The following is a 51938-nucleotide window of genomic DNA, read 5'->3' on the forward strand; positions in this document are numbered from 1 at the left end:
CTAGTGGTTCCCACTACCAAGCCCACAACGGACTTTCACCGTCAAGTTGTTGCCCATGCTGGGCACACACAAAAAAAGATGACCCTTTTATAAGAATCATCTTTTAATAATATATAATTATTTTGTTTTGTAACTATTAACTAACATCATAAAGAATTTAAATAATACAAAACCTATTATAGCTGTTGTTATATACATTTGAATTCCTGCAATTTGATTAACTGCATTTCCAAAGCTTTCATATCCTTGCTTTATTAAGTATGCAGACATCTTAGATGATGCTACAATACCTATAGCCATAGGGAATGTAAGTCCAGCAAATCCTGGATGGAAATCAAATGAGAAGAACTTTGGTAATTTAACTAATATAAATAATAATGCGCAAATTACTGCAAAGTATAAATAATACACCATAAATTTATTAGGTGTTTCAATAAAATTAAAGTAACTTACTAAGCAAAGACTTGATGGAGCAAGTACTATAGCTTGAGTATGGAATAATGGAGTATTTAATTCATGCTTACATAATCTATAAATCATAAATGGTATTATTATAGTGAATACTGCAATACCATAGTAAACAACTATTTTACCAATTAAAGGCTCATTCATAACTCCACCAACAACTGTTGAAACCATTATACCATTGTATGTAACAAACCAACTTGGAACGAAAGTTTGAATATTTACACCTTTAACAACATTTCTATATGTAAATACTAAAATATGAATTGCATGTAATATTAAACCTACAAACCATAATGTTTTCCCAAAAACAGGACTAGCATTGTAGAAATAACTACCTAAAATCATAGTTATCATAGTAAATCCAGCATAAAGTGAAGCTGGTACTGTGTTTGAGTATTCCTTAGCACAAGTCTTTGGATATACAACTATCTTTGTAAGATAAGCAAGTAAAACTACAACTGCTACCCATGAAGTTATATGTCTTACCCATGTATACCCCATATTAGAGTAAACAGTTGATAATGTTAATGCCCCAACCATAGTTGGTAAAACTGGAACAGGCATGTTTTCGATCTTTTGTATTAATGATCTGTTATTCATAATTCCTCCTAAAATATTAAAAATAAAATAATTTCTTTATTATATTTTGCTCATTTATTAACATTTAATCATTTGTTAATTTTTTCACTTTAAACTTCACAAAATTCATAAAACATCCGAGCACAATTTAGATTATAATTTTTTTTGTAGACAAAGTATGTGATTTATATCACAATATTGTTAATTTTTTAATTATTTTATTTGATTTTTCAAATTACTTTATTTAAGATATTTGCCTCATCTTCTTTAGCTTGCTTATTTTTTAAATAAATATTATAAAAAAATAATTTACAACAAAAAAAAAATCATATGCGAAATAATACTAATACACATATGATTTTTAAAATTTCAAAATTACTTTCTATGATTTTTCATAATAAAAATATAGTATCAGAAAATTATAAGCTTAATATCTTCTTTCCAGTATCAACTAAAGTTACTTCATCGTTAAGCTTAACCTTTCCACCTTTTAATACTCTAGTGAAAATTCCATTCTTAGGCATTATACATTCACCAACTTGATAGTATATTGCACATTTATCATGACATTCTTTACCTATTTGAGTTACTTCTAATAAAACATTTTCTCCAATAGTTAATCTTTGCCCAACAGGAAGCTTATTTAACTCAAAACCTTCTATTACTAGATTTTCTCCAAAAGCTCCAAAATCAACATTTCCACCTTTATTTCTGAAATCCTCAATCTTTTCTAATGCTAAAAGACTTACTTGTCTATGCCATTTTCCAGCATGAGCATCTCCTTCTATTCCAAACTCTTCTATAAGATTTGCTTCCGGAACCTCATTCTTTAATGTTCCTTTATGTTTACTCGTACATATAGCTATAACTTTTCCCATTTTTCCTATCCTCCAATTTGATTCATAAATTTTAATTCTTTATGCTCACTATCTTCTAAAAATAAATGTTTTTCTGGTTTATCATATATATTGTTATAAATTACTTCTTTAAGTTTCTCATCATTTACGCCTTCTCTAAGTATAGACTTTAAATCTACTCCATAATCAAAATGTAGACATTGCTTTAAAAACCCTTCTGGAGTTAATCTTATTCTGTTACAATCTTCACAAAAGCAATTACTCATTGCACTTATAAATCCAACTTTACCCTTAGCTCCATTAAGTCTTATATAAGTTGCCGGACCTCCAGATTGATTTCTTACTACTTCTTCAAAATCAGAAGCTTTTCTTCTTATAATATTTAACACCTCTTCATTAGCTACGCCTTTATAATTTATTGCAATTCCTATAGGCATAAGTTCTATAAATCTTACATCTATCTCTTTTTCTTTTGTAAGATTTACAAAATCCATAATTTCATCTTTATTTATATCATTAACTATAACTGTGTTTAATTTTACCTTTATTCCTAAAGAAATAGCTTTATCTATAGCAGCTAACACATTATCTACATGCCCTAATCTAGTTAATTTATTAAATCGATCTTCTTTTAATGAATCCAAACTAATATTAACACCTTTAAGACCATTTTTAACTAATTCATCCAATCTATCTGCAAGTAAAATCCCATTAGTAGTTAAATAAATTTCTTCAATGCCCTCAATACTATTTATTTTTCCTATAAGGTCAACTACTCCAGGTCTCACAAGAGGTTCTCCTCCTGTTATTCTTACCTTTTTTATACCTAGTTTTGCACTTTCCTTTACAACTCTATATATTTCATCATCAGTTAACTTCTCATCTTTCTTCAAGAATTTATTGTCCTTTTCATCCATACAATAAACACATCTTAAATTGCAATTATCCGTTACTGATACTCTTAAATAATCTATCTCTCTTCCGAATCTATCTTTCATATTTTAATTATCGAGTAAAGTTTTAATATAGATACTTTATTGCGTATTTAGATATTTATTAAAATATATTATAACTAATTATTTAAAATTTCATTATTTCTTGGTGAATATCTAATACCAACATTTAGCCTTTATTAAAAGTTAAACTCTCCACTCTTTCCTCCTGTTTTTTTAAGCAAATGAGTTCCTTCTATAATCATTCTCTTATCTACAGCTTTACACATATCATAAATAGTTAATGCAGCAACTGTTGCAGCTGTTAATGCTTCCATTTCTACACCTGTCTTATCAACTATTTTTACTGTAGCAGTTATTCCTATATAACTTTCATCTTTATTTATATCAAAATCAACATTACAGCTTGTTATCATTAACGGATGACACATTGGAATTAAGTTTGAAGTTTGTTTACTAGCCATTATCCCTGCTACTCTAGCAACACCTAAAACATCTCCTTTTCCAATCTTTCCAGCTTCAATAAGCTCTAATGTCTCTGCACTTACTTTTATTTTAGATACTGCAACTGCAACTCTAGCAGTTTCCTTTTTCTCAGAAACATCTACCATTCTAGCATTTCCGCTATTATCAAAGTGTGTTAATTTATTATCCATATTGTTACCCCCTATTTTCCAAATGAACAATGTGGGAATGTACAAACTTTACAATCTAAACACAATCCCCCATGACCGTATTCCACTATATCATCTATTGTTAGTCTTTCATCACTTAATACTCTTGGAAGTACTAAATCTAAAACTGTTCTCTTTGAATACATAGCACAACTTGGTACTCCTAGTATTGGAGTATTGCCATGATATGCAAGTAAAAACATAGCTCCTGGTAATACTGGTGATCCATAGGTTACAAGTTCTCCTCCACATTCTTTAATTGCAGTTGGAGTTACATCATCAGGATCTACAGACATTCCTCCTGTACATATAACCATATCCACACCTTCGGCTAAACCTTTTTGAATTTCTTCAATTATTCTTTCTTTTTCATCTGGTAAGATTACTTGCCTTATAACTTCACTTCCATAATAACCTAACTTTTGCTTAATTACAGGTAAAAAAGCATCTTTAATTCTTCCTTTATATACTTCATTTCCCGTAGTTATTAAAAGACATTTTTTAGGTTTAATTTCTGCTACAGTTATTATTTTTTCTTTAATTAAATTTTCAGCTGTTATAATTCTTTCTTCATCTATTATTAACGGAATAACTCTTGTTGCTCCTATTTTTTCACCTTTTTTTATTGGAGTATTATTATGTAGTGTAGACACTATAATTTCTCCAACTGAATTTAATTTAAATAAATTATCCTTATCTATTTTTAAAACTCCATCTCTTGCAGCAAAAAAGTCAACTTTACCCTCTTTTATTTCATCAGATAAACTCACACCTTCACCAACTACTAAATCTGCTATTCTTGTAGCTGCATCATTTTCATGTAACTGACCTTCTACTGGCTCCCAAACATAAACATGTTCTTTTCCTATAGATAATAATTTTTCTATATCTTCTTCTTTTATAATATGACCCTTTTTAAATAATCTTCCTTTAAATTCTCCTGGTATTATTTGTGTTACATCATGAGAAAGTATACTTCCTACAGCATCTTCAACCTTTATCATTTTCATTTTCAAGCCCCTCCTTTATTTTCTAGCACATTCCTTTGCAGTACCTAATAATATATCTATTCCATGCTTTATATCATTCAAGGCAAAATCTAAAGCTTCCTTACACGCCTTAGGACTTCCTGGTAAATTAACTATTAATGTATCTTTTCTTATTCCACTTACTGCTCTTGAGAGCATAGCTCTTTTAGTAATTTGAAGGCTATACCATCTTATAGCTTCACATATGCCTGGAGCTTCTCTCTCAATTACTTGCTTAGTAGCTTCTGGTGTTATATCTCTTTTTGAAAAACCAGTTCCACCTGTACTTAATACTAAATTAACCTTTAGTTCATCACACATATATTTAAATTCGTTAGCTAACATTTCTTTTTCATCAGGTAATATGACTTGTTTAACCACTTTAAATCCAGCAGCCTCTACTATTTCTCTAACTACCTCGCCACTTTTATCTTCTCTTTCACCAGCATATCCTTTATCACTACTTGTAATTATTCCAACTGTATACATTAACGCTCCTCCAATTCACTATATTCTTTTTCTGTATTTATATTCAAAAAATCATCTTCTATAAACTTTGCTTCTTCATTACCTTCAATAATCTTATAATTTAAAGATTTAATTAATAATTGAAGCTTATTGTTATTTTCTTTTATAGCTTCTTCTAAATTTCTAATTATTTTTTTAGAATATATTGAGCATAAAGGTTGTAACCTTTCACTTACTCTAGGTATTAGCACCTCATAGTCGCCACTATAATCTCCTAAAATATTTAAAGTTTTTTCAGTAATAAGTGGCATATCACAAGCTATACACAAAACTTCATCTGTAGTTGAATTTACTAGTGCTGAATGTATTCCACTTAAAGGTCCATTTCCCTTATATATATCTTCAACTACTCTTAGGTTAAATCCTTTATATTCTTCTTTATTATTTGAAATTATAATTATTTCTTTATAATTTTTTCCTGCCTCAATTATATGTTCTATAAATTTCTTTTCTTTATAATTTAATAATGCCTTATTGTTATAATTCATTCTACTGCTTTTTCCACCAGCTAAAATAGCTAAAGTTTTATTTATCATAATATTCTCCTAAAACTTAATTATATCTACTAGTTCTCCCTTTTTAAGCCCTTCATTTCCAGCTTCAACTTCAATCATACAATTAGAGTTTAAGTTAGAACTTAGTATACCATTTCCACTTTTAACTTGAGTTAAATATACATTTTGCACTCCATCTTCAATTACAGCTTTCCCTCTAATAAATCTTCTTTGAGGACTCTTTTTTCTAACTTCATCACATAAAACAGCTTTTTCTCTTTTTATTTCTAAAGTTTCTCTTCCTAATAATTTTTCTAATGTAGTTTTTACAAAAAGTTCAAATCCTGTTAATGCAGCAGTTGGATTTCCTGATAAACTAATTACTACCGCATTATTAACTATGCTACACAACACTGCAGATCCAGGTTTCATCTTAACTTTCCAGAAAAGTCTCTTACCATCAATATTATTAATTGCTTCATTTAATAAATCTTTTTCACCAACCGAAACTCCACCAGTTGTAATAATTAAATCCATATCTGTTGATATTTTTTTTATTTCCGCTCCGATATCTCCTTGAGAATCTTTTATATGATTTATATACTTAACGTCATGTCCAAGTTCCATTACTCTTGAAATAATAGTATATTTATTACTATTAAATATCTTACCTTCTATAAGCTTATTTTCTATATCTATAACTTCATCACCAGTACTTATTAGTGCAATTCTTGGCATTTTATAAACCTTAACTTTATCAATACCTGTACTTGCTATAATACCTATATCAGCAAAATCTAATCTTTTATTCTTTTTTACTAATAAAGTTCCTTTTTGTATATCTTCACCTTTAAAACATATATTTTCATTTTCTTTTAAGGTTTTAGTTAAAGTTATATATCCATCATTGTCTAAAATAACATCCTCTTGCTTAACTACGGCATTTGCACCTTTAGGTATAGGAGCGCCTGTCATTATTCTTATAGCTGTTTTTTCCACTACTTCACTAGTACAAATATCACCTGCAAATACTTTATCTATGACATTTATCTTTTCATTACTATTACTATCATTAGCAATAACCGCATATCCATCCATAGCAGATTTATCAAATGGTGGATTATCTATTTTTGAATAAATATCCTCTGCTAAAACTCTTTTAACAGCCTCAATTAAAGTAACTTCTTCAGCTTCCAGGCCTTTTATATTTTCATTTAATATACTAATAGCCTCTTCTAATGATATGAAAGACTTCATCTACTCACCCCTTCAATATAGTTTGTAATTTATAAATTAATCTCTACCTTAACACTACTAACTTCTAATTATAAAAATAGGCTTATTACTTCATATTTTAGGTATGAGTAATAAGCCTATTTTAAATATAAAGCCGTAAATTTATACGTTATAATTTATTTAGTAAATTATTAAATATATTTAAATCAACTTATTTTCCTTCCCAAAACGTGGAGATAATACCTTTTCAAGTATTACCCTTGAACTTATAAAAGTTCCGGTTAAGCTCCTTAAAATTTCTTTCTTAGGATACTTAACTCTAGAAAATATTTTTTATTGATATTTTTTTAAAATTTAAAATTTTTTTCTTTTTCAATTAAATCTGCCATTGCTTTATAATCTTCTTTAAAAACTATTTTTACATCATCAACATTTAGCTTTTTATCACTTGCAATTGCGATAAGTTTTTCCTTTGGAGTTATTATATTTTTACTTACTCCGTCCCTATAAACTTCAATTTTTCTTAAATCACTTTTTTTATATCCTTCTACTAAAACAATATCTTTATCTAATACCATTTCTATAATATTATTCAGATTTGTTTCTTCTTCTAATTCTTTTATCATTGCTAATCTATTTTTAGATGATATTATAACAGTTTCTGATCCAGCTTCTCTATGCTTATATGTATCTTTTCCTTTTTTATCAATATCAAATCCATGAACATCATGCTTTATAGTCGCTACACTATGCCCTCTTTTTTTTAATTCTTTTATTAATCCTTCAAGTAAAAATGTCTTTCCAACATTAGAACCTGAGCCTACTATATTCACTACCTTTGACATATAATTCATCCCTTATTACAATTTATATAAAAATAATTACTAATATACTTTATTTATCTTAAATAATTATTTTAATTGAAAATTCAAAATTACTTACCATTTGATTATATAATATCTAAGATGTTAATTTTCAATTTTCAATTAAATATTAATTATATAAAAATAATCTTGAAGATTAAACATTAACTTTGCCTAACCTTCATAGATTATTTTTATATTTTCACTTTAATTTTGATTAATTCTATTTATAACTAAATTCAAAGTTCTTCTCTATATTAAAGAAATCTGCATAATCTATATCAAATAGACTCTTAGTTACTTTAGAAACATCAATATTTTCTTTGATAAGTTGAGTTAAAACTCCTGCATAAGATAAATCACCTTGAATTATAGCTCCATAAATTTTCCCATCTTTATGAATTATCTTCTTATAGTTATCAGCATCTACCTTAGTTTCAACAATATATGTTTCATCTGCTGGTTCTACCATACCAAGAGACATAGTAGCTATTCCTACAAAGTTCATTGTATTCTTACTTCCAAAGAAATCTGTCATTATCATTTCTTTTCCTAACATATTGTGTGCAGCAATTATACCTTCCTTTACAGCAGTTGGCCATATTGGATTTCTACCAGTTACATCACCAGCACCATATATGTTTTCTACATTAGTTTTACCTTTTGCATCAATAATTAATCCAAATCTATCACATTCAACATTGCTATTTTCCATAAATGCTACATTTGATCTAACACCAGTTGCAACTACTACTAATTCACATGGAATTTCTTCTCCAGTATTTAATACTAGTGCCTTTGGATTGTTGTTTTCATCTAAAAGTAATCTTTCAGCCTTAACATCTAGCTTTAAAGAAACACCTTCTTCAATAAATTTATTTTCATACACATCTGATGCATGCTTATCTAATTGTAATGGAAGTATTTTATTACTCATTTCAACAAGAGATATATTTAATCCTTGTCCAAGTAATCCACTAACTGCATCTATACCAACAAGACCAGCTCCTAAAACTACTACATTTTTAACTTTAGTTGCTTGCTCTTTTATTAATATAGCATCATCTAAATTTCTAAGTCCAACTACATTATTAGCTTCTCTTAAACCTTCTACTGGAGGAATGAATGCTGATGCTCCACTACATACTAATAATTTATCATAGCTTAAGCTTTCTCCATTAGATAATTCTAAAGTTTGTACATCATCATTAAGAGATTTAACTTCTACACCTTTAATCCAAGTTATGTTGTTATCTTCAAAGAAATTCTTTCCTGTAAAGTTTAACGCTTCAACATCTCTATGATTTGAAATGTAATGATGAAGTATACATCTTGAATATACATTTTCATCCTTAGATACTAAAATAATTTCAGCATCCTTGTCTAATTCTCTTAAAGTTTTTGCTCCACTTATACCTGCCGCAGAGGCTCCTATAACTACATATCTCATTATTCAGTTACCTCCTCTAATGTAATTGCTGCCATTGGACATCTTTCTACACATTGTGCAGTTCCATGTGCTTTACATGCATCACACTTCATTATTTCCTTATGTTTTCTGCTATCAGCCTTTAACACCCCATAAGGACATGCCATTATACACATGTAGCAACTAGCACAATGATCTTTGTTGTATTCAACTAATCCAGTTTCTTTATTCTTACTCATAGCTCCTGTCATACAAGTATAAACACATTCTGGTCTATCACAATGTCTACAAAAAATTGGAGCATATTTTCCAGTACTATCTATAGTAATTCTGCTTCTTGTATCTTCTGAATCGTGAGCTACGATACATGCTGTTGTACAAGTTAAACATCCTACACATTTATCTCTATCTATCTTTATTCTTTTCATCTTTAGACACCCCTTAAGTGAAAATCCAAATTTCATATTTGGTTATTTGAACTTACTCCACATAAAGTGGAGTTTCCTTATTAAAATCCAAATTTCATATTTGGTTATTTGAAGTAACTTTTCATATTCAGTCAAAGTTATAAATTCAATTTAATAAATCAATATTTAGAATCTAATTCAACTTCGCTCCACAACTGTGGAGCTTTATTTTTATTTCTTTATTACATTTACTGCAACAGTTTTGAATGATGGTTCCTTTGAGTATGGATCATAAACTGAAGGTGTAAGTGCATTAGTTTCAATATAGTGAATTGGAGCATATAAATGATCCTTCTTAACGTGATCAGATATTTTTATAGTAAAATCTTTAGTTACTCCATTTTGAGAAGCTATTGAAACTCTTTCATTTTCAACTATATTTAATTCTTTAGCAAGCTCTGGATGCATAAACGCATATGATTCCTTTGAGTAAATTCTTTCTGATTCTTCAATTTCTCTTGATCTAACTTGAGTATGCCATTGACCAACTGTTCCTCTTCCTGAGTTAAAGATATATGGGAACTCTTCACTTGCTTGTGTTGGGTTTTCAGCTATATCTTCAAAGTGGAACTTAGCCTTCTTTGATGGAGTATAGTAGTTACCATCTTCATATAATCTTCTTTCATCATCTACTAAAGTTTCTCCTGCTCTAAATGGCCATTGAACACCTCTTGAACCTTCCATATTTGGTCCTTCAAGCATTTCATAAGTTACACCTGTGATATCACAAGGCATTCCTTTAGAACATTTCTTTAATAATTCAAATACACTTCTTGGAGTTTCCCATCCTTTAAGATTATCTCCCATTCCAAGTTCTTGTCCTATTTTGTAGAATATTTCAAAGTCAGATAATTCTCCTTCTTCTTTAGATATAACTGGATTAACCTTTGATAATCTTCTTTCAGTGTTTATTAAAACACCTTCCTTTTTAATTGCTGGTACTGAAGGTAAGTATAAATCAGCTAATTTAGCACTATCAGTATCTTCATATATATCTTGAACTACGAAGAAATCTAAGTTCTTAACACATTTTTCAAACTCTTCATTGTTTGCCCATGAATGTCTTGGGTTTGTACAAATAACCCATAATCCCTTAATTTCACCTGCAATTGCTTTTTCTATTATTGCATTGTAAGGAATTGTTGGTTTAGTTGCAAGGTAACTTTCATCTACTCCTATTGCTTCTGCAACAGCTTTTCTACGTACTGGATTATCGAAATCTCCACCACCAAATAACCCTGCTGTGTTACTAAATGCTCTTGATCCCATTGCATTACATTGACCTGTAAGTGAGTTCGCACCTGTTCCTGGTCTTCCCATGTTACCTGTAATTAATGCTAAGTTAATTATAGATTGTGCTGTTCTAACTGCTTGGTAACCTTGGTTAATTCCCATTGTCCACCAGAATGAAACTCTTTCTCCAGCATGGATTATTTCAGCAAGTTCTATAACTCTTTCAGCTGAAATTCCTGTTTCAGCTTCAACATTTTCTAATGTAAATTTAGCCACATGATTTTTGAAATCTTCATACCCTTCTGTATGATTTTCAATATAGTTTACATCTATGTATCCTTTTTCTATTAAAACATTAGCTAAAGTATACATTAATACTAAGTCAGCTTTTGGCTTAATATCTATCCATATATCTGAATTCATTGCTGTTTCTGATTTTCTTGGATCTATAGTTATTATTTTAGCTTCTTTATTAGCTTTAATACGTCCCCAGAATACTGGATGAGCTATAACTGGATTACCTCCAATTAATATTATCGTATCTGAAAGCTCAGCATCATTTAAAGTATATGGAGGAGCATCAAATCCAAAACTTTGTTTATGAGCAACTACTGATGTAGCCATACATAATCTTGTATTACCATCACCATTAATTCCCATGTGATTTCTTCCCACATGTCCAAGTAATGCCATATCTTCTGTTGGCATTTGTCCTGTACTAATGAAAGCAACACTTTCTTTTCCATACTTTTCTTGGATAGCTGTCATTTTTTCAGCAAAAGTTTTTATACCTTCTTCCCAAGAAATTTCTTTCATTTCTCCATTTTCATCTCTTAAAAGTGGGCTCTTTCTTGCTTTAATTTTTGTTTGTTGTTTATCTAAGTTTAAACCTTTTATACAACAAAAGCCTTTATTTACAGGATAGTCTACAGTTGGTGAAACTTTAACTATCTTGTCGTTCTCTACATGAAAATCTACATTACATGCTAATGCACATAAATTACAAGTTGATTGAATCTTTTTCATGACCTTCCATCTCCATTTCATTCATAAATAAATTTATACTTAACACTATTTATTAATAGTAATAAGAAATATCTTAAACTACGATTAATATGCGATATTAATTATCAGCACCAATAATTGTCATATATTTAACAATCACACTTAAAAAAATTGCTATTTTTTATTTATATATCTAATATAATTATTGATGGAAAATGGGTAATTAAACTGTAATTATCCATTTCCATCTTAAACTTTTTTTTATTAAGTAAACTTTATTGCTTTAAACTATAAATCATAATTAAATCTAAACTATACGTTTCGGTATTTTATTCCACTCCAATAAACATTATTCATCATTATAGCCTTATCTGAAAGTTCAACACCTTCTAAAGCCCATTTCTTAAACTCTTCAAATCCAGTTCTATCTACAATATATCCGATATGTTCTTTACCACCTGGTGCATTTCTATCTATATATTGTTCAACATACTTATAAGTATTTACTATTATCTTGATTATACTTTCTTCGTCAGCCCAGATTAAGAAATCTTCAGCAAGTCTTGGGTTTTTCTTACCTGTTCTACCCATTATAGCTAATCTATAGTACTTTTCTTTACTTCTAGTCCATGCACCTGTTGGACAGTTGATTACACATTCACCACATCCGATACACTTGCTATGATCTCTTACCGGAGTATAGTTTTCAGCGTGTAATGCTGCTGTAGATTTTTTAGTACATGCTCTAACACATGCCCCACAAGATATACATTTACTTTCATCTAATTGTGGTTCTGTCATACCAATGATACCAAAATCATGCATTCTAACCTTCATACAATCATTAGGACATCCAGTTAAAGCAACTTTGAAGTGTAAATCATTTGGGAATATATCATTTTCTATTTTCTTTGCAAAATTAGTAGTATTGTAATTTGCAAATGGACAGACATTATTTCCTATACAAGCACTTACGTTTCTTGTACCAGCTGATGTATATCCCTTACCTGGAACTACTTGATTAATTTCTAAACCTTCAATAATTGGTTGAAGTAATTCATTAACCTTGTCCATGTTTCTCATATCTATTCCTGGAACTTCAAAACCTTGTCTTGTAGTTAAATGAACTGTTCCATTACCATACTTTTCAGCTATTTCTTGAATAAGACCTAAATATTTAGCATTTAAGTGTCCACCTGGAACTCTTATTCTTGAAGCTGTAATTCCTCTATGCTTAGTAACTCTGAAAGCATTCTTTTTAAGCTTTTTAGTATTGATATCCATTAATTACTTCCTCCTAATCGATTAAAGATTTTCCTACTGTATAATTAAATACTGGACCATCTAAACAAATGTAAGTGTCATCTATTTTACAGTGTCCACATTTACCTATTCCACAGCACATTTTTCTTTCTTGAGAAATCCAAATATTTTCTTCCTTGATTCCAAGCTTTAAGAATTCTAATACTGTAAATTTCATCATCATTGGAGGCCCAACTACTACTACTTGTACATTTTCCATATCTTTAATTTCAAGTTCAGGAATATATTTAGTAACTAAACCAACTTTACCTTCATAACCTTCTTTTGCAGTATCAACTGTTAAGATAAGATTCATAGTCTTTTCCCAAGTTTTCATGTCTTCTTTAAATAAAACATCTTCTGTTGACTTAAATCCTGATATTAAAGTCATTCCTTTACAATCTTCACTATTTCTTGAGAAATATTCTACTATCCCTCTTACTGGTGAAAGTCCTGTTCCTCCAGCAACAACTATAACTTCTTTATCCTTATAGTTTTCTATATCAAAGCCGTTTCCATAAGGTCCTCTTAAGAATAACTTATCGCCTACATAATTTTTAAATATTTCATTAGTAACCTTACCAACTCTTCTTATTGTTAAGTCAACATATCCTTCACCAATTCCACTTACTGATATTGGGGCTTCCCCATACTTTGGAAGTGATACCTCGAAAAATTGTCCTGGTTTAACATCTCCTGTATAAGCCATTCTGAAAGTATATTCAATTGGAGTATGTTCAATTACTTCTAAAATTTCTGATCTAAATGGTATGTATTCATTTTTAGTCATTATTCTTCACCTCATTCATAGCATCTTCTAACTTGTTTATTATAGTTGAGAAACTAATGTATTCTGGACATATATCATCACATCTACCACATCCTACACACATGTTGTATCCCCATTTTTTCTTATAGTCATAAACTTTATGAAGAGTTTTAAATCTCATCTTTTGTCCTTTTTCTTTTCTAAAGCTATGTCCACCAGCCATATCAGTATATCCATCTACGTGACATGAAGCCCATACTCTTCTTCTTTCACCAGCATTTTTATTATCTTTATATGTTATATCTTGCATTGTGAAGCATGTACATGTTGGACAGACAAAATTACATCTACCACATGTTATACATCTTTCGTTGTATTCATTCCACATTGTAGATTTCATTACTTCTAATCCTAAATTTTCTGGTATATTAACTTTAACCGCATTTTCTGTAACGAATTCTGGAGTTACCTCCTTAGCTTCTTTTTCTATAGAAGCTATAGCACTTTCTATTTCTTCGTCTTTTATATCTAGGTATACTTCATTTCCATCAACTTTTATATATGCATTATATTCATCTGTTTTGTTTGACCCCATACTTACGCAGAAGCAATTATCAAAACTTTTTTCGCATCCCATTACAACAAATTTAGCTTTTTCTCTTAGCTTTTTGTAGTATATATCTTCAAATCCATTTCTTAAGTATATATCATCAATTCTTCTTACAGAATGCATATCACAGCTTCTTAAGAAAATTAAAGCTGGTCTTTCTTCTACTTCTGCTTCTTTGCACTCATCTTCTGTAAAGAAGAATAAAGTTTGTCTTGTAGGTAAAATTGTTTCTTTATATGAAAAACTTGATTTTGCATCAAATTCTATTTCTTCAATTCTTTGAATTTCTCCGTATCTAACTCTATCAGTATCTGAAAAAGTTCCTCCACCAACAAAAACTTTTGGAGCATAGATTTTATATGTTTTGCTTAACTCTTTTAAAGCTAAGTTCATATTATCTAAGTTAAGTTTATATCCCATGTTAAACACCTCTTAGTATATTTTTTATCCTTGCTATTTGTTAATATATTAACACTTTTCATGATATAATTATATTTTTAAATAAAAAAAAATGATGTGACATTCATCACATCATCTTAAAATTTATTATTTCATTTGTTAAAATAAATTTTGCCGCTACATTTTCTATTAAATTTTTTTAATTAATATTTTCTATAAAATAATATGTTCACGTCTATAAAAAATTATCAATAATAACTATTTATGAGTTTTATACGGCAAAAAAATACAAAAGCTATAAATAATGCTATAGCTTCTGTATTTTTTAAATATCTTTAAAAAATCTAATTAATTTTTCTCTATCTGGAATTATTATTTTTTTATTTTTATTTATTATTAACCCCTTATTATTTAATATTTTTAATGCTCTAGAAATAGTTTCACGTGGTGCCCCAAACATATCTGCAAGGTATGTAATTGTAATACTTAAATCTATTAAAGTTCCCTCTTCAACTTCTCTTCCATAATCTCTAGATAATTTCCATAGTTTTGCAGCTACTCTTTTTTCCACTTTAATTGGAATCGAGTTTTTACTTTGTCTATATAATCTTCTTACTTTAATTGCTAATGAATTTATTATTATCTTAGATAACTCAAAGTCATCTTTCATTATGTCAATAAACTTTATCCTATCAAAACAGATTATTTCAGCATTTTCAAAAGCTTCACAGTTAATTGATGAAGGTAAATCATCTATTATTATTTCATTTATAATAGATTCTTTTCCTAATATAAAAATAACTTTTTTTTGTGCAGATTCACTTTGCTTATATAATGCAACCTTACCACTTTTAACTATGTATATACTATTTATTATTTCTTTATCTCTAAATAAGTGTTCGTTCTTTTTTAATTCTCTTATATAGCAAATATCATTTAATCTACTAAGTGTTTCATTATTAACCTTATCGAATAACCCTAATTCTTTAAATATATTAATAGTATCTTTACTCAAAATCATATCTCCTATGTTTTTATTTTATCTTACTTTAGTATATCATATATTTATTATAAATTTACTACCTTTATATGTAAGTTTATTCTTAGGTTAATATAAAAAAGATCTCGGTATTTCTACCAAGACCTTTTTTTAATCAAGTTAATACTAATTATCTATGCTAAATGTATATTACTTGTTTTTCTTTTCTTTTTTAGTTGTAGCTGCTTCAGCTTTAGCTTCTGCTTTAGCATCTCTTCCATAGTAGCTAGTGATATACATTTCTTTTAATTCTTTCATTAATGGATATCTTGGGTTAGCTCCTGTACATTGGTCATCAAATGCTTGCTCAACCATTTCATCTATTGTTTCGAAGAACTTAACTTCACTTACACCAGCATCTTTTATTGTTTTTGGCATATTAACTTTAGCTTGTAATTCTTCTATAGCTTTAATTAATAATTCAACTTTTTCAGCATTAGTGTTTCCACCTAATCCTAGGTAATCAGCTATCTTAGCATATCTGTAAGATGCATTTGGATATTTGTATTGTGCAAATGCTGCTTGTTTAGTTGGTGCTTCTTCAGCATTGAATCTTATAACTTCATTCATAACTAATGAGTTAGCCATACCGTGTGGTAAGTGGTGGAATGCACCTAGCTTATGAGCCATTGAGTGGTTAATTCCTAAGAATGCATTACTGAATGCCATACCTGCCATACAAGATGCATGAGCCATTTTTTCTCTTGCTTTAATATTAGTTGTACCTTCATTATAAGCATCTGGTAAGTATTTGAATACTAATCTAATTGCTTCTAAAGCTAATCCGTTAGTATATTCTGAAGCCATTATTGAAACGTAAGCTTCAATTGAGTGAACTAATACGTCGATACCAGCACAAGCTGTTAATCCCTTAGGAGAAGTCATCATTAATTCTGCATCAACGATAGCCATATCTGGAGTTAGTTCATAGTCAGCTAATGGATATTTAACTCCTGTTTGTTCATCAGTAATAACTGCGAATGGAGTAACTTCTGATCCAGTACCAGCTGAAGTTGCTATTGATACCATCATAGCTTTTTGACCCATAGTTGGGAATCTGTATATTCTCTTTCTAATATCCATGAATGTCATAGCTAAATCGTGGAAGTTAACTTCTGGATGTTCGTACATAACCCACATAATTTTAGCAGCATCCATAGCTGATCCTCCACCAAGTGAAATTATAACGTCTGGTTGGAATGATGTCATTTCTGCAGCACCAGCTTTAGCACATCTTAATGTTGGGTCTGGTTCAACATCTGAGAATATTTTGTATTGGATTCCGTTCTTTTCTAAAACTTCAGTAACTTTATTAGTGTATCCCATTTCGAATAACACTTTATCTGTTACGATGAATGCTTTCTTTTTACCCATTTCAGCTAATTCTTCTAAAGCTACTGGTAAACATCCGTATTTGAAGTAAGTTTTTTCTGGAACTCTAAACCAAAGCATATTTTCTCTCCTTTCAGCGATGCTCTTAACGTTAATTAAGTGCTTAGGACCAACGTTTTCTGAAACTGAGTTTCCTCCCCATGATCCACAACCTAATGTTAATGATGGTGCTAATTTGAAGTTGAATAAATCTCCGATTGCCCCTTGAGCTGCTGGCATATTTATTAATGTTCTAGCTGTTTTCATTCTTTCTCCGAATGCTAACACTCTGTCTCTATTCTTAACTTGATCAGTGTAAAGTATTGAAGTATGTCCCATACCACCTAATTCGATTAATCTATCAGCCTTATCTAAAGCTTCTTCGAATGATTTAGCTTTGTACATAGCTAAAACTGGAGATAATTTTTCGTGTGAGAATGGTTCTTCTAATTCAACTGAAGTAACTTCCCCAACTAAAACCTTAGCTGATTCTGGAACGTTAACTCCTGCCATCTTAGCTATCTTGTAAGCAGATTGACCAACCATGTCAGCATTTAATCCACCTTTTTCATTTAAGATAACTTTTCTTACTTTATCTACTTCTTCACCTTTAAGGATGTATGCTCCTCTAGCATCTAATTCTTTCTTAACTTCATCATATACTTGTTCTAAAACAACGATTGATTGTTCTGATGCACAAATAACCCCATTATCAAATGTTTTAGAAAGTAATATTGAGTTTACAGCCATTTTAATGTGAGCTGTTTCATCAATGATTGCTGGAGTATTACCTGCTCCAACCCCTAAAGCTGGTCTTCCTGATGAATAAGCAGCCTTAACCATTGCTGGACCACCTGTAGCTAGGATTATATCTGATTCTCTCATAACATTTTGTGATAATTCAACTGAAGGTTCATCAATCCATCCGATTATTCCTTCTGGAGCTCCTGCTTTAACTGCAGCTTCTAAAACTATTTTAGCAGCTTCTATTGTAGCATTCTTAGCTCTTGGGTGTGGAGATATTATGATAGAATTTCTAGTCTTTAAAGCTATTAAACACTTGAATATTGCTGTTGATGTTGGGTTTGTTGTTGGAACTATAGCAGAGATAACTCCAATTGGTTCTGCTACTTTTGTAATTCCGTGAGTCTTATCTTCTTCTAAAACTCCACAAGTTTTCATGTTCTTATATTGGTTATATATATATTCAGCAGCAAAGTTATTCTTTATAACCTTGTCTTCAACTATTCCCATTCCAGTTTCTTCAACAGCCATTTTAGCTAACTTAATTCTGTTGTGGTTAGCTGCTAAAGCTGCTTGTCTAAATATTTCGTCTACTTGTTCTTGAGTATAAGTAGCGAATTTTGCTTGTGCTTCTCTTAATTGTTTAATTCTTGCTGTTAATTCTTGAGCGTTTGTAACTTTCATTATTACATCCTCCTAATAATCAATAATTTATGTTAATTTGAATTGATATCTATTATTTTTATTAGACATTGTTAAATTTATGTTTTGATTGTTATTTTTTTAACCTGTCCACAAACTTATTGTACTTGATTGTTTATTTTTTGTCAAACTTTTTTTGAAAATATTTTTATTTATATTTTTTAGCATATTTCAAGCTCATATCAAAGCCTTTATTTTAAGCCAATGATAACATTTTCATCAATTATGTTTATTTTTAGACACTTTTTATATTTTTTTCTTTACTTTTTTGCACATTTATTTTAAATAACTTTAATTTTGAAAACTTTCTTTACATATCTTTTTTGTTATTATTATAACAATTCAAATGTAACTTTATTGTTTACTTTATTAATATTTCTCTATTCTCAGGGTTTTATTCTAAAAATAAAAAGAGAAATTTCTAAGGTGAAATTTCTCTTTTTATTGCATAGTATCTACTTTACGCTAATGATGTTAAAAGACTTCTATCACTAATCTCATCCATTAAATTCGCTCTTCCAAATAACTCCGTCAACTTTTCTGTAGTTAAATTACTCTTCTCATTTCCGTCTACATCTATTATAATCTTACCTTCATGCATCATTATAAGTCTATTTCCACATTCTAATGCTTGTTTCATATTATGAGTAACCATTAATGTAGTAATTTCTTTTTCTTCTACTATTCTTTTAGTTATCTCCATTATTTTATTTGATGTTTTAGGGTCTAATGCAGCTGTATGTTCATCTAGTAATAATAGTTTTGGTTCTGACATTACAGCCATAACTAAAGTCAAAGCTTGTCTTTGCCCTCCTGAAAGCAGATTCACCTTATTATATAATTTATTTTCAAGTCCTAAATCAAGGCTTACTAACAATTCCTTATAATAAGCAATTCTTTTTTTATTAATTCCAAAGGTTAGTCCATATTTATGACCTTTATTATCTGCTAATGCCAAATTTTCTAATATCGTCATATTAGGAGAAACTCCCATGGTTGGATTTTGATAAACTCTTCCTATATCTTTTGCTCTTACATACTCCTCTTTAAAAGAAATATCTTTTCCATCTAATATAATCTTGCCCAAATCTACTTTTATATTTCCACTTACTAAATTTAATAGTGTTGATTTACCTGCTCCATTAGATCCTATTATTGTTATAAAATCACCTTTTTTAATTTCAATATTAAAATTTTCAAAAACTTTATTTTCATTGATGGTGTTAGGATTGAATACTTTGTATAGCCCCTGAATTTTTAACATCTTCATCACCACCTTTTCCAACTACTTCTTTGATTTTATTTTTCTTACGCTTTATCTTAAAAATATCATTATTAGATGCTAATGCGATAACTACTATTATAGCTGTCATTAACTTCAAATCATTTGGATTTAATCTCATCCACAACGCTATAGCAACTACCAATTTATAAATTATAGCTCCTAATATAGATAAGGTTGTTGCTTTAACAAATGAAATCTTACCAAAAATAGATACTCCTATTATTACAGCAGCAAGTCCCATAACAACTGTTCCTTGTCCCATAATTACATCTGCAAAACCTTGATGCTGTGCAGTAAGTGCTCCTGCTAATGCTACTAATCCATTACTTATCATAAGTCCCATAACCTTAATAATATTTTTATTTATTCCAAGTGCTGACACTACTTGCTCGTTATCACCAACTGCTACTAATAAAAACCCAGCTTTTGTTTTTAAAAATAAATCTAATAATGCCTTAACTACAATTACTATAGCTAATATTATAAATATAGAATTAATAGAAGTATTTTTAAATATATGATTTGTACTAAAAAGTGGAGTATTTGCCTTGCCCATTATTCTTAAATTAATTGAATATAATCCTATCATTACAAGTATTCCAGACATTAAATTACTTATTTTTAGCTTTACATGAAGAAATCCTGTAATAGAACCTGCTATAGCTCCACCTATAGTTGCTACTAATATTGTAATCCAAGGATTTACCCCCTTAACTAAAAGTGCCGCTGAAATTGCTGCACCTAAAGGGAAAGTTCCATCAACTGAAAGATCTGGAAAATCTAAAATCTTATATGTTATATAAACTCCTATAGCTACTAACGCAAATAATAACCCTTGCTCTATAGCATTTATAATAATCTCCACTAATTAACCCCTCCAGTAACCTTATTAGCTTTTTCTAATGTATCCTCTGGAATAGTTATATTTAATTTTTCTGCTACAGCAGTATTAATTGTTATATCCATATCAGCCATTGTAGTTATGGCTATATCACTTGGATTAGTTCCTTGTAAAACTTCTGCAGCTTTGTATCCTGCTTCCTTACCCAATTTAAAATAATCAATTCCTATTGAGCATAATCCTCCCTTTGAAACTCCAGCTTCTTCTGCACATAATATTGGTATATTTTTATTTATACAAAGATTTCCTACTAAATCATAAGCTGATGCAATTGTATTATCTGTTGGTACATATAATGCATCAATTGAACCTAGAACTGAACTTAAATTTTGATTTATTTCACTTACATTTGTAACTGATACTTCTTTAATTTCTATATCTCTATCTTTTACAGCATCTTTTAACGAATTTACTTGTATAACTGAGTTAACTTCTGATGAACAATAAATAACACCTAAAGTTTTAATATCTGGTACTAATGATGATAATAAATCTAATTGATTATCTATTGATACCATATCTGAAGTACCTGTAACATTGGTTTCTGAACTCTCCCATCCTTTTGCTACTTCTGCTTCTACAGGATCAGTAACAGCTGTAAAAACTATTGGAATATCCTTTGTAGAGTTATAGGCTGCTTGTACATTTGGAGTTGCAATAGCAAAGATCATATCTACCTTTGAAGTTACAAATTGATCTGAAATAGTTTTTGCTATTGATACATCCCCTTGTGCATTTTTATAATCAAACTTTATATTTTTTCCTTCTTCAAATCCCTTTTCTTTAAGTCCCTCAATAAACCCTTCTCTTGCAGAATCTAAAGCATCATGTTGGATAAACTGACTTATTCCTATAGTATATACATCACCATTATTTTCATCTACTACACTTGTTTTTTCATTTCCTTCTTCACTCTTTTCATTAACTGTCTTTGAACATGACATTAGCCCTGTAATCATTAAAAGTCCACTTAAAATTACTGCTATTTTTTTCTTTCCTACCATATTTCCATCCTCCTAAAATTTAAAACTACTTAAAACCTCCTACATATCCTCCTTAATCATAATATTTAACTATTATTTTTTACACTTATATAATCATTATGACTTTTATTTATTCTTTTGTTACTATTATTTAAGTTATTTTATTAAATTATTACTTTCTATATTACCATATTAAAATATTTTTGTAAATATTTACCTGTAGCCAATGTAAAAAAATAAGGACTGATTAAAATCAATCCTTTTGTTATTCAGGTACAGCCCTATGCCCTATCCCAATTACAACTTCATCAAGATGTAAAAGTCCAACACTTAAGAAAATACATACACTCATATGTTGCCCTTTTCTCGCTATTCCAACTTTTCCACCAACATTTTGACCACTTGCTCTTTCTCTTATTTGCATTAAAGCATCTCTAGTAGCACCTATAACTCCACCTTCATGCAAATGTTCATCTCTTATTACAGAACTTCTTTTTGCTGCAACTAAAGCCCTTTCTAGTATCTTAGATGTTGATTCATTAATATTACCACCTATATTTACAGCTGTAGCTAATATACCTGACTTTTTATATTCATCCTTCAATCTTTCTTCTTCTTCTCTACTAGAAATCGCCATTTGTGTAGCAATTTTAGCAACCTCCATACTCGAACTATTAACCATCCTCAGTTCCTCCCCACACATCATATAGAATATTCTCTATTTATTAAAATCTAGTTATAATCACCTTATATTTAATATAATTTTATTTTTTAAAATTATACTTTTCTTCAAAGAAATTAGTAATCTTTCTTAGTGATTCTATTAGAATTCTTTCTTCATCCTCATTTAACTCTAAAATAACTCCTTTTATCATATCATCATGAAAATTAGCATGACTATGATATGCCTTAACACCCTTTTCAGTAAGCTTAATTAAAACCACTCTTCTATCTTCTTCTATTCTTCTTCTCTCAACATACTCTTTCTTTATTAACTTATTTATTGCTGTAGTTAAAGTACCAACTGTAATATCTAAATCATTGGCAACTTCACTCATAGTAAGTTCACGATCTATACCAATTGCTTCTATTATATGCATTTCTGTAACTGATAAATCATTGAACTCTCCTTCTTTTAAAACTTTACCTTCTATTTTTAAAATATCATTAAATTGTCGTACTAATAACATATTTAATACGGCTTCTGATTCTTTTCGTATCATTTGTTTCACTCTCCTAAAACATAAACAATAATAATTACTATTATTATAAAATAAATTTACCTATATAGACTAGTGTAAATTTAAATTTTAATTAAAAGAAACCATATCAAAACTAAATATTAATATATAGAAAAATCAAGAAACATTTTAAATTTAAAAGGGCAAATTAAAAATGACAAATTAAAGGAATTTTAATAACTTTTTCCTCTATTTGCCATTTGTAATTTTTAATTTATATTTGATTTGTTTCTTAATTTAGTTAAATTATTTTGATAAAACCTCTTAGTAACTAACCAATATATTAATTCTTCTTTTTAACCACAGCACTTTTTGTATTTTTTACCACTTCCACAAATACAAGGATCATTTCTACCTATTTTGATTTCTTTTACAACTCTTGCTGCTGCTTTTTCAATCTCATCTTCAGTATGACCTTTTAATGACCATCTTCTTATAGATTTAACTAATGTATCTAATTCTTCTTTAAATATTTTCTTTTCTTCATCTGATTCTATTTCATAAGCATCTAAGAACAGTTCTATAGCATTATCTTTATCCCCTTCATTCTTAATTTCAAAGAATAAAGCATCCATTTCACTTCTTAATATCTCTTTATCTACAACAAAAAGTTCTCCTAAAACCTTTTGTAATTTTAAACTTTGCTTATTTTCTTCTAAGAAATCTACAGCTCCAGCTTTTATTAAAGACTTCTTATCAAATTTATAGTAGTTTGATGTACATATATTTTGTAATTCTATAATTTTCTCTGTATCTTCTACATCAATATGAGCTATAGTATCATTATTAACTACATAGTCATATCCTAATTCTTCTCCAGCTAATATTAATGCTTTTATGTAATCTAATTCAAAATTCTTTCCATATAAGCTATTTATAGTCTTTTCTATAAATTCTACAGTAATAACTCCATAATAATAAGCCATACCAGCAATTATTTTTATTATTTCATTATTAACTCTCACCTTATCCTTTAATTCTTTTGAAGAAATATTTTCAACTAATGGTTTAATTTCTTCTGGTAAAACTATAAATGGCTCTTCATTTTGCATAACTGTAAAAGCTATACCTCTATTTCTTAAGAAATTAGCATATATGATATCTGTACATTCATACTTTTTAAATCCATTGTTCTTTATTAAATCCTCTAAGAACTTTAAAGTATTTTCATCCATCATATTTATAGCACTATTACCATTATTAATTATAACTTCTTTAACTCTATGTACTGCATCTGCTTTTTTTAATGTTGTAATTCCCTTAACAAAATACTTTCTAGCAATTTTAACTAGCTCGTCCTTTGTCATTTTTGATAGTAGTGATTCTAAAGAATTATCTCCTTCAGCATCCTTCCAAATCTTCTCAGCATTTTTAATGTCTGATTTGATTATTTCATCTTGTAATATATTTATATCTTTCATTAAAACTAACTCACTCCATATCTTTTTTATAAAAAAACCAACAATACAATTATAAACATTTTTTCGACATAGTCAAAATTATTTTTCATTCACAAATATTTTGCTAAATATTATATATTTAACCCTAATATTCATTACTAAATAATCCAGCACCTTTTATTATCTCTTGCTCTTCAAACAAACTTAAAACAGCTTCTTCATAATCCCTAGCCTTTTGTGCCTTCTTAATTTTTTTATAGTATTTTTTACTATCAGTAAATATATGAGCCATATATCCCCAAAGCTCCTTCATCCTATACATTGCATTTTTATCTTCTTTTAATAGCTCTTTATATTCATTAAAAATTTCATCATGAAATTTTTGTAATACTTCTTTGCTCATAAAAGTATCATTTTTAATTTCTCCAACTAATCCTGGATTAGCTAATAAGCCTCTTCCTAACATTATTTTATCTACTTGTGGAAATATTTTTGTAAATCTATTATAATCTTCCTTTGTAAAAATATCTCCATTATAACATATTGAATGCTTACTTAAAGATAATGCATCTTTAAACACTTCTAAATTAGGCGTATTTCCATAGAAGTCTTGTCTAGTTCTAGGATGAATAATTAATTCCTCCAAAGGATACTTATTATAAATGTCTATTAATTTATAAAACTCCTCTGGACTATCTTTCCCTATTCTAGTTTTTATGGAGATTTTCATATCTTTTATTTTAAATATTTCATCTAAAAATATATCAAGCTCTTCTCTTTTAGCTAAAAAACCTGAGCCCCTTCCTTTTGAAACAACCGTTCCTGCTGGACATCCTAAATTTAAATTAATTTCATCATATCCCAATTCTTTAAGCTTCTTTGCTGTTATAATAAAACCTTCTGAATCATTAGTAAGTATTTGTGGAACTATATTTAAACCTTCATTGTTTTCTGGCTGTAAATCCCTTAATTCTTTAGTTTTAAGACTTAAACTTTGATTTGGAACAATAAAAGGTGTAAAGTATTTATCTATATTATGAAAATATTTTTCATAAGCATTTCTATATATATGTCCAGTAATCCCTTCCATAGGTGCTAAATAATATTTCATGTAACTACGGCTCCTTTATAAATATTCTAAAAAACATTATATCAGCCAATACTTCTCTTATCTATAGTATAATTTACAAGAAATAATATTATCTTTTAATTTTCTCCTTTTATTCCCATTGATTTTTTCTTGTCTAATTTATAATTCATATGTTAAAATAAACTTCATAATATTTGATTCTCAAACTATTTGATTTTACTAAAAGGAGATTAAATAATGAAAAAAAAGAAAATTATTAGAGTACTTATAATTACTATTTTAGTTTTTGTTATGCTAGGGTTAAGCTTTATAGGAAATTATTTTTACAATTTAGCTTTAAATCCTGATACACCTAAAGATATTGTTTTTGGAACACCCGAAGAAGCATCTGAAACAAGTGGACAAGTATTAGATACTGATATTCAATGGTTATTAACTGAATCTAACTATAGTGATGAAACCATAAACTCATTTGATAATTTAAAGCTGCATGGCTATAAAGTTTTAAATCCAAACAACTCAAATAAATGGGTTATTACTGTTCATGGTTATACTAGTGAAGGAATAAATATGAGTTCCTATGCTAAAAACTATTATGATATGGGTTATAATGTTCTAATACCTGATTTAAGATCCCATGGTCTAAGCGAAGGTGACTACATCGGTATGGGATGGGATGATAGATTGGATATTATTTCTTGGATAAATAATATATTAGAAGATAATGCTGATGCTGAAATTATATTACATGGCGTTTCTATGGGTGCTGCTACAGTATCTATGGTATCTGGTGAAGACTTACCTTCTAATGTAAAGGCAATAGTTGCTGATTGTGGTTATACTTCTGTTTGGGATGAATTTGCTTATCAGCTAGATGATTTATTTTCTCTACCACAATTTCCAATACTTAACGTATCATCTTTAGTATCTAAAGTAAGAGCTGGCTATTTTTTAGGTACTGCTTCTTCTTTAAAACAAGTTGAAAAATCTAAAACTCCAATTTTATTTATTCATGGAGATAAGGATGACTTTGTTCCTTACTATATGATGGAAGAACTTTACAATGCTACTAGTTCCGAAAAAGAAATGCTTACAATAAAAGATGCTGGACACGCTAAATCTTCTGAGGTTGACCCAGAAACTTATTGGACAACAGTATATAATTTTACTAACAAATATATAAGTAACTAATTAAAGTTAATTGAAAAAAAGTATGATATAAGCAAAATATTATATCATACTTTTTATAATGTAACTTTAAATATCCTTGTGAACAACTAAATATATACCCCTAATAATAACATTCTTTGCTACAAGTACTATTGAAAAGCTTGCTTTTTATAGCTTTCTCATAACTTTCTTCACTATCATTATTTTCAAGCATATTAATTGCCTTTTTTAAACCTATAATATCTTTTTCCATATAATCAATATACTTTCCTCTTCCGACAACCTTAAGATGAGTAACTCCTGCATCTTTTAGTTTTTTTAATGCACAAATACCACAACCTGTACTTCCTAAAATATATTCTTCACTCTCATCATTATCTTCAAAACTAATAATTTCATTATTTAATTCTTTATAATAAAGTTGAAGTTTCTTATGAACTTCTGGAAAATTATTAATCTCACTATTTATTTTTATTAAATCATATGGCATTTTACATAAGTGTGACATTTCATCACAATGTAGTGAACTACAAAAAGCTCCACTATAATGACACATTTCATTTAATATAAAAGCTTCATATTGTAAGTTCTTAACTTCATTATTTCTTATACATGATTTCATATCTTCTATTGTGTTTTTTCTATGAAAAACATATCTAGATATATTAAGCCTATTAAAGAAATCTATAGAAAGACTATTTATTTCAGCACATTCACCACTTAAATGAATTGAACACTTTATTCCTTTTTCTTTTAAATATAGTATAAGTGCAATATCTGCAATTATAAATTCATCAAAACCAATTTCTATTAAATCTTTCATTATATTTGCTATAACTTCATACTGCTCTTCTAAATAATATAAATAATTAAATGTAATACTTACTGGTACCTTATAAACATCTACCATAGCTTTTAGTATTTTCATATCTTCTAATGAATTTATTTGAATATTATAATAAAGTACTTCTCTTCTATTTAAGGGGAATAAACTACCATAATACTTATTCCACTCATATGGAACATATCCACAAAAAACTTCATCTGCTCCTGCCTTAACTAATCTAATATAATCATCAATACTTCCCATGCCAGCTACTATCTTCATTTTATTTTGTCCTCTTCTATCTTTAAATAAAGTTTAATAAAATTCTATCTATTCCTTCATTAATATATTGCTCTAACTTTTTTGAATCTTTTAATAATGTATCATCTAATGAAAATAAGGAATTATATCTTCCAATGATTTTTAAATGCTTTGGATATGAAAATACATAATCATTACAGTACATAGGACATCCCATTGCAAGTTTTTGCTTACCTCTTTCCATTGTTGTACACTTTGCATATAAGGTACAATATTGTGATGTATTAGTAACATAAAAAGGTAGATGTAAAGTATGCTTCCCTTTCGCAATATTTATCTTATATCCACAACTTTCATACTCATACCTATATATATTATTTTCTCTTAAAAACTCACTAAATATCTTACTATTAAGACTGTTATTACCTATTAAATTTTTATTTTCAGAATATCCATTTTTATAAATATATCTAGGATCTTTTTTTCTTTTATTTAATAAAACTCCTAATGATAAAGTTAAATAATTCTCTTTATTTTCTATTAACTTTAACATTCCCCAATCATTTATTACTATTTCTATTTTCTTATTATTTTCAATACACCAATTATATATTTCATTTATTATATCTTTAATATTATCAATATAACATTCTCTAATATATGTAAAGCAAACTGTAACTTCTAAATCTTCCTTCGTTGCTTTTCTTATTATATCCATAAGCATTTTCTTCTTTGGAAATAAGTTATGACAAAACTCATTTCCAATATAAATTCTTGATATCTTTTTATTAAAAAGTTTATGATTTTCAATAAAATTTTCTTTTAAATAATTACTCATAAATTCATTTATATTCATATTTAAATATTTTTTATATAAATTATAATTATCTATATTAACTGCTATCTCTAGTAAATTTAAAATGCTTTCATTGAAGTTATCATAATTTAAATTAGCCATCCATTTTTGTTTTTGAGTTATATAATCCTCATAAAAATCATAATCTTCCTCTGAAGGATATCCCACCATATCTTTTGAAAAATCATTTCCATCACTATAAGTCTTTAATCTAATATATCTTGTATAATTACTAAAAGCCTTTCTTACATTTTTTAAATACATTTCATCATTAATAGAAAAAACATAAGTTATATAAAACTCATGCTTTACCTTATTTATTAAATCATATTGCTCTATAGCAATTTCTTCATATTTATTTTCATCAAATATATAAAATGCCACTTTTAATTGTCTTATATCTTCTATTTCTTGTGCTAATCTTACAGTCAAGGTTTTAGGAGATATTTTTACTATTCTTACTTCCTTGTTATTTAGCAAGCAAGTTATTAATCCTGCTGGTAATAATTCAACTTCTTCTCTTTCCAAAATTTATTTCCTCACAATATCAATTACTACATATTCACAATGTTTTTCTGTTCTTAATGGATATCCCCATCCCGCTATTCCACATGATACTATTACATCCATATCATCTTTTTTCTCATATCCATATTCAATTTCATTAATGTTAAATAGCTCCATTAATTGTCCTAATGGCCATATTTGACCATAATGTGTATGTCCCGAAAGCATTAAATCATATCCACTTTCACTATTTTCTTTTAATTCACATGGTTCATGATCAACTATTATTTTGTAATATTCATCACTTACCTCTTTTGATAATTCTTGTGATGACTTTCTACTTTCATTTACATAAGACCTATCTTTTCTTCCTATTATACATACTTCATTATTTATTTCATATATATCATCTGCAAGTATTTTTATTCCAGAATCTATTATTGCTTCCTCTAACTCTTCTTCAGTATAATTAGGATCTACTGTATATGTAGATTTGTCATGATTACCATATACGTAATATATACCATATTTACTTTTAATCGTAGATAATATTTTAAATGCTTCTTGCATTTCATTTAAGGTTGTGCTTTCATCAACAATATCTCCACCTAATATTACTATATCTGCATTAGTTTTTGATATTTTATCACAATATTTTTGTAGAATATCGTTATTCATTTTACTTCCAAAATGCAAGTCTGATATAAAACTAACTCTATATCCTTCACTTATAATATTTTTATTGGTATATACAGTATAATCTTTTTCAATTATATTATAAAAATTTATATATCCATAAACAATTAAAATTGCTGTTAATGATAATGGTATAATTCCACTTCTATAAATTACACTAATAAAGCTATTATTAATAAATTTTCTTACAATGAAATAAACTAATTCAACTACCCATGCAATTATGACAATATGAAATACTACAACTGCCCATGTTCCCCAAACCTTTAATGCTGGTATCATTACAATAAAAGTTAGTAGTAAATTTATAATCTTCTTTTTCTTAATTTTTCTATCCTTAATAAGCAAATCTAAAATTCTTCTAATAAAAATATACATATATATTCCCAAAGGAATCATAAATATTAATGGTAATACAATATAGAAAAACATCTCATACCCCTTCCTTCTATCTAATGTTTCTTACCCAATATTTCTTTTCATATTATTAAAAACTTAATTTTTTATAGATGAATATTATTTACTAATATATTTATTTCTATCCTATTTTATACAAAATAAACTATTTAATAATATTGCTATGTTATAAAACACTTCTTATCAAATAACAAATTTTTCTTACTTGCACAGCTATTCAATGAAGATTATACTTATATTGGTAACATATTCTTTACTATGTAGTAATAATAAGTGATGTAATGAAAGGAATATATATGAGAAAAAAAGATATATTAGAATTAAAAAAGCGTTTTAAAAAAGACCACTGTACTTTTACTAAAATGTGTGGCTGCTATGTTAATGGCGAAAAAAATATCCTTTTAAAATTTAGAGAAACATTTTTAAACTTAGAAGAAGATGATTATTTTAAATATTTAGAAATTGCGAAAAAAGTTCTATCAGGAACTATTGGAAATAATCTTTTAGAGCTTAATTTTGAGCTAAACGAAGAGTTTGTAAATGAAAAACAAATGTCTTTTATGCAACTAAAAAATAGTCAATTAAAAGATGATTCTTTGCTTGATAATTTTTATAATTCAATAATAGAAAATTATGACTATACAGGCAACTTTCTAATACTTATTTTCCATGATACTTATGATATCATCACTAAAACTAAAGATAATGCTAAATTAGATGAATCTGAAGAGGTCTATGAATATATTTTATGTGCAATATGTCCTGTTGAACTTTCTAAGGCTGGTCTTAGATATTTTGAAGAAGACAATGCAATAAAATCACGTACAAGAGACTGGATTGTTGAAGCTCCAAGTAACGGTTTTGTATTTCCAGCATTTATAAATCGTAGTACAGATGTTAATTCTATTATGTACTATACTAAAAATGCAAAAGATACTCATCCTGAATTAATGGAAAATGCTTTAGGATGTCCTTCAAAACAAACTAATACTGAGAAGAAAGTATTATTTAATGATATTGTTCGTGATGCTCTGGGTCCTGATGAGAAGAAAGCTGAACATTTCTTTATGGAAATTCAAGAAAGCCTTAATAATAAAATAGAAGAACATAATATTATACATGAAGATAGTGATGAACCTGTAATTTTAACTAATGACATTATTCAAGATATTTTGTCTGAAAGTGGAGTTCCAGAAGAAATTACTACCGAAATTGAAAAATCGTATAACGAAAACTTTGGAGATACTCCTCCTCTTGCAGAAATATTAATAGATAATAAAGCACTTGCTGCAAAGGCTCAAAAGAAGAAAGAAGAAATGCTTGAAAAACAAGTAAGAATACTTCAAAATAAATTAGAAATAGTTCAAGAAAGCTTAATAACTTCTTCTGAAAAATCTCTAGAAGAAGCCCCTACTAATTCAACTGAGTTATCTTCTGATTTATCTACAGTTAATGATATTGAAAATGATACTGTAATAGCTAAAACTGAAGATGAAATAGATTCTCATATTGATATTAATATTAATGATACTTTAGAAGATACTACTGAAGATTTAAATGCTGACATTGTAGTTAAAGTAAATCCTGAAAAAGTAGAGCAAATAGAAACAAAAATAATTGATGGTAAAAAATATATTGTTATTCCTATTGATGACAATGAACAAGCCAATGTTAATGGTATAGAAACTTTACTTTAAAGCTTTATAAAGGCAACATTAAAATTATGAATAAAATCAATTTCGATGTTGCCTTTATATAACTCTTTTTTATTACTTATCAAACTCAAGATATGTTGAATTTTGTGGTGGTGTTGATACTGATATACTATCTCCTTCATTTAAGCTATTTATTGCATTCATATCATCTGCTGAAAGTTCAAAATCAAAAATATCTAAATTTTCTTTTATTCTACCTTCATTTGATGATTTAGGTATAGGTATAATTCCTCTTTGAATATGCCATCTTAATACTATTTGAGCGATAGTCTTTTTATATTTTTCTGATAAACCTATTATCAGCTCATTTGAAAATATTCTCCCCCTCATTATAGGACTCCATGCAACTAATTGTATATTATTATCATTGCAATAATCTAATAAATATTCTTTTGAGCTTTGAGGGTGTAATTCAACTTGATTTACCATTGGCATTATTTCTGCAGTTTTTTTAAGTTCTTCCAAATGTCCTATTTTAAAATTACAAACTCCTATTGCCTTTACTTTTCCTTCTTTATAAAGATCTTCAAAAGCTCTCCATGTTTCAGCATTTAACTTATTTGGCCAATGTATTAAATATAAATCAATATATTCCACTTGTAATCTTTCTAATGACTTATTAAAAGCTTCAATAGTTTTTTTATACCCATGATCATCATTCCAAAGCTTTGTAACTAAAAATATTTCTTCTCTCTTTATATTACTTTGCTTTATACCATTACCAATACCAACTTCATTTCCATAAAAAGATGCAGTATCTATTTGTCTATAGCCTGTTTCTAACGCATACTTTATTATTTTAGCTGTTTCTTCATCACTTCCAGATTTATATGTTCCAAATCCTATACTTGGCATCTTAACCCCATTGCTTAATACTCTAAACTCTTCATTCATAACAAAATCCCTACCTTTCACACTCTATTATTCTTATTCCATTTTCAGATGCAACTAATGCCTTTGTTGCTATATTATAAAATAGAGAAGTATCTAAAACTCCAACTATTCTTTTTAAACTATCATTTAATTTACATATATCTCCGATATCCTTGCCATCAAACTCTACATCCATAAGAAATAATCCATTATCACTAATAGCAAATCCATCTTTCGCACTACTGCTTCTCATGTTAGGCTTACCACCTAATGCTTTTATATTTTTTTCAACCAAAGACTTACTTTCAGGTAATATTTCTAAAACAATTGGATACTTAAATTCAAGCTTAGAAGAAACCTTACTTTCATCTACAAGTAATATATACTCATCAGCCATAGATGCTATTATCTTTTCCTTTGTATGAATTCCTCCACCACTTTTTAGTGCCACTAAATCATTGTCTACTTCATCACACCCATCAAAGGCAACAGATATTGAATCTACAGCCCAAGTTGGTAATACTTTTAGTCCATTTTCAATACAAAGTTTTTCAGTTTTAAATGAAGGGGTAACAACTTCAACCTCTAATCCAGATTCTTTAATATAAGAAACTAGATAGGAAATAGTACTTCCTCCTCCAAGTCCAATAATAGATTTATCCTTAATATATTTTAAAGCTTCCTTTGCACATGCTTTTTTCAAATTCTACACTCTCCCTGTAATCTTACTTGTAATTTATATTTTTTCATCTGCTATTGATTGTTCATGTCTACTTATGTTCCTATAGACATCATCCTTTCCTACTGTTAAGAAAAGATATAATATTTCAATTATTGTCATAGCTGAAATTCTCGAAAAATAATATTCAGATAAAAATAATTTTTCTCTTGTTGATGTCTTAATATGATAATCACAAATCTTTGCTAAAGATGAATTATCACTATTAGTTATAGATATAGTAGTAGCCCCTTTTTCAGCAGCTATTTCTATTACATCAATTAATCTCTTAGATTCTCCAGAGTTAGAAATTGCTATGACAACATCATCTTTTGATAAATTATAAGTATATGCAATTTGAGTCTCCCATATTGTATTTGCAACTGCCATAATTCCTATTTGATTTAGTTTGTAACTTCCATCTAAAGCTACAGGAATTGTATTACCAACTGCTACAAATTGTACAGTTCTTGCATTTCTTAATAATTCTAATATTTTTTTTAAATCATCTTCATTAATCATTGAAATTGTTTGTTTTAATTCTTCAATCTTATTAGCTAAAATATTGTTTAAAGATTCCTTTATACTACTTTCAGTAACACTACCTGAAATATTAAATTTTTCTTTTTTTGAATCTACTATTTCTTGAGCTAATGTAAGCTTCAAATGATGAAAACCCTTCATATAACACTTTTTACAAAATCTTGTTACACTTGCTTCACTTGATCCTGCTTCTTCTGCTAATTCGGAAATTGTCATTTCAATTACTTTTGCTCTATTATTCAAAATATAATCGGCAATCTTCTTCTCTGCCTCAAAGAAATTATTATATTCAGCAAAAATTATATCGATAACAGATTTATTTTTTTCCATAAAATTTTCTCCTTAAATGTACACTTGTCATTAATAAAAATATATCAATAAAATTTATTTTTGTAAATGATTTTTATAGCGAAATTTATTTTCATAGACTTTTTATATTTTTTTATCAAAAATAAATGGAAGCCTAGTTTTTGTAATATACTAGGCTTCCACTTTGTAACTATAATTTTTTATATGTTTTTTATCTTGATTTATAAATGTTTTTCCACCATTTCTTTTATTTTTTCCTTAGGCATAAATCCTACACTTACTTCTTTCTTTTCTCCATTTTTTAGCACCATCATTGTTGGTATAGTTGAAATTCTAAACTTATCTGCTATGTCTCTAGCTTCATCCACATTAACTTTAATAAATTTAGCCTTTCCCTCCATTTCATTGCCTACTTCTTCAAATATTGGAGCTAACATTTTACAAGGTCCACACCAATCTGCAAAGAAATCTACTATAACAACACCGTCCTTAACTTCATTATTAAATTCATTTGATCCTACTATTTTTGCCATTTATTTTTCCTCCTTAGAATTTTTCTTAATTTTATCTAAATAAGTAACTGCTGATAATGCAGCTATATTTCCTTCTCCTGCAGCTTTTATATATTGATAGGGTGCACCTACTATATCTCCTGCAGCAAAGCAACCTTCTATATTAGTTCTCATAAGTCTATCAACTTCTACATGATTTTCATTAATCTTTAATCCTGGAACAAGTTGACCTGGTGATATACTATCTCTTAATATAAATAATCCATCAGTTTCAATTTCTCTATTTTTAAGTACTAACTTCTTAACAGAGTTTTCGCCTACAATTTCTACTAAGGTATCATTTACTATTTCTATTGATGAATCAACTTCTACTTTCTCTTTATACATAGGTATATAATAAACCTTTGAAGCAATACTAGCTATAAAGTTTGCTTCAGCTTCTTCATGCTTATTATAAGCTATTATCGTTACTACTTTATCTTTGTAAAGAGGAGCATCACAAGTTGCACAATATCCTACACCTTTTCCTAAAAACTCTTCTTCTCCTTTAAAAGGCCTTCCAAAGTTAACTCCTGTAGCTAATATTATTGAAGTTGCTTCATACATTTTATCATTTACCATTAAGGCAAAATAGTCACCCATAGAATAAATATTATTAATTTTTTCTTCTGTTATTTCTATTTCCATTGCTTTTAAATGCTTAGCAAACTCGTCTCTTATCTCTGCCCCGCTCTTTCCATAAAACCCTAAATAGTTATTTATCTTATGGGCTTTAACTAGTTTATTGCTTATTTCTTTGCTTCCAAAAATAATAAACTTTTTATTTCTTATCTTTGCATTTAATGCAGCTGATAATCCAGCGGGTCCACTTCCTATAATGGCAATATCGTATCTTTCATTCATTTTTATCCCTCCTTGTTGTAGCATTATACACTTACTTTAACACATTTTTTATTATTTTATTTCTGTTAAGGAAAATTTAATTTATAAAAATATTTTAGTGGTAAATCTCTACAACATTTATTCTATTATTATCATAAGTCTTATAATAATAAATTCCCTTTTCTTAATGCATATTAATTTGTGGCCAATACTTTTGGACATTTGTCCTTAATTTTTTTAGTATTGCTTATTTAATACAATTAATATGATATAATTAATGTACTTTATTTAATAAGGAGAATTGAAATGAACAACTTACCTTATTTTTTAAACACTTGTCCTGATTATATAAAAAGCAAATTTACAAATATAAAGTTCAATACTTTTGATAAAATACTTGTACAAAATGAACCAGCTAACTCTGTTTATATAATAAAAAAAGGAAAAGTAAAAGTTTATTCATTAACTCCTACTGGAGTTAAATACCTAGAGAGAACTTATTGTGAAAATGAATTATTTGGTGAACTTGAAATATTTGCTGATAAACCAATATTGAATTATGTAGAAGCAATTGAACCTTGTGAAGCAATTAAAATTTCTAAAGAATCTTTTTTAGATTGGATTAAATATGACAGTGAGTTTTCTTTATATGTACATATAGAACTTTCTCAAAAAATGTATCATACTTCCATTAATAGTAAAGCAAATGTTGCTTACAATTTAAAAGATAGAGTACTTTTCTTTTTATGGAGGTTTTTAGATGAACATAATTTAAATACAGTTCATAAAGATATATTAGTAGAAGGTGTAGGTTCAAATATTAGAAGTATTAACCGAATTATTAAAGATTTAGTATCTGAAAATCTTGTTGAATATAATAAAGGATTTATTAAGGTAAAAGATATCAATAAACTTGTTGATATAATTTTCTCCCCTAATCCTAATAATAATTTAGTAGACATTTTAAATAAGAAATAAGGAGGCAAACTTATGATAAATAAAAAACTATTAATAGAAAAGGCATTCGATGCTCAAAAATTTTGCTATACACCATACTCAAATTTCAATGTAGGTGCTGCTTTACTTTGTAGCGACGGCACAATTTATCAAGGATGTAATATAGAAAATGCTGCATTTACACCAACAAACTGTGCTGAAAGAACAGCCTTTTTCAAAGCAATTTCTGAAGGTCAAAAAGATTTTACTGCTATTGCAATTGTAGGAAATAAAAAAGATGTAAAACAAGGAGAAGGCGATTTTTGTGCACCTTGTGCTGTATGCAGACAAGTTATGGCTGAGTTTTGTGACTTAAAAACATTTAAAATAATAATTGCAAAAAGTACAGAAGAATATTTAGAATATACATTAGATGAGCTTTTACCATTAGCATTTACAGGTAAAAATTTAGATTAAAATAAAAATGTACTGCCAACATAAATAATTTTAAACTTATTTATGTTGGCAGTTTCTTTTTGATTAATATTGATGTTCCATTTTTTTAAAGAAATCTACTTTAGGTTCAAGAAATTTAAATTTATGATTAGTGCCATCTTTAAAATAAAATTCTATAGGTTTAAATATATTATCCCAATTCCATAATTCATCATCAATATTTAAATAATCCCTAAACATTTCACAACCTTCTGGTGCTATTGGATGAATTAATATAGCTATAACTTTACAAGCATAAAAACAATCTACTAATAATTGTTTCTTAAATTCTTCATTTTTAATATTATTAGCCCAATGCTTATTTATCTCTCTTATATACTCATCAATAACATAAGCTATTCTATGGAAATCTTGATTATACATATGTCTTTCATATTCTAATACAGATTTTTTTGTTAATTCTTTTATTTTTTCACTTACCTCTCCTGTAGGAATATTTTCATTTAAGCTTTGAAGTGTATAAAAACATGAACGAATAATTCTGTTAAAGACATTAGTCAAAAGATTTCCTTCTTTTAATACTGTATCAGCCCCTACTTTTTCTTCTTCCTTCATATAAACTTGCGGCTTAAAACCAACACTTTTAGATGATAATCCTAAACTCATAAAATGCATTCTTAATTGGTCTTTAGTATAAAATTTTAATAACTCATCTGCCATTGGAGGTTTAACATCTGAACTACTGCTTGCTTTTTTATCCATAAATAAAATATGCTTATTAGAAACAATATGAGGCAATTTAATATCTGTAATATCTATTTTTTCATCTTTAGCTTTTTTTAAAGCCATAAACATTGCCATTTCTGCAATTGAATAAAAATAAATGTTATCTTCTCCTATAAATTGATAAACCATTGAATCTTCATCTTCCCACCAGTTATGCCACTTTTCAGGATCTTCTCCCTTCTCTTCTAAATAAGCCTTTGTAAATGAAATTGGTGCCCATAAAGATTCTGGCCATACCCAAAAAGTTAAATTCTTTAAATTCTCCTTATCTGGTACCTTTACTCCCCAAGAAATATTTCCTGATAATCTAAAAGGAACTAAAGTCTTACCACTAGTATAATTAATATTTAAATTATCTAATACTTCTTTAGCTTTATCTCTATCTTCTAACCTTTCAAAGACAAAAGTTACTGAAGGTTTCTTTTCTTCATCTATAGTTTCATGTTTTGGAAGTTTAAATTCCAAGTCTTCAATATTATTAATATATTTTCTTGGAACATATATTACAGGTTTCTTTAAAAATTCATCTATAGCTTTGATTTCATATTTTCTTCTATTTGTATTCTTCTTTAAAAACTCATTAAGTTCTTTCATATTATCCATAAAATCATCTAACGTAAAATACCAATTATCTACACTTTTTAATATTGGTCTTTTTCCTGATAATGCACTAATAGGATTAATTAATTCAGATGGCATATATTGATGCCCTAATGAACATTCCTCTGCATAAGCCTTATCAGAAGTACAACCTGCAATTGGGCATTTTCCAATTACTTGTCTGCCATTAAGGAAAGTTTTCTTATCTTCATCATAAAATTGTAATGCTGATAATTTTTTTATATAACCATTGTTAAATAAAGTATTAAATATCTCTTTCGAAACCTCATTATGAAATTCTGCTGTTCTTCCAAGTGCTGAAGCTCCAAAAATATTTAAGCTAATATTATAATCCTCTAAAGTTTTCTTTTGACTTAAATGATTAGATTTAACATAATCTTCTATAGTCTTTTCATATCCATTTTCCTTTAACTTTCTGTAGCTTTCGAGAATAGGTGAACCATAACAATCAGTACCTGATATAAAAATAACATTTTCTTTTCCTATTCTATCTCTTAAAAATCTTGCAAATATATCTGCGTGTACAAACATTCCTCCAACATGACCAAAATGAAGATTTTTATTTCCATAAGGCATTCCAGCAGTAACTACTGCCTTTTTAGGAAATACTGGCCTTTCATCCTTTAATAATCTTTTACTTATCATAACTCTTACTCCTTTATAATTTAATTTAAACGTCAAAAAAGCCCCCGTAGAAATAATCTACAGGGGCGAAAATTCTAATTCCGCGTGTGCCACCCTTTTTCCCTAAAATGTCACCATTTTAAGCTCTTCAAGTACACCATTTCCCTAAAATTTTAGGTCAAATCATACTCTAGTTCTGTAACGTGAACATACGTCATAGCATCACTTATAAATAATTTTTATAAGATCCGTATGCAGCTCCGAGGCTTGTTTCATTGTGCTTTCATAATTTTCTTTCCACCAACCGAAAACTCTCTGTATATTCCTTCACAATTACTCTTCTCTTCATAGCATTTATTTCTTTAATTATACTTCTTATAATATTAGGTGTCAATTATATTGCTTAATAACTTTTTCTTCACCATAAATGTAAATACATAATTTTATTAATATAAACTTATAAAACAAATATATCCCATTTCTAAAATTTCATTGTCAAACCCTTCACTTATAAAATCTATAACTGCTTCAGAGTTATTACTAATAATTCTTGAAAATGCTACTATATAATCTTTTATATCTTTAATATCTACTATTTCATTTTCGCTAATAGAATATTTTAAAAATCCTGCATATCTAACCAATAAATATTCTAATATTATTAATTGGAATGACATCACAATTTCTTCAATTTCATTACTATTGCAGCTTCCTAAAACCTTAGATATAATACAATTTTCTAATAAGTCATTATACTTCTCAAATACCTCTTTATAACTCTCCCATTGCTCACAAAGGTATTCTATATCTATTTCTTCTGCAAAAGTTGAAATATCTTCTAAAATCTCTTCTAATACTGAAACTTCTCTATAATTCTCTACAATATCTATAAACAAATTATTTATTTCTTCCATAGATTCGTAAATATCTAAATTCATTTTACCATACATATCTATAAGTTCTTTTAAGTATTCTTTATTTTTATATTCATCTACTTCTTTTAATAGTTTTCTTTCATTCATATGTCTATTTTCTAAGATAGTTAATAACATTTGAAAAGAGATTATTAATTTATAATCTAGTGACAATTCATCTTGCTTAATTATATTAACTAAAGCTTCTCTAATCTTAAACTCTAAGGAAGATTCTAAATAATTATTACACTCTTCACTTATCATATTTATTTTTCCTTCGATATTGCTTATAATTTCTACAACTTCAGGACATGCACAAGATAAAGAAAGTTCTTCTCTATCTTTAAATTTATTTTTTATTCTAGGGAAACTCTGACATGTTAAAGATATATATTCTTCCCCATGATTTTTTACTATTTCACATAGTCCTTTTTCATCTAATAATGGACATTTATCATGAGTCTCTTTATCTATAAAATATTCTTTCTTCTCTCCAGAATTCTTTACCTTTAAATTTTTTAAAATATAATTAAATTTACTTTCATGGCTTTTCCAATTATTAAATGTATCTTCATCTACATTTATATCCCAACCTTCACAACATGTAAATTTACATTTATCTGCTATACATTTAAAGTTATCATATCCTGTAATTTTTAATATACTATCTTTTTTATTCATCATTTGTCTCCATTTCAAATTTATTTAAATCTATACTAACTATAATAATTTAAAATATCTAATACTTCCATATATTTTAACTATTTAAATGTATTTAAAATATTTTCCTAATTTAGGGCATAATATATACGTCATTATCATTAGTATTTAAATAAAAAGGTGGAGTTATATGAAAAATAGAAATGACAAACCATCAAAATTACCTCCCTTTGAAAAACCTATATTTATGATGATAATAACTTTTGTTGGAGGTTATATGAATGGTTACACTTATATAACTAGACATAATATATTAGCTAATATGCATACTGCTAATATGTCTAAATTAGGAATTAATATTGCACTTGGAAATTGGTTAGATGCACTTAGCTACTTTCTTCCTATTATTGCTTGTATATTAGGTGCTACCTTTAGTCAATTAATTAAAGCTATAATTGTCACTCTTAATTTTAAAGGAGATTGGAGAAAATATGGTCTTATTTTAGAATCAATTGCATTATTTTTTATAGGATTAATTCCTATTTATTGTCCTGATGTTATAGTTACTAATCTAGTTTCTTTTTTTATGGGATATCAATTATGCTTATTTAGAAACTGTCTTGGTATACCATTTAATACAACTATATGTACAGGAAATATTAGAAATATTGGTCAATTATTGTTTAATGCACTAGATGAGGAAACTAGAGAATCTATAAAAAAATTAATTACTTTTACACTTCTTACCTTTTCCTTTGCAATTGGAGCTATTCCAGGTACTTTAATATCTCTTGCCATAAGTATTAAAGCTGTGTGGTTTTGTAGTTTTATATTACTTTTACAAGCATTTTGGATACATAGTTATGAAAACAAAAATAAAATATGAAATTTATATTATAATGACTTTATCAGTAAATATATTTACTTGACTAATATTAATTTTTCATAAAATAAATTAACAGCACTAGACTACTTTTTTCTAGTGCTGCTATATAAACTTAATTATTATCTCTTATAATTTTATACCTTAACTATATTTTTAAAACTTTTAACTGATATAAATCAACTTATTATAAATATTATTTATAGTTCAGTATATTTTTTACTAGTTCCCTTTGCCTTTTCTACTGGATACTTCTTTTCATTTTTATCCATCTTGCTATTTATTATATCTTCTATATTAACACCTAAACAATCAGCCATATGAACACAATAAACTATTACATCTGCAAGTTCATCACAAACCTCTTGTTTATCAAAATTATCATCCCATAAAAAATGCTCTAATAATTCTCCTGCTTCTACGCTTATAGCTTTAGATATATTGCTAGGTGTATGAAATTGTGACCAATCTCTATCATTCCTAAACTTTCTTATTCTTTCTATTGTTTTATCCATATAATAACACTCCTAAATTTAATAATTAATCCAATCTTTTATACTTTTAATTGTCCATATCTATATTTTACATGTGTCTTATTTTATAAACTCTCCACTCTAAAAATAATGTTACTAATGCTAAAATTGATAGTAGTGGATTAGGATATCCTTGTATATTTTTGAATGTGAAAAAATCTGCTAAGAACGCTACCCATATTATTCCACTAATAATATGTATTATAATTTCCACCCATTTTTTGCTTATAAAAGCATCAAAAATTCCTTTTTCTTTAATATTATTTTCTTTTTTAATAACCTTTTTATTTTTTGTATTGTTTTTACGTTTCTTATTCTTTGCCATTTTTAAAGCCTCATTTCTAAGTAAATATTTTTTAAGTCATAGCTAACAATTCCAATTAATCTTAGCTGGATTTTCTTCATTTTCAATAGCTATATTACGCAATTCTTGTTCCATTTTCTCACATTCATTAGAAGCAATTTTATCGTATGTTTCTGAACTTTCATTTAATCCTACTTTATGATAAGCAATAGCTGCTGCTCCATAAAATGCCATACCTAAAGAATGTGTAGATCTATGAATTGAACCTACCGCTTGTACTATAGTTTTTGCACTTACTTCAGCCACTGGATTTTTTACCCATTCTTTAGCTACAGAATTAGCCTCTCTAATAACCTTCTTTGCATCTACTAACTTTATTTTACCTTCTATGTAATCACGAGCTGCTTCTAATGCATTTTTTAATCTTGTATCCTTTGAATCATATTCTTCATAAATAGGAAGAATATTTTTTTCTGCATAATTAATGCACCAAATTGCTATTGTTTCTTTACTTTGTGTTTCAATAAGTCTCATAAGTGAAACTATGTAAGGTGATTCTGCAGTTCCAAGCATTTTTCTTAATTTAGCCATAAAAATTACCCCTTTATCTCTTTTAAATTAATATTTTTCTTTTATTATAGCCTAAATAATTTAATGCTAAAACAAAATTAGCCCTATTATTTATAAGATTACATTCCATATTCTCAATAAATAAAACAAGCCAATGATACTTTTAATATCATTAACTTGCTTTAACCTAAAATTTAAAATAATTGTTTTATTATTTACTTTATTTAATTTGTATTTCTAATTGAATTATTGACTTTTCAGCCTCTTTCGCATTTATTCTTGATAATATTGAAAATTCATTAAAATTCCCAACTGTCTCTATATTATTTTTTTCAATATAATCTAACATCTTTTGATAGTACTTTAAATTGTTTTTATATCCATCATCATAATACATTGTAAGATACTTTCCTTTTGGTAATACAACATTATCTATACCTTTAGTTGAATTCTCATGCTTGTAAAGCATTATAGCTGTATAAACTACCTTGTCCTCACTTTTTAATATATCTAACGATGTTTCAAATACTATTTCAGAATTTAATATCCAATTTTCTTTTTCTGCCTCTAATAAAACTTTTCTTAAATTAAGCTCTACATCTCTCTGATTTCTTATTATACAATTATATTTTTTTACTATTCTTTTATCATTATACTTAATAAAAATTTTATTTTCTTCAACTTCCTTAGTTTCTTTTATCCTATCCTCTAAAAAATTAATATATGACTTAACAGATTCCAGCTCTTTTATTTTTTCATCTAATACTTTTCGTTGTTGATCAATTAGTTCTATCATAGAATCTGCCGTTATTTCACTTTTTAACAACTCTTCTATTTCTTTTAATGATAAGCCTATAAGCTTACATTGTTTTAACAAATCAATTTTTATAAATTGATTAATTGAATAATATCTATAATTGTTTTGCTTATTTATATAATCTGGTTTAAGAAGCCCCATCTTATCGTAATATCGCAATGTCTGAATTGGAACATTAGTTAATTTAGATATTTCTCCAACTGAAAAATAAGTTTCCATACTAAAAATCTCCTAAGTTAATTTACATTTTTCTATAGCTTTTACCGTATAAGATTTAATATTAATAGAATACCTCAATATTATGAAAGTTAGTAGTTCAGAAACTAACAAGCTAATCCATATACCATTAATACCTAATAATTTAGATAAAATAAATAATATTAAAGGCAGTAATATTATACTTCTACAAAGGCAAAAAATATTGGAAATTTTAGGCATATTTATTGCTTGATAATAAACTGTACTTGTTAAATTAAATCCTACCATAACAAATCCAATATTTATTAAATTTAAACCTATATATGAAATATTAGCTATTGTAGCATCTGAAGTAAAGATTGATATCATTCCTTTTCCAAATATAAAGCATATGCTAATAAATACTATATTTACTATTACTGCTGCCTTAAGTGTTAAAGAATAAAACTTTAACATCTTGTCTGATTTTTTTGCACCATAATTATAACTTAATAATGGCTGTACCCCAAGTGATAATCCTAATAATACCATATAAATATTAGTTGTTATATAATTAATTATTGCAAAAGCTGATAATGATTTTTCTCCTCCATAATTCACTAATACTACATTCATAAAGAATATTATTATTGAAAAACTTACTTCTGCAAAGAAAGATGGAAATCCTATATTCACAAATTCCTTTATTGTTTTCTTTTCTAATTTTATATTCCCAAAAGTTAATATACCTTTCTTCCTTATAAAATGAGGTAATAATATACCTATTGTTACTACTTGTCCTAATCCCGTTGCAATTGCTGCACCTTTTATTCCAAATTGTAATGGGAATATAAATATATAGTCTAAAACTATATTAGTTACTGCTCCTGCTAATATTGATATCATTGCAATCTTTGGTCTTCCATCATTTCTAACAAAGCTATTTAAAGCAATACCAATTAAATTTGGAATACAGAATAAACTATAATATCTTAAATAGGTTGAAGCTAAAGGAATTAATGTATCTGTAGCTCCTAATATCTTCACTATATATTTTGAAAATATAACAGAAATTAAACTTACACCTATACTTAATATTAATAACAACTTAAATACTTGCCTAAATATATTTACTGCCTTTTCTTTATTGTTACTTCCTATATTTTTAGATACAAGATCTCCCCCACCTACTGCAAACATAGTTGCTACTCCAAATAGCATTATAGTAAATGGCATAACTATATTTACTGCTGCTAATGCAGAATCTCCAACGCCTTGTCCAACAAAAATCCCATCAATTATTGTATATAACGATGAAACAAACATAGCTAAAGCTGAAGGAACTGCATATTTTAAAAATTCTTTTATCATAATTTTACCTCCATTTTTGTTTCTTTAACTATGATAAAGTCTATAGTAACTATAGAGTCAATAGTTCTTATTAATTATTAATAAGATTACTTTCCATATGCTCAACAAAATAAAAAGTGCTGATGACTAATAATATCACCAACACTTATACTAAAAATATTCTATTAAAGTTAAATTTATTATTATATATTTTATTTGCTTTCTTGTATAACTTTTAATATTGCATCAGCTGCTCTTTTTGCTCCGCCTGAATTATGAAAACTTTTTGCTACACTCTTTGCTCTTTCTTTATATTCACTGTTATTCATAACTTGAATAACTGCAGATTTAATATATTCTATCTTGTCTCTTTTTAGCATAACTCCTGCACCTAAACTCTCAACTCTCTCTGCTACCATCTTCTGTTCTGAATGCTGTGGAAATAACACCATTGGAACCCCATAATATAAACTTTCATTAGTGCTATTCATACCACAATGAGTAATAAATACATCTGTTTCTTGAAGAACTTTAATCTGTTCAACAGTATTTTCAATTTTAAAATTACTAGGTATATCTCCTAAACTCTTAATATCAGTATCATTACCTACAGACATAATTACGTCAAAATTAGTGTCTTCAAATGCCTTCATACAATTTTTATAGAATTTAATATTTTTATTATTAACTGTGCCAAGTGAAATATATATTCTCTTCCTATTTCTTTCCTTACTCTCAACTACAACTTTAGAAACAGATGGTCCTACAAAATAAAATTTATTAGAGAAAGTTTCTACCATAGGTTGAAATTCTTTTGATGTATATACAATGGTATTTGTCTCATTATCATTTGTAACAATAGAAATAAAATTCTTAACATCATATCCTTGATTTCTTAAAAGCTCTATTTTTTTATTAATACGTCCCATACCAAAAATCATATGCATTATTTCATTTAATCCTTGTTTCATCATCTTTGCTGTATACTCATTAAAAGCAAATGTTGTTGTTGAGCATATATAAGGAATATTTAGTTTTTTTGCAAATAGTTTTCCCCAAAAGCTTAAAGAATCTGATACAATGCAATCTGGTTTAAAGTTTTTAAGTTCATTACAAACTTTTTCATCTAAAGCTAAAGTAGTGTCTACAACCATTTCTATTAAAGCTGGAAAATCCCTTCCTATTTTCTTTTCATCTTCTGGTCTAAGTTCTGGCAGATAATCATCACAACAAATACATTTTGCACCTGCAGCTTCAATTTTATCTTTAAATTCATTAAATGAATAATACACCACTTCATTCCCTCTATCTACTAATTCCCTCACTACTTCTATTGTGGGATTAGTATGCCCATGTGCAGGAATACAGAAAAAAACTATTTTACTCATATCTTTCTACATCCTTTTTATAAGTTTTAATTTTATTCATCCTTCATTGCTACCCCCATAGTTCCTACAAAATTTATTAAATCACGTTGATGAACAATTCCAAGACCTCTTTCCTCATCTCCTAGTATCAATAATTTATCACCTGTATTTATATTAAATATAGTTCTTGCTTCTTTAGGAATTACAATTTGTCCTCGTTCTCCAACTACAACAGATCCAAAGAAATACTTTCCTTTAGGAGGCACCGCAATTCCTGTTTTTTCCTCTGAATGGTTAACTAAATCATCTAATTTAACGTTATATAAATTTGCAAGCTTTATACAACTTTCTATATCAGGAGTAGATTCTCCATTTTCCCATTTTGCTACTGATTGCCTAGAAACATTAATCTTCTCTGCTATATCCTCTTGTGTATATTGATTCTTTTTTCTTAGACTTTTTAAATTCCTACTAATCATACTTTTCATACCCCCTACATTTATTTTATTAAACTTACTATTTATTTTCTATCAACTAACCTTAACATCCATATATATATTTATATATATTTATATATATTTATATACATTTATTTATTTTTTACTTTAACTTTATTATTTTCTTTGATAAATTTTTCATTTATATATTACCTTACCTTTCTTATTATTTTTGTAAAATATTAACAAATAATTTATTTAATTTAAACAAACTGATCTTTTCTAAATACTATATAGTATAAAATCTAATGATAGGAGATGAGATACATGTCAAGAAATTGTTGCAACACTACATCATCTTGCTGCAATCCTTGTGATGGTTATGGTATATTCAGCTTTGGTGGAGCTTGGCTTTATATACTAGCAATAATGTTAATATTTGGTGGCGGCGGCTTTTGCCCAGGTAGCTTTTGGGGAGGCTATAATAATATTTTCCGTTGTAGTGGATTTAATAATGGGTGGTGTGATAATATCGACTCTAACAATTTTAACAGCAATAGCTTTAGTAGCGGCAATTATAGTAATAGTACCCTTAGTAGTAATAACATTTCCAATACTAATTTTGCTAACCTTCTTAGTAGTCTTTCTAATAACCTTTCTAGTGATAGCAACTTTGATATTGCTAGCCTTACTGAATCTTCTAATTAGGCCAACCAAAAAAGCTATTAGGATTAATCCTAATAGCTTTACTATTACTAAAAAACTTATATAATTAATTTTTCTTTACTGGAATCCAAACTTCGCTATAGTAATTTTCATCTAAAGTTCCTTTTTTATATTGACTTGGATCTGTATACATTTCTATATTATAACCTGCTGCAATGCTATATTCTCTTTCATTTGGTAACCACTCTGAAAATATTTTTTTATTAGTCTCTTGAATCGCTGTTGGGCTTGGTCCATAACAAGGGAAAATAGCCCAAGTAAACTTAGGAATTGTTTTAACTATATATCCTTCCATTCCTTCTTTCTCTGTAGAATAATCTTCTGCAATCAGATACTCAAATTCATTTCCACCCATTTCCTCATCAATATTAATACCGTACATTCCGCATATCTCATTTAATTTTCCTTGTGAAATATGCTCATTCCAAAATAAAGGTACTTCCATAAATGCAGAGTCATACTTAAATTTCTTGGATGCACCTATTACCTTAAATTCATCCTTCTCAACAATTTTATAATCCATAATATATCCACCTTCCAATGAAAATTTTATTCTAAGAGCAACAAATGATTTTACCATTGCACCCTCTTTCCGAACAGCAGATGGTGTAACTCCATGAAATCTTGTAAAAGCTTTAGTAAAACTATCTGGAGAGTCATACCCGTACTTTATTGCAATATCTATTATTTTTCCATTAGTAGATAAAATCTCACTGCCGGCAAGTGCAAGCCTTCTTCTCTTAATGTACTCACTTAATGAATAACCGCATAACATTCCAAAACCTTTTTGAAAATAAAAAGGAGAAATATTTACTCTATCCGCAATTTCTTCAATAGATAAATCTTCGGTAATATTCTCTTCAATATAAGAAATAGCCTTTCTAATACTTTCAATCCATTCCATAACTTTTACCTCCCTCCAATTCGTTAATCTAATCTTATCATCATTAAAGGTCCCTATCCCGACTTTTTAAGCTTTCTTTTGTCCTATAAAAATCATATCTTCCTAAACATTACTCATTATCTCTAGATATTATTATCCTCATATTTTCATCATATTTAATCCCTAACTCTTTAGATAGCTTATCATTTAATTTTATAAGTTTATCATGATACTCCTTATACTCACTACTTAATATTTTCATATTAGGTAAAAAGATATCATAGTATCCACTGCTATTAAAAAATTCATTAAGTTGCTTTTTAAATTTATAAAAAGGATTCATAACCTTTAATAATGATTTATCATTTTGTTTTTCTATATTATCTAATAATTTTTGCTTATACTTTTCTAGCTCTTCACCTTCTGCATTTAACATATTGTTTATTTCATTTCTTGTACCAGCACTTATTTTCTTTGCCATTTCATCATTTATATTCTCATATCCAATTTGAATAAATCTAGGTATTTTTATCTCAGGAACATTATCTAAAAATTCAACAATATTAATCCATGCTTCATATTTATCTGGAGTATCTAGAGATTCATTTAAGTATGGTGCAAAATGATATGCTAAATATTTTCCCAGTCCACCTGGAAAAGATCTAATCAACTCTCTCTTAATGAATTCTCCATTATTTTTTTCAATTTCAATAATCTCATCATTCAATTCTTTTATGGTAATTTTCTCAAAGTTATTTTCTATTATTTTTTCTAAACATCTCTTTTGCATTCTTATTTGAATTTCTTTATTTTGCTTATCTTTAATAATGTTATTAATTATATATTTTTTATCTTTACTCTTTACTATTACCTTAATATCTTTAATTGCTATATCTAGTTTTCTATATAAAGATATTTCATTTAATAATGCTATATCTTCTTCTGAATACTCCCTATATCCATTATTACTTTTTTTAGGCTTTAATAATCCCTGCTTTTCATAATATGAAATTGCCTTCTTTGTTAGCCCTGTTAAATTACAAACTTCATTTATTAACATACAACCACCTCTAATTTATATGTTAATCTAACCCCTTAGGTATCAGTCAATAACAATTTATTACTTTTTTTTAATTTCACCTATTTTGTAATATGATATTTTTTACTTAGAAAAATAGTCTTAGCCACTGATATTACTTGACCAAGACTACTTTTTTCACTTACTTATAGTATGATTGTGCATATAATATACAATTTTTTCTAATACAGTATTTATTTTATTATAATAAAACATCAAAAAAGGTTGTAGTTTAAACTACAACCTATAACAATCTAAAATTATCTTCTATTTTGTTCTTTCTTAGCTCTTCTACAAGCTACACATCTTGTTGGCTCATTTTCAAATCCTTTTTCTTTGTAGAATTCTTGTTCTCCTACTGAAAATATGAATTCGCTTCCGCAATCTCTGCATGTTATTGTCTTATCTGTCATAAATATTCCTCCTAAAATTAAAGATTCTAAATTGATATAATAATCTCTAATTATCGAGAAACTATTTACCTAAATGAAACCTTTTTGTTAGCAACTTTGCTACTCTCTTATAATAACATAGTATTTATTTAATTACAACCTTTTTAAGATTATTTTTATAAATATTTTTAAATTGATACATTTTTTTCCATAATCGCACATTATTAACCTTTATTCAATCCCAAATTTATTTTCTGAATTAAAATCATTAGGATACTTTTCTGAAATAATAAGCTTTTTATTTTTATCTACACCAGCATAAAAAACATCTTCAATATTTTTTATATTTTTTCTTTTAAGTTCAGACTGTAACCAACTTTTATCTATACCTGCTATTTCAAGATTCTTATCTATTATTTTTCCATCAATTATAATATCATTTATTAAAGAAAAACTCTTTACCTTTAAATCCATATCATATGGAGTTATTGGCTTCTTATTAGATTTTATTAAAACCGATAATTGACCACTACTCTCCATAATTGCAAATTGTACATCCTCTAAACTAAAAACATCCTTTTCTCTTAACTTCATTATAAGCTCATTTATTGTAATCCTAAGTCTTTTCATATTTTTATCAATAATACGTCCATTTTCTATTAATATCAAAGTCTTAGCATTTATTATTCTTCTAGCTGTATAACTTTTTAAATTTAAATAACTAGTTACTATAGTTAACAATGTAAAAATTATTAATGCTATAATTCCCGAAAAAACTACATGATCTTTATCAATTATAATTTTAGCAATCATTGATCCCATAGAAACACTCATTGCAAAATCAAAAAAATTCATTTGTAAAATAATTTTAATACCAATTAATTTACTAAGAATCAGTGCTAAAATATATATTAAAATACATTTAATTATTGTGCTTAATAATATAGTACTATACATTTAAAATTAATCTCCTTATCTAAAATATAGTTATATTTTAAGTAAGTAAATTAATTTTATTCATAATAACCTCGTAAATTAAAACCTCATTTACTTATGATGTGGTTCTCAGTATCAGTATTAAGTGATAAGTGAGCTTTTTCTTAATATAATATTTATTTAACTACAGCATTTTTAATTGTTTTTTGTATAATAATTTAAATTGATATAATATTAGTAAAAATTAAAATTTTTTAATCTTTTTAGTATAAACACTAATTGTCAAATACTTTATAAAAATTATTTAAACTTTAAACCAGATTGTACTGTATAATTTACATTTGTTTCTAAAAATGAAATGTAAATAATTAAAGTTTGATAATACTATTTACAGCAAGCATATTCTTAATAGTATTATTAAAATTTATAGTTTTACTTCTTGATAAAATATCAAAAAAAATAGTAGCCCCAACTCGTTGATATGCTCCCTTTATAGTAGACAGTTAAAATAATAAAACTGTCATTACTATAGAGGGAGCAATTTTTATGGGAA

Annotated in this window: 51 protein-coding genes, 1 riboswitch and 1 other annotated feature; of the genes, 6 read left to right on the top strand and 45 right to left on the bottom strand. The window is 27.5% G+C overall.

Annotation, left to right across the window (positions count from 1 at the left end; genetic code table 11):
- Window positions 1-117 precede the first annotated feature (117 nt).
- The 24 genes from LPC13_RS10905 to LPC13_RS11020 all read right to left on the bottom strand — a co-directional run bounded on the left by LPC13_RS10905 (window position 118) and on the right by LPC13_RS11020 (window position 25671).
- Window positions 118-1068, bottom strand: a complete 951-nt coding sequence (locus LPC13_RS10905; protein ID WP_040419555.1) for a TDT family transporter — start codon at window positions 1066-1068, stop codon at window positions 118-120.
- Window positions 1069-1466: 398 nt separating this feature from the next.
- The gene (locus LPC13_RS10910) at window positions 1467-1925 is read right to left on the bottom strand and encodes an MOSC domain-containing protein (protein WP_005213725.1); all 459 of its coding nucleotides are present in this window, start codon (window positions 1923-1925) and stop codon (window positions 1467-1469) included.
- Between the two features lie 5 nt (window positions 1926-1930).
- Window positions 1931-2902 carry a GTP 3',8-cyclase MoaA gene (gene moaA, locus LPC13_RS10915; protein ID WP_005213726.1) on the bottom strand — a complete coding sequence of 324 codons (972 nt, stop codon included), beginning with the start codon at window positions 2900-2902 and terminating at the stop codon, window positions 1931-1933.
- Window positions 2903-3036: 134 nt separating this feature from the next.
- Window positions 3037-3513, bottom strand: coding sequence for a cyclic pyranopterin monophosphate synthase MoaC (gene moaC, locus LPC13_RS10920; protein ID WP_040419558.1), 477 nt, complete (start codon window positions 3511-3513; stop codon window positions 3037-3039).
- An 11-nt stretch (window positions 3514-3524) separates the two neighbouring features.
- Window positions 3525-4541, bottom strand: coding sequence for a molybdopterin-binding protein (locus tag LPC13_RS10925; protein WP_005213728.1), 1017 nt, complete (start codon window positions 4539-4541; stop codon window positions 3525-3527).
- 15 nt (window positions 4542-4556) lie between these two features.
- Window positions 4557-5048: a MogA/MoaB family molybdenum cofactor biosynthesis protein gene (locus LPC13_RS10930; protein WP_005213729.1), complete on the bottom strand. Its 492-nt coding sequence runs from the start codon at window positions 5046-5048 to the stop codon at window positions 4557-4559.
- Window positions 5048-5623 (bottom strand): molybdenum cofactor guanylyltransferase, encoded by a 576-nt coding sequence (locus tag LPC13_RS10935; RefSeq protein WP_005213730.1) that lies wholly within the window; start codon window positions 5621-5623, stop codon window positions 5048-5050. Before LPC13_RS10935 ends, LPC13_RS10930 begins: the two co-directional genes overlap by 1 nt.
- Before the next feature lie 9 nt (window positions 5624-5632).
- On the bottom strand, window positions 5633-6838 hold the full coding sequence (locus tag LPC13_RS10940; protein ID WP_005213731.1) for a molybdopterin molybdotransferase MoeA: 1206 nt from the start codon (window positions 6836-6838) through the stop codon (window positions 5633-5635).
- A gap of 179 nt (window positions 6839-7017) precedes the next feature.
- A riboswitch (molybdenum cofactor riboswitch) is annotated at window positions 7018-7154 on the bottom strand.
- 10 nt (window positions 7155-7164) lie between these two features.
- Entirely contained in the window at window positions 7165-7662 is a 498-nt protein-coding gene (gene mobB / locus LPC13_RS10945; protein ID WP_040419561.1) for a molybdopterin-guanine dinucleotide biosynthesis protein B, read from the bottom strand.
- 241 nt (window positions 7663-7903) lie between these two features.
- Window positions 7904-9130 carry an NAD(P)/FAD-dependent oxidoreductase gene (locus LPC13_RS10950; protein ID WP_005213733.1) on the bottom strand — a complete coding sequence of 409 codons (1227 nt, stop codon included), beginning with the start codon at window positions 9128-9130 and terminating at the stop codon, window positions 7904-7906.
- A complete protein-coding gene (locus LPC13_RS10955) occupies window positions 9130-9537 on the bottom strand; it encodes a 4Fe-4S dicluster domain-containing protein (RefSeq protein ID WP_040419564.1) in 408 nt (135 codons plus the stop codon). The genes LPC13_RS10950 and LPC13_RS10955 overlap by 1 nt, the downstream gene beginning before the upstream one ends.
- 210 nt (window positions 9538-9747) lie before the next feature.
- Window positions 9748-11835 (bottom strand): molybdopterin oxidoreductase family protein, encoded by a 2088-nt coding sequence (locus LPC13_RS10960; protein WP_040419567.1) that lies wholly within the window; start codon window positions 11833-11835, stop codon window positions 9748-9750.
- A gap of 291 nt (window positions 11836-12126) precedes the next feature.
- On the bottom strand, window positions 12127-13098 hold the full coding sequence (gene asrC / locus LPC13_RS10965) for a sulfite reductase subunit C (protein ID WP_234088807.1): 972 nt from the start codon (window positions 13096-13098) through the stop codon (window positions 12127-12129).
- 13 nt (window positions 13099-13111) lie between these two features.
- Complete coding sequence (gene asrB, locus LPC13_RS10970) at window positions 13112-13906, bottom strand: anaerobic sulfite reductase subunit AsrB (RefSeq protein WP_005213737.1); 795 nt, start codon at window positions 13904-13906, stop codon at window positions 13112-13114.
- Window positions 13899-14915 (bottom strand): anaerobic sulfite reductase subunit AsrA, encoded by a 1017-nt coding sequence (gene asrA, locus LPC13_RS10975; RefSeq protein WP_005213738.1) that lies wholly within the window; start codon window positions 14913-14915, stop codon window positions 13899-13901. The genes asrB and asrA overlap by 8 nt, the downstream gene beginning before the upstream one ends.
- A gap of 304 nt (window positions 14916-15219) precedes the next feature.
- On the bottom strand, window positions 15220-15915 hold the full coding sequence (locus LPC13_RS10980; protein ID WP_195245210.1) for a Crp/Fnr family transcriptional regulator: 696 nt from the start codon (window positions 15913-15915) through the stop codon (window positions 15220-15222).
- Between the two features lie 168 nt (window positions 15916-16083).
- The gene (adhE, locus tag LPC13_RS10985) at window positions 16084-18732 is read right to left on the bottom strand and encodes a bifunctional acetaldehyde-CoA/alcohol dehydrogenase (protein WP_195245209.1); all 2649 of its coding nucleotides are present in this window, start codon (window positions 18730-18732) and stop codon (window positions 16084-16086) included.
- Window positions 18733-19210: 478 nt separating this feature from the next.
- Complete coding sequence (locus LPC13_RS10990) at window positions 19211-20014, bottom strand: ABC transporter ATP-binding protein (RefSeq protein WP_040419571.1); 804 nt, start codon at window positions 20012-20014, stop codon at window positions 19211-19213.
- Complete coding sequence (locus LPC13_RS10995) at window positions 19974-20900, bottom strand: ABC transporter permease (protein ID WP_005213742.1); 927 nt, start codon at window positions 20898-20900, stop codon at window positions 19974-19976. The genes LPC13_RS10990 and LPC13_RS10995 overlap by 41 nt, the downstream gene beginning before the upstream one ends.
- Window positions 20900-21940, bottom strand: coding sequence for an ABC transporter substrate-binding protein (locus tag LPC13_RS11000; protein WP_005213743.1), 1041 nt, complete (start codon window positions 21938-21940; stop codon window positions 20900-20902). Before LPC13_RS11000 ends, LPC13_RS10995 begins: the two co-directional genes overlap by 1 nt.
- A 244-nt stretch (window positions 21941-22184) precedes the next feature.
- The gene (locus LPC13_RS11005; protein ID WP_040419574.1) at window positions 22185-22601 is read right to left on the bottom strand and encodes a HutP family protein; all 417 of its coding nucleotides are present in this window, start codon (window positions 22599-22601) and stop codon (window positions 22185-22187) included.
- Between the two features lie 82 nt (window positions 22602-22683).
- Window positions 22684-23142 (bottom strand): MarR family winged helix-turn-helix transcriptional regulator, encoded by a 459-nt coding sequence (locus LPC13_RS11010; RefSeq protein WP_040419577.1) that lies wholly within the window; start codon window positions 23140-23142, stop codon window positions 22684-22686.
- Between the two features lie 314 nt (window positions 23143-23456).
- Window positions 23457-24581 (bottom strand): SEC-C metal-binding domain-containing protein, encoded by a 1125-nt coding sequence (locus LPC13_RS17115; RefSeq protein WP_005213746.1) that lies wholly within the window; start codon window positions 24579-24581, stop codon window positions 23457-23459.
- A gap of 124 nt (window positions 24582-24705) precedes the next feature.
- Window positions 24706-25671, bottom strand: a complete 966-nt coding sequence (locus LPC13_RS11020; RefSeq protein WP_005213747.1) for a tRNA dihydrouridine synthase — start codon at window positions 25669-25671, stop codon at window positions 24706-24708.
- A gap of 216 nt (window positions 25672-25887) precedes the next feature.
- On the opposite strand from LPC13_RS11020, the gene LPC13_RS11025 reads away from it, so the two are divergent.
- Window positions 25888-26841: an alpha/beta hydrolase gene (locus LPC13_RS11025; protein ID WP_005213748.1), complete on the top strand. Its 954-nt coding sequence runs from the start codon at window positions 25888-25890 to the stop codon at window positions 26839-26841.
- Window positions 26842-26941: 100 nt separating this feature from the next.
- Here the strand turns inward: LPC13_RS11025 and LPC13_RS11030 are convergent, their stop codons facing one another.
- The 3 genes from LPC13_RS11030 to LPC13_RS11040 are packed head-to-tail and all read right to left on the bottom strand — an operon-like array spanning window position 26942 to window position 30398.
- Window positions 26942-27928: a U32 family peptidase gene (locus LPC13_RS11030; protein ID WP_005213749.1), complete on the bottom strand. Its 987-nt coding sequence runs from the start codon at window positions 27926-27928 to the stop codon at window positions 26942-26944.
- A 22-nt stretch (window positions 27929-27950) separates the two neighbouring features.
- Window positions 27951-29291 carry a hypothetical protein gene (locus LPC13_RS11035; protein WP_005213750.1) on the bottom strand — a complete coding sequence of 447 codons (1341 nt, stop codon included), beginning with the start codon at window positions 29289-29291 and terminating at the stop codon, window positions 27951-27953.
- Window positions 29292-29294: 3 nt separating this feature from the next.
- A complete protein-coding gene (locus LPC13_RS11040) occupies window positions 29295-30398 on the bottom strand; it encodes a metallophosphoesterase (protein ID WP_040419580.1) in 1104 nt (367 codons plus the stop codon).
- A gap of 281 nt (window positions 30399-30679) precedes the next feature.
- On the opposite strand from LPC13_RS11040, the gene LPC13_RS11045 reads away from it, so the two are divergent.
- Complete coding sequence (locus tag LPC13_RS11045) at window positions 30680-32080, top strand: DUF4317 domain-containing protein (protein WP_234088808.1); 1401 nt, start codon at window positions 30680-30682, stop codon at window positions 32078-32080.
- 72 nt (window positions 32081-32152) lie between these two features.
- On the opposite strand, the gene LPC13_RS11050 is transcribed toward LPC13_RS11045, so the two are convergent.
- The 5 genes from LPC13_RS11050 to LPC13_RS11070 all read right to left on the bottom strand — a co-directional run bounded on the left by LPC13_RS11050 (window position 32153) and on the right by LPC13_RS11070 (window position 35956).
- The gene (locus LPC13_RS11050; protein ID WP_040419582.1) at window positions 32153-32992 is read right to left on the bottom strand and encodes an aldo/keto reductase; all 840 of its coding nucleotides are present in this window, start codon (window positions 32990-32992) and stop codon (window positions 32153-32155) included.
- 10 nt (window positions 32993-33002) lie between these two features.
- Window positions 33003-33674 (bottom strand): ribose 5-phosphate isomerase A, encoded by a 672-nt coding sequence (gene rpiA / locus LPC13_RS11055; RefSeq protein WP_005213754.1) that lies wholly within the window; start codon window positions 33672-33674, stop codon window positions 33003-33005.
- Between the two features lie 33 nt (window positions 33675-33707).
- Window positions 33708-34562 (bottom strand): MurR/RpiR family transcriptional regulator, encoded by an 855-nt coding sequence (locus tag LPC13_RS11060; protein WP_005213755.1) that lies wholly within the window; start codon window positions 34560-34562, stop codon window positions 33708-33710.
- Window positions 34563-34762: 200 nt separating this feature from the next.
- The gene (gene trxA / locus LPC13_RS11065; RefSeq protein ID WP_005213756.1) at window positions 34763-35074 is read right to left on the bottom strand and encodes a thioredoxin; all 312 of its coding nucleotides are present in this window, start codon (window positions 35072-35074) and stop codon (window positions 34763-34765) included.
- Window positions 35075-35956, bottom strand: a complete 882-nt coding sequence (locus tag LPC13_RS11070) for an NAD(P)/FAD-dependent oxidoreductase (protein WP_195245204.1) — start codon at window positions 35954-35956, stop codon at window positions 35075-35077.
- Window positions 35957-36241: 285 nt separating this feature from the next.
- On the opposite strand from LPC13_RS11070, the gene LPC13_RS11075 reads away from it, so the two are divergent.
- Entirely contained in the window at window positions 36242-36913 is a 672-nt protein-coding gene (locus LPC13_RS11075) for a Crp/Fnr family transcriptional regulator (protein ID WP_005213759.1), read from the top strand.
- 12 nt (window positions 36914-36925) lie between these two features.
- Window positions 36926-37348, top strand: coding sequence for a cytidine deaminase (locus tag LPC13_RS11080; RefSeq protein WP_005213760.1), 423 nt, complete (start codon window positions 36926-36928; stop codon window positions 37346-37348).
- 63 nt (window positions 37349-37411) lie between these two features.
- On the opposite strand, the gene LPC13_RS11085 is transcribed toward LPC13_RS11080, so the two are convergent.
- Together LPC13_RS11085 and fliB are read right to left on the bottom strand one after the other, a co-directional pair.
- Window positions 37412-39379, bottom strand: a complete 1968-nt coding sequence (locus tag LPC13_RS11085) for a class I tRNA ligase family protein (RefSeq protein ID WP_005213761.1) — start codon at window positions 39377-39379, stop codon at window positions 37412-37414.
- 58 nt (window positions 39380-39437) lie between these two features.
- Window positions 39438-39716, bottom strand: a binding site (T-box leader).
- A gap of 88 nt (window positions 39717-39804) precedes the next feature.
- The gene (gene fliB / locus LPC13_RS11090) at window positions 39805-40953 is read right to left on the bottom strand and encodes a flagellin lysine-N-methylase (protein ID WP_040419584.1); all 1149 of its coding nucleotides are present in this window, start codon (window positions 40951-40953) and stop codon (window positions 39805-39807) included.
- A 169-nt stretch (window positions 40954-41122) separates the two neighbouring features.
- On the opposite strand from fliB, the gene LPC13_RS11095 reads away from it, so the two are divergent.
- Window positions 41123-41818: a YoaK family protein gene (locus LPC13_RS11095; protein ID WP_005213763.1), complete on the top strand. Its 696-nt coding sequence runs from the start codon at window positions 41123-41125 to the stop codon at window positions 41816-41818.
- A 197-nt stretch (window positions 41819-42015) separates the two neighbouring features.
- Here the strand turns inward: LPC13_RS11095 and LPC13_RS11100 are convergent, their stop codons facing one another.
- From LPC13_RS11100 to LPC13_RS11130, 7 genes are all read right to left on the bottom strand, one after another.
- Window positions 42016-42330 (bottom strand): nucleotide pyrophosphohydrolase, encoded by a 315-nt coding sequence (locus tag LPC13_RS11100; RefSeq protein WP_005213764.1) that lies wholly within the window; start codon window positions 42328-42330, stop codon window positions 42016-42018.
- A 67-nt stretch (window positions 42331-42397) separates the two neighbouring features.
- Entirely contained in the window at window positions 42398-42673 is a 276-nt protein-coding gene (locus tag LPC13_RS11105; RefSeq protein ID WP_005213765.1) for a hypothetical protein, read from the bottom strand.
- Window positions 42674-42715: 42 nt separating this feature from the next.
- Window positions 42716-43243: a putative immunity protein gene (locus LPC13_RS11110; protein ID WP_005213766.1), complete on the bottom strand. Its 528-nt coding sequence runs from the start codon at window positions 43241-43243 to the stop codon at window positions 42716-42718.
- A gap of 199 nt (window positions 43244-43442) precedes the next feature.
- A complete protein-coding gene (locus LPC13_RS11115) occupies window positions 43443-44258 on the bottom strand; it encodes a MerR family transcriptional regulator (protein ID WP_005213767.1) in 816 nt (271 codons plus the stop codon).
- 12 nt (window positions 44259-44270) lie between these two features.
- A complete protein-coding gene (locus LPC13_RS11120; RefSeq protein WP_195245202.1) occupies window positions 44271-45587 on the bottom strand; it encodes an MATE family efflux transporter in 1317 nt (438 codons plus the stop codon).
- Window positions 45588-45778: 191 nt separating this feature from the next.
- Entirely contained in the window at window positions 45779-46954 is a 1176-nt protein-coding gene (locus LPC13_RS11125; protein ID WP_005213769.1) for a macrolide family glycosyltransferase, read from the bottom strand.
- A 32-nt stretch (window positions 46955-46986) separates the two neighbouring features.
- Entirely contained in the window at window positions 46987-47412 is a 426-nt protein-coding gene (locus LPC13_RS11130) for a helix-turn-helix domain-containing protein (protein ID WP_040419585.1), read from the bottom strand.
- 285 nt (window positions 47413-47697) lie between these two features.
- Between LPC13_RS11130 and LPC13_RS11135 the strand changes: the two genes are divergently transcribed.
- Window positions 47698-48078, top strand: coding sequence for a hypothetical protein (locus LPC13_RS11135; protein ID WP_005213771.1), 381 nt, complete (start codon window positions 47698-47700; stop codon window positions 48076-48078).
- Window positions 48079-48142: 64 nt separating this feature from the next.
- Here LPC13_RS11135 and LPC13_RS11140 read toward each other — a convergent pair whose 3' ends face one another.
- From LPC13_RS11140 to LPC13_RS11155, 4 genes are all read right to left on the bottom strand, one after another.
- A complete protein-coding gene (locus tag LPC13_RS11140; RefSeq protein WP_005213772.1) occupies window positions 48143-49000 on the bottom strand; it encodes an AraC family transcriptional regulator in 858 nt (285 codons plus the stop codon).
- Between the two features lie 109 nt (window positions 49001-49109).
- On the bottom strand, window positions 49110-50039 hold the full coding sequence (locus tag LPC13_RS11145; protein WP_005213773.1) for a MerR family transcriptional regulator: 930 nt from the start codon (window positions 50037-50039) through the stop codon (window positions 49110-49112).
- A gap of 278 nt (window positions 50040-50317) precedes the next feature.
- Window positions 50318-50470, bottom strand: a complete 153-nt coding sequence (locus LPC13_RS11150; protein ID WP_195245640.1) for a zinc-ribbon domain-containing protein — start codon at window positions 50468-50470, stop codon at window positions 50318-50320.
- 210 nt (window positions 50471-50680) lie between these two features.
- On the bottom strand, window positions 50681-51304 hold the full coding sequence (locus LPC13_RS11155; protein ID WP_234088809.1) for a DUF421 domain-containing protein: 624 nt from the start codon (window positions 51302-51304) through the stop codon (window positions 50681-50683).
- Window positions 51305-51938 lie beyond the last annotated feature (634 nt).

The sequence above is a fragment of the Clostridium celatum genome (assembly GCF_021412605.1).
GTDB lineage: Bacteria > Bacillota > Clostridia > Clostridiales > Clostridiaceae > Clostridium > Clostridium celatum.

Coding starts and splice junctions, on each gene's coding strand:
- moaC (WP_040419558.1), bottom strand. CDS start 3,513: ATGGATAATAAATTAACACACTTTGATAATAGCGGAAATGCTAGAATG.
- asrA (WP_005213738.1), bottom strand. CDS start 14,915: ATGGGATATAAACTTAACTTAGATAATATGAACTTAGCTTTAAAAGAG.
- LPC13_RS11110 (WP_005213766.1), bottom strand. CDS start 43,243: ATGGCTAAATTAAGAAAAATGCTTGGAACTGCAGAATCACCTTACATA.
- LPC13_RS11125 (WP_005213769.1), bottom strand. CDS start 46,954: ATGAGTAAAATAGTTTTTTTCTGTATTCCTGCACATGGGCATACTAAT.
- LPC13_RS11120 (WP_195245202.1), bottom strand. CDS start 45,587: ATGATAAAAGAATTTTTAAAATATGCAGTTCCTTCAGCTTTAGCTATG.
- LPC13_RS10990 (WP_040419571.1), bottom strand. CDS start 20,014: ATGTTAAAAATTCAGGGGCTATACAAAGTATTCAATCCTAACACCATC.
- LPC13_RS17115 (WP_005213746.1), bottom strand. CDS start 24,581: ATGAAAGATATAAATATATTACAAGATGAAATAATCAAATCAGACATT.
- fliB (WP_040419584.1), bottom strand. CDS start 40,953: ATGAATAAAAAAGATAGTATATTAAAAATTACAGGATATGATAACTTT.
- LPC13_RS11025 (WP_005213748.1), top strand. CDS start 25,888: ATGAAAAAAAAGAAAATTATTAGAGTACTTATAATTACTATTTTAGTT.
- LPC13_RS11140 (WP_005213772.1), bottom strand. CDS start 49,000: ATGGAATGGATTGAAAGTATTAGAAAGGCTATTTCTTATATTGAAGAG.
- LPC13_RS10910 (WP_005213725.1), bottom strand. CDS start 1,925: ATGGGAAAAGTTATAGCTATATGTACGAGTAAACATAAAGGAACATTA.
- LPC13_RS11040 (WP_040419580.1), bottom strand. CDS start 30,398: ATGTTTTTCTATATTGTATTACCATTAATATTTATGATTCCTTTGGGA.
- LPC13_RS11000 (WP_005213743.1), bottom strand. CDS start 21,940: ATGGTAGGAAAGAAAAAAATAGCAGTAATTTTAAGTGGACTTTTAATG.
- asrB (WP_005213737.1), bottom strand. CDS start 13,906: ATGACTAAAAATGAATACATACCATTTAGATCAGAAATTTTAGAAGTA.
- LPC13_RS10980 (WP_195245210.1), bottom strand. CDS start 15,915: ATGATTTTGAGTAAAGATACTATTAATATATTTAAAGAATTAGGGTTA.
- adhE (WP_195245209.1), bottom strand. CDS start 18,732: ATGAAAGTTACAAACGCTCAAGAATTAACAGCAAGAATTAAACAATTA.
- LPC13_RS10935 (WP_005213730.1), bottom strand. CDS start 5,623: ATGATAAATAAAACTTTAGCTATTTTAGCTGGTGGAAAAAGCAGTAGA.
- LPC13_RS10940 (WP_005213731.1), bottom strand. CDS start 6,838: ATGAAGTCTTTCATATCATTAGAAGAGGCTATTAGTATATTAAATGAA.
- LPC13_RS11075 (WP_005213759.1), top strand. CDS start 36,242: ATGAACAACTTACCTTATTTTTTAAACACTTGTCCTGATTATATAAAA.
- LPC13_RS11045 (WP_234088808.1), top strand. CDS start 30,680: ATGAGAAAAAAAGATATATTAGAATTAAAAAAGCGTTTTAAAAAAGAC.
- moaA (WP_005213726.1), bottom strand. CDS start 2,902: ATGAAAGATAGATTCGGAAGAGAGATAGATTATTTAAGAGTATCAGTA.
- LPC13_RS11010 (WP_040419577.1), bottom strand. CDS start 23,142: ATGATACGAAAAGAATCAGAAGCCGTATTAAATATGTTATTAGTACGA.
- LPC13_RS11050 (WP_040419582.1), bottom strand. CDS start 32,992: ATGAATGAAGAGTTTAGAGTATTAAGCAATGGGGTTAAGATGCCAAGT.
- mobB (WP_040419561.1), bottom strand. CDS start 7,662: ATGTCAAAGGTAGTGAATATAGTAGGCTCAGGTTCTAATGTTGGAAAG.
- asrC (WP_234088807.1), bottom strand. CDS start 13,098: ATGGATATCAATACTAAAAAGCTTAAAAAGAATGCTTTCAGAGTTACT.
- LPC13_RS10905 (WP_040419555.1), bottom strand. CDS start 1,068: ATGAATAACAGATCATTAATACAAAAGATCGAAAACATGCCTGTTCCA.
- LPC13_RS11060 (WP_005213755.1), bottom strand. CDS start 34,562: ATGGAAAAAAATAAATCTGTTATCGATATAATTTTTGCTGAATATAAT.
- LPC13_RS10950 (WP_005213733.1), bottom strand. CDS start 9,130: ATGAGATATGTAGTTATAGGAGCCTCTGCGGCAGGTATAAGTGGAGCA.
- LPC13_RS11145 (WP_005213773.1), bottom strand. CDS start 50,039: ATGTTAATAAATGAAGTTTGTAATTTAACAGGGCTAACAAAGAAGGCA.
- LPC13_RS11030 (WP_005213749.1), bottom strand. CDS start 27,928: ATGAAGATAGTAGCTGGCATGGGAAGTATTGATGATTATATTAGATTA.
- LPC13_RS11155 (WP_234088809.1), bottom strand. CDS start 51,304: ATGAATTTTTTTGATTTTGCAATGAGTGTTTCTATGGGATCAATGATT.
- LPC13_RS10955 (WP_040419564.1), bottom strand. CDS start 9,537: ATGAAAAGAATAAAGATAGATAGAGATAAATGTGTAGGATGTTTAACT.
- LPC13_RS11135 (WP_005213771.1), top strand. CDS start 47,698: ATGTCAAGAAATTGTTGCAACACTACATCATCTTGCTGCAATCCTTGT.
- LPC13_RS11085 (WP_005213761.1), bottom strand. CDS start 39,379: ATGATAAGTAAAAGATTATTAAAGGATGAAAGGCCAGTATTTCCTAAA.
- LPC13_RS11070 (WP_195245204.1), bottom strand. CDS start 35,956: ATGAATGAAAGATACGATATTGCCATTATAGGAAGTGGACCCGCTGGA.
- LPC13_RS11115 (WP_005213767.1), bottom strand. CDS start 44,258: ATGGAAACTTATTTTTCAGTTGGAGAAATATCTAAATTAACTAATGTT.
- LPC13_RS11130 (WP_040419585.1), bottom strand. CDS start 47,412: ATGATTAGTAGGAATTTAAAAAGTCTAAGAAAAAAGAATCAATATACA.
- LPC13_RS11020 (WP_005213747.1), bottom strand. CDS start 25,671: ATGAAATATTATTTAGCACCTATGGAAGGGATTACTGGACATATATAT.
- LPC13_RS11005 (WP_040419574.1), bottom strand. CDS start 22,601: ATGGTTAATAGTTCGAGTATGGAGGTTGCTAAAATTGCTACACAAATG.
- LPC13_RS11150 (WP_195245640.1), bottom strand. CDS start 50,470: ATGACAGATAAGACAATAACATGCAGAGATTGCGGAAGCGAATTCATA.
- LPC13_RS11100 (WP_005213764.1), bottom strand. CDS start 42,330: ATGGATAAAACAATAGAAAGAATAAGAAAGTTTAGGAATGATAGAGAT.
- trxA (WP_005213756.1), bottom strand. CDS start 35,074: ATGGCAAAAATAGTAGGATCAAATGAATTTAATAATGAAGTTAAGGAC.
- LPC13_RS10930 (WP_005213729.1), bottom strand. CDS start 5,048: ATGTATACAGTTGGAATAATTACAAGTAGTGATAAAGGATATGCTGGT.
- LPC13_RS11080 (WP_005213760.1), top strand. CDS start 36,926: ATGATAAATAAAAAACTATTAATAGAAAAGGCATTCGATGCTCAAAAA.
- LPC13_RS10925 (WP_005213728.1), bottom strand. CDS start 4,541: ATGAAAATGATAAAGGTTGAAGATGCTGTAGGAAGTATACTTTCTCAT.
- LPC13_RS11105 (WP_005213765.1), bottom strand. CDS start 42,673: ATGGCAAAGAATAAGAAACGTAAAAACAATACAAAAAATAAAAAGGTT.
- LPC13_RS10960 (WP_040419567.1), bottom strand. CDS start 11,835: ATGAAAAAGATTCAATCAACTTGTAATTTATGTGCATTAGCATGTAAT.
- LPC13_RS11095 (WP_005213763.1), top strand. CDS start 41,123: ATGAAAAATAGAAATGACAAACCATCAAAATTACCTCCCTTTGAAAAA.